The organism is Pontibacter pamirensis, from assembly GCF_010015475.1.
In the GTDB taxonomy this organism is placed as follows: Bacteria; Bacteroidota; Bacteroidia; order Cytophagales; family Hymenobacteraceae; genus Pontibacter; species Pontibacter pamirensis.
The window spans coordinates 57,672-110,573 of record NZ_SSNI01000021.1 but is presented as its reverse complement, the minus strand read 5'-3'; the positions used below and the strand labels follow the sequence as shown (position 1 = coordinate 110,573).

Genomic DNA, 52,902 nt, shown 5'->3' with positions numbered 1-52,902 from the left:
AGTGCCTCTAGGACTACTTTGGCCTTGAAGACCGCGCTGAATTTCCTTCTTGTTCCTTTCATTGTTCCACTAAGTTAAATGTTATACGTCAATTAAAGTAGTGGCCCTAAATCAAGGGAGTATTATATCCATCTGTCACCATTGCATATCCATACAGATAATGATATAGGCTCTGTACAGTTGGTACATATTAAATCAAGGCAGAAATAAATATCTTAAACTATCTGCGCCTCAGTAAACTCAGATTTTCTAAGGCAATTTGTTGCGTTTTAGTTCTCTAAATCGCCCGTTTCCTATACTTTAACTGGCCTGGTTTACCGGGGGGAGGTCATAACTGACATACAGCTAAATGTTAACCCTTTTCGTATGGAAACATCAGGTTTTATAATTAAACTAGCAGTAGATATAACTCCGGTAGTTTAAAAAAAATATCTTCACCTATATAAAACAAAAAACGGAAGCCATGACATTTACCTCCTCCCGCCGCGACGTCCTAAAAAGCCTTGCGTTAGGTACTACCGCCGCTCTTTTTTCACCACATGCGCTACTGGCGGCCACACGCCAGCAAAAAGACCGCCTCGGTGTGGCGCTGGTAGGCCTGGGCTACTACAGCACCGATCTGTTGGCACCGGCCCTGCAGCAGACGAAGAATTGCTACCTCGCCGGCATCGTGACGGGTACCCCCTCTAAGGCCGAGGAGTGGAAGAAGAAGTACAACATCCCCGACAAAAACATATATAACTACCAGACTTTCGACCAGATTGCTAACAACCCCGATATAGATGTGGTGTACGTGGTGCTACCCCCATCTATGCACCACGAGTATACCGTGCGGGCAGCAAATGCCGGTAAGCATGTGTGGTGCGAGAAACCAATGGCCATGACGGAACAGGAATGCCGCGAGATGATTGAGGCATGCAACAAAAACAAGAAGAAACTGGCCATAGGCTACCGCCTGCAGCACGAGCCCAATACGCAGGAGTACATGCGTATCGTGAACCAGAAGCTGCTGGGTAAGGTGAAGCAGGCAAGCTGCGGCGCCGGCTACCGCGAGAACCGCACAAACCACTGGAAGCAAACAAAGGAATTGGGCGGGGGCGCGCTCTACGACATGGGTGTGTATGCCATACAAGGTGCGCGACTGGGAACAGGCCTGGAGCCTACCGCCATTGCATCGGCAAATATCTCCACTACGCGCCCTGAGATATACACTAACGTTGACGAGACAACAGTGGCAAAGCTAGAGTTTCCAGGTGGTGTGGTCGCCGACATCAAGACCAGCTTCGGTGAGAACATCAACTACCTGAACATCGCCTGCGAGAAAGGTGACATCAAGATGGAGCCGTTCCAGAGTTATGCCGGTATAAAAGGCAGCAGCCCGCTCGGCATAATCTACCACCCGTACGAGGTGCCGTGGCAGCAGGCAAAGCAAATGGACGATGATGCCATGGCTATAATGCAGAACAACCCGATGCTGGTGCCAGGCGAGGAAGGCCTCCGCGACATCCGGATAGTGGAAGCGATCTATAAAGCCGCAGAGTCTGGCCAGCGCGTGAAAATACAGGGTTAGGATTAATTCCTACATACATCAGGTAAGCTAACGTTCTTTTTGTACATTTTCTATGCTGCCACGTGGCGCATTATGAAGGTAGTGAGAAAAGGCGTAAAGCGCACGGGCAGGCAGAACTTTCTGTGCCGTGGGTGCGGCAAGCTGTTTCAGCACGCCTACCAGAAAACTGGCTGCCGACCGAATGTAAAACTGCTTGTGCTGCATATGCTGGTGCGCAACTGCAGCATCCGCGACATCAAGGAGGTGACGGACGTGCAACGGCAGACCGTGTGCAGGTGGCTTGACCAGCAGGCTGACCATTGCCAAGTCCGGCTTCGGATAAATACCTATGAATCAGTATAGATAGATGAGGTATAGACTTTTGTCGGCCAGCGCAGGAAGCGCAAAAGGTGGCTGTTTTACGCCTATGCCCCGGAGACAGACGAGGTGCTGGCCTGGAACTGGGTAAATCGCAGCTACCACACCGTGAGAAGGCTTTACCGGCAGAACCAGTCATTGGACATCGGCTGGCTATGTACCGATGAGTGTCCGGCTTTTGGAAAAGTGCTGCCCCAGGAAAAGCACCTGGTGGGAAAGGCCTACATTGCCTGACTCACGGCTGTAGACAGCGCAAGCATTATCAACGATGAGTTTGAGCTAATCGCTTTCGGTGCCAAAATAAGCCGACCAGTCGGAAGCTGTCCGGTGGAGCAGATTGTGGTGACCGAGCCGGTCGTCGGCTCTGAAGCCACTATTGTTCGTCCAACACATAACGGGGGACCCAGCACATGTCGGCGGCACAGTTCGTGCATGATCAGCAGGATACCATCGCGCTGGTAGCATCACAGGATGGTCGCTTTACAGCTTTTGCCTGGTCACCGTGCGAGGAAATGGTCCAGGCACATAGGATTGACACGCTGTTGATGTAAGAACTTAATTCATTTAGACATAAAACTGTCGCTGTCAGGATATTCTATCACTCGTTTTCTCTGGAACACCAATACTATCTATCACACTCCGGAAACGTGCATTCTTTCGAAGTAAAGCCGGAACAGAGGGTTCCTTTTTGAGGATAACTATAATTGGATCATGCTCATTGTAAGCCTTTTACAGGTAAAGTAATGCCTTTTCTAAATTGCCTAGCCAGTCGGCAGATAAGCTTAAATGAGTACCGGCTATATATTCTGTCATTGCTTTCGTTTCCAGTTCATGCATCAGTACTTCTGCTTCTTCTTTGTTCCCGATACTGCAATGAACCCAAATCAGACAACTTACCACGTGTTGATGCCGGTTTGAAATCTTAAGTAAATAGTTAAAAGTTTCAAGAGCCTCTTCATAACGCTTTAAACCCCAGTAAGCAAGACCAGCTATACGATGGGCCAGGAATGAGTTGTTGTCAAGTTCGATGCCTGCTTGAGCAACAGTGAGCGCTTCTTCAAATTTTTGTTCAATATAGAGCGTCCACGATAAATCAGCATACACAATGGCACTCAAAGGGGCTAACTTCACAGCTAACCTACCCTGCTTTTCCGCTTCATGAAACCTGCCCCGGTGGAAGGCTAGATATGACATGCCATATAAGGCCCGCGTTTGGGCAAATTTAGGATTCCTTTCTATGGATTTCGCGAAATTTATTTCTGCTTCCGCCCAGTTCCATTCAAGCACTACATAATAACTGGCCAGGGTACAGTAAGACTCACAGCGGGAATCATCCAGCTTTATAGCTTTATCTGTCGCTTGTTTCACTTTCGGCATTACCTCAGTTCCAGGAAAATAACCATAAAAAGATCCTAATACATGCGCATCTGCATAACCTGTATATGCCAGGGAATACTCCGGGTCAATGGCAATAGCTTGCTTGAAATACTCCAAACCTATCAAAATGGAGCTTCCACGCCTGTTTATTTGAAACATGCCTTTCAGATACAACTCATAGGCCGCTGCATTTTGAGTTGGAGATTTGGTGACAAGTTCACGGTCGTTCTCAAAAAAAGTTACTTTTAACTGATCCGTTATAGCCAGTGCTATCTCATCTTGTATGGCGAAAATGTCATCCATGTTCCTGTCATACTTATCTGACCACAGATGGAACCCGTCTGAGGCATTGATTAACTGGGCAGTGATGCGCAGCCGGTTTCCCTGCTTCCGCACGCTGCCCTCCAACACGGTGGTCACGCCCAGTCTTTTCCCTACTTCCCTCAAATCTACTTTTGCTCCTTTGTACTGAGAAGAAGAGGTACGGCCGGCCACTTGCAGGTCCTTTAAGTGTGACAGCGAGTTAGTGATTTCCTCGGCTATGCCATCACTGAAATAATCCTGTTCCGGGTCATTGCTCATGTTTACAAAAGGCAACACGGCAATGCTCTTCGGCGGGGCTGCTTTTTTTGTTCTATGCATCAGCCACTTTGGCTCATCTTGCCTGCCGTTCGGGTTCACTTCGTACACCCGGACACGCTCTTTTACATTTTTGAGTACCTCATCGCCCACCAGTCTGGTGACTACGCCTTTGTTGTTGGCCACATTCTTATACACCTGCTCTGAAATCAATATACCGCCCTCTGGCGCCAACGTCTGCAGCCGTGAGGCGATGTTGACGCTATCGCCGAAAACATCATTGTCATCAAATACCACGTCCCCCAGATGGATGCCGATGCGAAGCTTCAGATCAGTTAAACCAGCGCAAGCCTGTTGAATAGCGATGGCACTCAGCACCGCATCGGCAGCGTTAGAGAAGCTGACCAACACCCCGTCTCCTAGTTCTTTTATCAGCCTTCCTCTATGCTTCTGAATAAGTGGTTGCTGCAGTTTGCGGTTTCTGTCTAGAATCTTAAACGCCTTCTGCTCGTCATTGCCCATCAGTGCTGTGTAGCCGACAATGTCAGTAAACATAATAGCAGCCAACTGACGGGATTTAGGCATCTGAAAAGGTTAAAAGGTTGAACATGATGTGTAGGTAAACAAAACCCCTACTAATTATTTAACGTGATTAACCACTGCTTGATAAGATAATATTGATTTAGTTTATCATGCTTTGCTCCTATGCAGGCCGCAACTGTTCCACTTTATGTAATTCGATACCTGTTGTTACCTGCATCCTCGTCCCTTCAAGGCTGGTCTAAGGTGCGTCATTGCCCAAACTCCTCGTCTTATTGCGCACCCACGTCTGCAGGTCCCCCACCACGTCTAACTTATCAGTAATTTCAAGACACAGCAGTGACTCGATGATATCCGCATCACGACTTCATGTGCTTACTTTAAACTATCACTATTTATATAAAAAAATACCTTGTAGTTATTTTATAGAACAATTTAGTTCATTATAAAATTGTTAACGTACAATTATAGATGTACCTCTGGATCTTCTCTAAAAGGTCCGCCTGTTTATAGTTGCCTCTACCCTTAGTCAATTTTACTTAAAAGTAAAAATCTTATCAACCCATATAAAGTAGGTAATAATGAGCACGTATTCAATAGGCAGGCTTGATGGGTCAACCATTGCGCTTTCGGAAGAGGATGTTTCCAATTTTTCAAAAAGCCTTCACGGCGAACTCCTCACCCCCAATTCTACACAATATGACGAAGTTCGGGCAGTCTGGAACGGTATGATAGACCGTCGCCCTGGCTTAATCGTGCGCTGCAATGGAGCAGCAGACGTTATCCGGGCCGTCAACTTCGCCCGAAATCACGAGCTGCATGTTTCCGTGCGCGGCTGCGGCCACAACATTGCAGGAAGCGCTGTGTGCGACGGAGGTCTAATGATTGACCTTAAACCCATGCATGCTGTCCGTATTAATGCAGTAAAGTGTACTGCGCGCGTGGAGCCAGGTTGCACACTGGCGGACTTTGACCATGAAGCACAGGCTTTCGGGCTCGCCACACCAACTGGAATTAACTCCACTACCGGGATAGCAGGGCTTACCCTCGGTGGCGGCTTCGGCTGGCTCAGCCGCAAGTACGGCCTCACCATAGACAACCTTCTCTCTGCCGATGTCGTGACAGCCGACGGTCAGCTAATGCAGGCAAGCCAGGATGTAAACCCCAACCTTTTCTGGGCCATACGAGGTGGCGGCGGTAATTTTGGAATCGTCACCTCGTTTGAGTTTCAGCTTTATCCGGTGGGCCCCGAAATTCTGTCCGGGCTTATCATTCACCCCTTCGAGGATGCAAAGCAGGTACTGCAATTCTACCGAGAGTTCACGTCCGGTTTGCCAAACGAAACTGCTGTGTGGGTTATATTAAGGTTAGCACCGCCTCTCCCATTCATACCTGCCGAATGGCATGGCAAAGCGGTCGTAGTGCTTGCCGCCTTCCATGGAGGCGATTTGGACGAAGGTGAGCGCATTCTGGAACCCTTGCGGAGCTTTGGTAATCCTATTGCCGATGTGATAGGACCGCACCCTTATGCCGGATGGCAGCAGGCCTTTGACCCGCTACTCACAGCCGGAGCACGCAACTACTGGAAGTCTCATAACCTTGATGCGTTGAGCGACGGACTATTTGACGTGATTATTAACTATATCAACGAGATCCCATCGCCTCACACTGAAATCTTCCTGGGTCTGATGGGTGGGCAGATGAACCGTGTAGGAGAAGAAGAAACAGCATACCCTCACCGTAGTTCAGACTTCCTGATGAACGTACATGGCCGGTGGGAAACACCTGCCGAGGATGAAGCTGGCATCAGTTGGGCCCGTAATTTGTTCCGTGACACAGCAAATTTTGCAACGGGCGGTGTTTATGTCAACTTCCTGACGGAGGAAGAGACTGATCGTGTCCGGGCTGCCTACGGGCCTAACTACGAGCGTCTGGTAGAAGTAAAGACAAAGTATGACCCTGCCAATCTCTTCCGGACTAACCAGAACATTGTTCCCAGCACTTTAACTTCGTCCTGATGTAATACTTAAGTAGTAATCAAAGATCTTAACTTAAAAAGAATGAATAATTAAAACACGAATAGCCTCCCCACATTTATATATCTATCCAGAATAACTAATAACAACAATTATGAAAGTTTCAAAAGACAATATTGAAGTCAAAATGGAGATTCCCGGAGCTACTGTTCGCCAAAGAACTGATTTTGGTGATGCTAGCGGATATGGTAAAATCAGCGGGGAGTATTTTAGTCTATCTGCAGGAGTAGATACAACCCCTTTGTTTATCGGGCTGGAAGGCAACTTGTGTCAATGCCCTCACTGGGGATATGTTTTAAGTGGTCAAATTACTACAACAAACGTTGATGGTATCGAGGAGAGTGTTAATGCAAAAGACTTATTTTACTGGCCTCCAGGACATAATGTAAAGGTCAATCAAGATGCAGAAATCATTATGTTTAGCCCTCAGAAAGAGCATACGCATGTAATCAATCATATGATTGAGATGGTTAAACAATAAAATCTGCGTTACCAAGTGTGAAACTTCCCACCCTCGGCAATCGTGGTTGAATTAGCTTTATGTTATTTCAAAAACGTATTCAAGCGTTCATAGCTAACTCCAATAAGGGGGTATAAACTTGATAGAAAACTACGTAAAAAACTGCCGTTTTTTTACAGGACGAGGCACGGCTATGCTGCGGCTCAGAAACAGGTGTAATATAAGCCTCTGCCACCTCTTGTTGAAAAGGAAGAGCCGGACGAAGTTATAATGTCAACTTTGGGTAGAATAAACAACATTCACGCTTTTAACATAACCTTCCATATCTGTAGTCTATAAGCTCCTTTATGTTCAATAGAATGCAACCTTTAGCTATATGCGCTTGACGTTTAGAGATTTGTATATGACATGTAGTCGTTAGGCCAAACAAGATCAATGGCATACAGTGTCTGTAGCAAGTGCACGACCTGCCAATGTGCCTAAGGTTCTAATGTCTCAGCGTACTTGTTTTATACTTTAAACTTTCCTGCACCGCACAACTCACTTGGTTAGTATATCGACCAACGGATGCATTGGTGTTGAAATCTCCCCGACAATTGGAAAATCCGCATTGTAATTTTAATGGCAGAATGCGATGTTGTTTTCCCTGAATATATCCGTCAAGTCCTATATGCAACAAAATCAACAAGGAATTGATGCAGTTCAGCTGACAGTTGTTCCCAAAGGCTCACCAGTTTTTCCTGTTCCCGGGAATCTGCCCACAGTGAATTAGATCCAGGGGAAAAAAAGTAGTGTGATCGGATAATGTGCAGATTGACAATCACCCTGAGGTTGGATCCGATAGTTCAATTTATCGCATTGTGCATGAGTTTGAAGGGATCGGCCTGTTTTTTGCCGTTATCATCCCAGAACTGCACTTCATCTATGGGCAACCTGCTGTGGTCAAATCCAGTGGAGCTGATAGTGTCGAAATTTGACCGAACAATAAACTGCTCTCTTTCAAGGCCTCTTTTTTCAGACGACGAAAGCCATAGACCGAGATTGACACCTGTTCGTATTTGAAATCCATTGGGTGTTCTGATAGTTAGTCCTAGACTTATTTCAACAAGAAAGAGAAGGAGGCCTATCATCATGATTGCTCTTGTCCTCATTTTTTGAAACTTTGTGTTCAATTAAGGAGGAATTTCATTGTCAATAAGCAGCTATGGTAGATATTATGTTGTTCAAGGGTCGGATAATCTGACAACACCTCAACAAGTAGTAGAAGCGCCTTTTTAATTAGATATTAGCTATACTCATTTTTAAACATTAGATGCGAATTGCCAGGATATAGATGAGACTGGACTACAAAGGTTGCATAGATGTAAAAAATATTCTGCAAGTATCTAAAGTGTCGCTTTTACTGGCGTATTCCTACCTCCTCAGGTGGTTGCAACATTTTAGATTGCATTTCACTAACCACAGCGTTAGAATATAAGCAGCGTTTGCTCCCTTTTTGCCGCCCAACGCAGGCGAATTAACGGAGCCGAACTAACGAATATACTATATATCTGGAGCAATATGAAGATACCTGCAGACAATTCCCCACCCCGTGAAAGTACCACCCTCCCCACCAATTTAAGGCTATGGGGGGGTGCGTTAAAACAGCTGTTATGACAAACAGACAATCAATTGCTATTGTAGAAGATAGTATTTTTTGCTCCTCTCCCATCTGCAGATACTTATCCACAGCCTCAAAATCTTTGTTGATTAAGTTCAATAATTCACTCCTTCGGCCTACCAAAAGCCGCTTCAACTAAAACTGGAGCGGCTTTTTTGTTGGATAAACTACTCTCTTTGGTTTGATTCTGAAGTTTGTTATTTCTCTTCAACTACTCCATCACTACATTTAAAGTCTTACCCTGTTTAGATTTTCCAGAATAGCTACAAGCAAGGCTTTGCTATTTCCCCACAGGAGAATACAAAGTCTACTACACACCTAAACCTCTTTTAAGCATAACTTATAAGTCACCTCTTAAAATAGATAAAGTTAAAACTTTGTTTAAGACGGAAAGAATCTAAAGTTTTTCCGAAATTTAAAATCGAATTAAGGAAAACATGAAGTAACTAAGCGTTTTCTACTCTTTTATTTTCTATAGACTTTTATATTTATAGATATAATCAGAACCATTTTAATTTTGTTCTTAATGAATATCAAACATTTATTCTATCCCTCATTTTGTCTTCTGATTTTATGGATAATCAATTTTGAGGCAATTGCTTTTCAAGTTTCTCCCTCTGCCGATCCGCATGTGTGGGAAATGCAGGAAATTACGTTGAAGGCTGAAAATATCTATGACAATTATTATACAGACGTAAACGTGTGGGTGGATTTGAAAGGTCCGGCCTTTTCTAAACGAGTGTACGGATTCTGGGATGGTGATGATGTTTTTAAGGTACGCCTTGTAGCAACCAAACCTGGCCAATGGGAATGGGTCAGTGGCTCAAATCAAAAAGATGATTCCGGATTAAACCAAAAGAGAGGCCAGTTCACAGCGGTAGCATGGACTGAAAAAGAGAAACTGGAAAACCCCAACCGCCATGGCTTTGTGCGTGCCACACCCAATGGGCATGCGCTGCAGTACGCCGATGGGAGCCCGTATTTTATGATCGGCGACACCTGGCTGGCCGGTACTACCTGGCGGCTGCCGTTTCGACATGCTCCCACCTCCGATGTCTATATACCAGGTCCAGGCATCGGCTTCGAAGACGCCATTCATTATCGCAAGAATCAGGGCTATAACTCTGTCAGCATGATTGCCGCCTTCCCCAATTGGGACACGGACATCAACCCCAGCACCTATGCCGACGAAAACGGCGTGTTTGTGCGCAACGCCTGGGAAAAGTTTGGCTATGATGTGGGTAAAGGCAAAGGAACCGACGCTTCCGGCGGCCTAAGTTACTGGGGCACTTTCACCGCTAAGAACATGCGCGACGAATATGGAAATCTGCCCTTTTCCATGTCTGAGAAGCATCAAGGCGTTTCAGATTTTAACTATATCAATCCAGCCTATTTTCAGAGCCTTGACAAAAAAATGCAGTACATGTCGGAGCAGGGTTTCGTGCCCCTACTGGAGACCGTCCGCCGTGATGTAGGGCCATCCTGGAATGCCTATTACGACTTTAATGAGACCTTTGCACGCTATGTACAATACTTAATTTCCCGCTACGGCGCCCAAAATTTCATATTCAGTGGTATTCACCTGGACTGGATTCCTAAGGAATTCAGCCTGACTGCAGAGCAGTTCAACGAAGCCCTGACTTATCATCTAAACAAGTACGGACCGCCGCCCTTTGGTCAGCTGCACACCTCCCTGATTGACCACTCGACCTACACCACCTTTGGTCATGATGAGGAGGTTCCCTGGCTCGATATGCACAGCGTAGGCAACAAGCCCAGGGACCATGGCTTTTATGGGGCAATGGACACCCTTTTCAGTCTCCAGCCTCCTTATCCTGCCATCAACTTTGAACCTTATTATACCGGCTGGAACCATGAAATCAACAAGCCGGGAGGCGAAACCCCGCCGGCCAACTCAGACCGGGATAACTATTTTGCTCGTGCGCAAATGTACGGGTCTGTTCTTTCCGGAGGCTTAGCAGGCCATGTGCATGGTACAGCTGCTTATGACATGACCACTACCGGAGAGCCTGCCGGAGCCCGCCCACACCTATGGGATGCCCTGCAGTACGAATCCGGAAAACAGATGCAGCATCTGAAGGACTTTGTCCTTTCCGAGGGTGCGCGCTATCAACAGCTGCAGCCTTACCACCAATACCTTCATCCTCAAAAAGCAAAAAACAGCGCGGTGCGTGGTTTGGATGGCTGGTCCTTTATGATGATGAATCCGGAAAGGAACTTCGCCTTGCTCTACTTTGAAAATAAGTCAGAACTGCCCAGGGTAAGCGGGTTGAAGAAAAGCACTTCTTACGCCTTCCAGTGGTTTAATCCCAGGAATGGAGAATGGAAAGAACCTGAAACAATCAGGTCGGACCCAAAGGGGAATTTGTCTATACCAAAGTTTCCGGATAATTCAAATCCAGCCTCAACGGACTGGGCAGCCAAAATCCTGGAGAATCGTTAATTTATTCCTACATAAAGAAAGTGTAAATAGAGCCGTATTTAGTGATCAGGAAAACGATCAATTGCATACGGCTCTATACCGCTACTACAAGGTAACTCATTTCATTCTTATCCAGCTGTCTGTATACATCTGGTGATGTTTCTAATTATTTTTTGGCTGGAGTCCATTCCTTTCCTAAAAACAACTCCTCTTGTTACTTTATACCCTGAACGGTTGCTTGTTTAGCCAAATCGATGTCCCTGGCTACTTCCGGTCTGATGAGTGCCCAGTGGAACAGGTTGTTGTCATTCCGGTCATGGCTGCTTCCATTATAATGTGTCAGGGGCATGTCCTTGTATATCGGGCGAGTGATTTGAATGACTTTATCCCAATACCCCAGCGCTTTTTGCAGATGTGCTACTGCTTTTTGCTGGTTTCCTTTCCCGCCTTTGATCCGGTAGGTTTGAAGTGCTACGGCACCTTTCAATTTTTCGGCAAGGTGCAGGCCTAAGTTTGCCCATGTTTTCACATCAGCTACTTCATACATCAGAGAAGCATTATTTCTGGTATCGATGTCTTCCACCAGGCGCAAAGCTTTCCGGCTATCGCGTTCCAGCATCTTAATCAGCACAGGCGGCGTAATTCTATCTTTTCCAAACGAACCTCCAGTTAGCTTCTTTTGCACAAAGTCTTTTACCGACACATAATCGGGGTCCAAAGGTGGCTGGTTGATCAGAGCGTCTACAGAAATGTATTGGGTGCTGTCCCCTATGAGAGCCATAAACCCTTCGCCATACAGGGTAAAATCCCATCTGGAGTCGTACAGTGAGGCAAGGCGCAATTGTGTTGACGATGCCAGTGAATATGCCTGTAGCAAGTTTTTGCCCTTTTTACCATAGCGCCTGGTGAATTCTGCCTGAAAAACCTCATCAGGAGTAGCGGGATTGTACAGCAGCCTTCCCCATAGTTTATAAAACAGCCACTGCCGCTCAAAGGCCCACTGCCAGTATACCGGTGCATCCACGGCAGTAAAATAGTCTTTTGCAGGAATATAGGTTTCTGATCCAATAAAATACCCCCCAACATAGGGTTGGCTGTTCAGGGCAATATGGGCACGTATGAAATCCGGAACACCCCAGCGAAGGGCAAAAAAGTCCTCATTACGAGCTGTATAAGTGATCTTATAGCCTTCTGGCATTGGGTTATAAAACGTATCGAACATCTCTCCCCCATGCACCTTTACCAGTTTTGGGGTAGAGTGTGCATGAGACCAATTGTACTTTAAGTCGGCCCAAATAGGCTCCTGAATAAAATCTAAGTTTGCTTCCCTTTCTATGGATTTCCTGGTCAGTCGCTCCAACTCTACACTGGTAGCCCCCAACGATTCGGTAGTACTGGAAAAAGGAATGCGATGTACCAGTTTTAGGGGACGGCCCACCTGGCGCATCCCTTCAATATAGGTATCATAGATCCAGTCCTCACGTTGCTGAGGCGTCATGCCAGCCATACCCTCCCCAAGCGTAAGGCCCATGCCGGTAAGGGTAGGATACTCCTGCAACAGCTGGGTGATACTCTCCCGCATGTAGCGTTTTACTATTTCGGAGGTATCTCCCTGCACGTAATAATGGGGGTATACATTTTTTTGAGCCACTCCATATGCTTCCGCAAATTCCGGACTCACAAAGATGTTGAAGGGAATGATGTAAGTATCGATAGCACGTTCGTCGGCCATCCGAAAAATTTCCCGGTGCAGCTGTTGCCATTCTTTCATTTCTGCCTCGCTGAAAGGGCTGGCTTCCGGAAAGTTCTTCGGATTTATCATGTACACAAACGGATGGAGATTCCAGAGGGAAAGGGAATTGAAGCGGTTTTCAGCCATCATGTCCAGAAATGCCTCCCAATAACGCACATCCCGCACAGTTTCGTAGTGCTGATCCAGGGCAGAACTTGGCCTGTAGGAATACCAGGGGGTGTTATGCTTGATTGCCCGAAAAGGATAGTGAGGCTTTTCGTTCTGCTTTTGTACCTCCTGAAGGCGCGTGCCATGCTGCAGGCTTTCTGCAAGCGAGAGGCTGCCATAAATCATTCCCCTGTTGTCGCCGCCACTGATGGAGATGCTGTTTTGGCCCGGTATGATGACATATGCTTCACTTTCCAGACTGGCAGTGTCTACCCCTATTCGGATTACATAATCATACCCTTTCTGATCTTCAAGTACAGTATACTTTTGTGCTAAAAGTGCTTCTTTTAACTGATCAGACGCATATGCTGCCTGAGGAGTCGATGAGTTGTACTGCACATACACTTTTTGCGCAAAAGCTGCATGCATGCTCGCCACACAGCACAGCAAGAGCCCAAATACTATTTTCTTTATAGAAACCATAAAAGAAAGATACGCTTTTATTTTATGATTTATCAGCCATAGCAAGCATACCCCCTGTAGCGCACCACAGGCAGCAAAAAAGATTACATCTGCAACGAAAAAGACTACCTGCTCATCCCAAGAGATAAGATGCCAATTATGAACTGGCAGCAGTACATGAACAAACAGGCTACCCCTCCCTTGCCTGCACACACCCCTCCAAATCTGCTAAATAAAATTGGATAGGGTTTATAGTGTACTCCTTTGGTCTACAGGAAAGGCCTCTAGTTAATACTGGAGGCCTTCTTCCAATCGCTTTGGACACTAATACTGCTGGCCTACTTATTTCTCAATCAAAACATTTGCTACTCCCATAGGAGGTATGCAATTTAATGTGCAAAGCTACTTCTGAATGAACCCTGCCTTTCTCAACGATCATTTCTTTCGCTTCATTCAGGAAGTCATAAAGGGCATTATAACTAAATTTTATTTTTTCATATTTTATACATAATTAAATGTATATTGGTACTGATTATAAGTCAGTTATAGGCTCCTGATGGAGTCGTAGGTGGGAGAATACTCCTCTTTTATAATTTAGCTTCCTGTTGCAACTCCTGCCCTTGCAGGACCAGCCCATGTGCCTGCTTTGCAAATTTAATCCCGCTACCAACTTAGACATGGTTCTACTCTAATAGCACTTGTACAATATTCTTAAAAGAATAGCAGAATGAAGTATGTCTTTCTCTTTAACCGAACCTTTCTGTTTCTGCTCCTGCTCCTTTTAACCAGCTTGCCTGGACAGAGCCAGCATACTGTTTTTACCAAAGTTAATCCTCCGGAAGGAGTTAGATTGCAAATTTTGGGAATTGCGCAAGACAACCAAGGGTACATGTGGATTGCCACTCAGGACGGTTTGCACCGTTACGACGGATACCGCTATACCTCGTACTACCATGATCCTAATGATAAAAACTCTCTTAGCAATAATGTAACTGAAACAGTTTTTGTCTCTAAAGATGGGGCAATCTGGATTGGTACTTTTGGTGGTGGTATGGACCTGTTTGATCCTCACGCCAACACCTTTACTCACTTTGTCCATGACCCGAAAGACTCCACTAGCCTGAGTGACAATTTAGTAACGGCTATACTGGAAGACCGGGAGGGAGTGATGTGGGTAGGGACGCATGGCGGACTCCACCGCTTCCATCCGGAGAATGGTACCTTCACCCGTTATCAGCATAACCCACAGGACAGTACCAGTTTGAGTCATGATCAGGTACGGGCCTTATACCAAGACAGGGAGGGGACACTGTGGGTTGGAACGGGCAGCCCCTGGAACTCAAAGCCAGGAGAAGGCGGACTAAACCGTTTCCACCCAAAAACCGGGACTTTTACCCGATATCTCCACCATCCAAATGACCCGGGCACCTTGATTGACAACAAAGTAAGGGCCATCTACGAAGACAGCCGGGGCACCTTCTGGGTGGGTACCCTAGGTGACGGGCTGCACACGATGGATAGGGAGAAGGGAACATTTACCAGGCACCAATATAATCCAGATCAGCCAGAAAAGCTGAGCCGTACTCCCATTATAGGAAAGAATCAAGACGGCGTCAGCTTTATTCACGAAGATGTGACCGGGGCCATTTGGATCGGGACCCAAGGCGGCGGTATAAGTCGCTATGATCCAGGAACAGAGAAGGTGGTGCATTATGTGAGGGGTACCAGAAGTTCCTGCGGTTTGCAAGACAATGACGTCTGGCAGGCTTATAATTCAAAAGAGGGCGTTCTTTGGGTAGGTACTTGGGCTGGGCTTTACCGGACTGACCCTATGCAGCTGAGTTTCGTCTATCAGCCCACTGGAGCTAAAGTATCGGGTTTGTTTGAAGATGCTGACAGAAAAATTTGGGTTTGCACATCCAAAGGCTTGAAGTTGTATGACATGAGCAGTGGAGACAACCGGCAGTTAACTCCTTATCCGTCTTTACCTCCAGGACTTGAAAAGGAAGCTGTATACACAATAATGAAAGACAGGCAAGGCACCATGTGGATTGGCGGGGAAAAAGGTCTGTGGCGGCGGGATTTGAAGCAGGGAACTTTTAAGTTGTATGACCATGACCCTAAGGTGGCAACCAGTATAGGCGAAGGTGCAGTAGTTGCTCTTCATGAAGATAGGGAGGGGCTTCTATGGATAGGCACTTTAAAAGGTAGCTTACACCTGATGAAGACGAAGACAGAAGCTTTTACGCATTTTCAATATGACCCGAATAAATATAACAGCCACAACAGTAATTTTGTCACAGCTATTTATGAAGACCATAAAGGAAATGTATGGGTTGGAACGTGGCATGGTAAGGGAGTGAGTGTGCTGGAGCGAAAATCAGGCAAGTTCAAGCAGTATCCAGTTCCAACTACTCAGATAACTAGCATTCAGGAAGATGACTCCGGGAGACTTTGGGTTGGCTCCAACCAAACTGGCTTGTATTATTATGATCAGAGAAACGATAATTTTGTAAGATATAAAGCCAACAGCACAGACAAGTATATTAGCAGTGTCCGGGGAATAGTACAGGACGACCAGGAGAACCTTTGGATTAGTGCCGGTGTCGGGCTTATTAAACTAGACCGGAAGAAGAATATAGTCTCAACCTATGGAACAGAAACCGGCCTTGATCCCGGTGCTTTTCACATACTGGCTGTGCATAAAGGAAGAAAAGGAAACATTTACATCGGGGATACCTTAGGCTTTTATACTTATGCCCCTGCAAACTACAATCAGAACCCACCGCATATCGACCTGACAGATTTTCGGCTTTTCAATGAATCGACAAGACCCGGGAAAGAGGGTCTGTTGCCTGTCCCCGTGGGTCAGGCGAAAGAAATCACGCTCACTCACCTGCAAAATGTTTTTAGCTTTCATTTCGCGGGTATTCATTTCACCAATCCCGGTCAGAACCGGCAGTATTATATGCTGGAGAACTATGATACTGGCTGGCGGAAGGTTGACACTGAGCAAACAGCGTTTTACTATAAAGTACCACCTGGAAAGTATGTATTCAGGATGAAAGCGGCCAGCAGTGAAGGGGTTTGGGCAGAAAAAAATATTCCTGTCATCATACACCCGCCCTGGTGGCATACCTGGTGGGCCTACGGATTGTTTGCAGCTGTATTTGCGGCAAGTCTTTGGAGTTATGTTGCCTACCGCTCCCGAAGCCTGAGAAAGGAAAATAAGTTGCTGGAACAGAAGGTAGCTGACCGGACAACTGAATTGCAGCAGTCGCTTCAGCACCTGAAGTCTACACAGGCGCAGTTAATACAGTCTGAAAAAATGGCCTCTTTGGGCGAACTAACCGCTGGTGTCGCTCATGAAATACAGAACCCCCTCAATTTTGTCAACAATTTTTCAGAGGTGAGTTCTGAGCTTGTGCAGGAGTTGAAGCAGGAAATTTATGAGGACCGTCAAGAGGTGGCAATAGCCATAGCCGCTGACCTGGAACAGAATCTCCTAAAAATCCACCACCACGGCCAAAGAGCTGATGCTATAGTCAAAGGAATGCTGCAACACTCCCGCGCCAGTTCAGGAGAAAAACAACGCACGAACCTAAGCTCATTGGCAGAAGAGTATTTGCGCCTGGCTTATTCCGGCTTTCGGTCCAAAAACAAGGGTTTCACCTGCACCATAGAAACCTCCTTTGATGAGAACCTGGAGAAAGTTGAAGTAATGCCACAGGAACTGGGAAGAGTGCTGCTCAACCTCTTTAATAACGCTTTCTATGCAGTGCAGCAAAAGCAGCGGCTGGAACAGCCAAATTATGGGCCGAAGGTAAGGGTAAGCACCCACAAGCAGGAGGGCCAGGTAGAGATAAGAGTGCAGGACAATGGAACAGGTGTGCAGGAAAGTGTGATGAACAAGATCTTCCAGCCCTTCTTCACCACAAAGCCCGCAGGACAAGGAACAGGGTTAGGTCTCTCCCTCTCCTATGATATCATCACGAAGAGTCATGGAGGAGAGCTAAAAGTAGCTTCAAATGAAGGAGAATGGTCTGAGTTTACCATTTCGCTTCCGTACATGCCTGTACCCGAAGAACTGCTGGCTGCCACTATTGCTCCTCTCCCAACTGCAGATACTTTCCAACAGCCATAAAACCGCTGTGAATATGGTTGGATAAGTCCATTTTACGGGCTACAGAAAATGCCTTCAGTTAACGCTGGAGGCGTTTTAATTTTGCTTCAGACACTAAAGCTTCTACTCTTTCACTTCCCACTCTTCCATTCGCCACTTTAATGCCGTCAGAAGGAGCTACAGCAGCTGTTATTTGTTCCCTATAAATTGCTGTCCCTCCTATGCTATGTATGTTTAGGTGAAACTGTAAATTAGCCTAGGAACACGCTATTGATAATATCATAAACGTCTCACCTACTCCACTTATAAAGCAGATCCTAATTTTATTTGTGAAACGGTAAAAAGTACTAAATCACAGCTGATAAATTTAAACATTTATAAGCATCGGGAAAATTCCGATTTTATGGTAAAGACGAATACGGGACTTCATGGGCCGGCCAGACTAAAATCAAGACTGTTTGAAAATTACAGCTCTCTGCCAGCACTAACCCGCTTTAGTCATCGTATCTTATAGTACTATGCCCTGCTGTAGGCTATCTGCAGGCCCAGGCTATTCGTTCATTTTTGTTGCTGCTGTGGTTCCAATATAAGCTTTTCCTCATGATCCAAACCCGTCAATTGGCTGCCATCATGTTCACCGACATTGCCGGATACACCGCCTTGATGGGCAGCGACGAGCGGAAAGCTTTCGAACTGCTGAACCAGAACCGCAGGCTCCACAAACCGCTCATCGAAACCTATGGCGGCAAGTGGATAAAGGAAATGGGCGACGGCGTACTGGCCAGCTTTCCCACCGTAACGGACGCCGTAGCCTGCGCCTGCGCCCTGGTGCAAGGCTGCGGAAAGGTAGAGGGCCTATGCCTGCGAATCGGCATCCACTTAGGCGAGGTTGTTTTTGAGAATGAGGACGTGTTTGGGGACGGAGTGAATATAGCTTCGAGGCTGCAGGCACTGGCTCCGGCTGGAGGAATCTGGGTGTCAGAGGCCGTGCACCAGAATGTGGCTAACAAGAAAGATATTGTCACCAGGCTGGTGGGCGAAGAAACACTCAAAAACGTAAAGGAGCCGGTGCGTGTGTATGAGGTGTATCCAAAGGGCAGCGACTCTAAAACAAGCATGCTAAATAAAAATCAAACAACTATAGTTCAGGCAAAAAGCATCGCCGTGTTGCCCTTCGTGAACATGAGCAACGACCCGGAGCAGGAGTACTTTAGTGATGGAATTGCTGAGGAAATCACCAGTTCCCTAACCCACTTAGAAGACCTGAAAGTGGCGGGTCGTACATCTTCCTCCCAATTTAAAGGAACCAAAGTGGACCTGCGGGAGGTGGGCGAAAAGCTGGGTGTGGCGACGGTGCTGGAGGGCAGCGTGCGCAAACAAGGGGACCGGCTGCGCATTACCGCCCAGTTAAACAGTGCAGCAGATGGCTTCCACCTTTGGAGCGAAAAGTACGACCGCAACATGGATGACATCTTCGCCATACAGGACGAGATCGCCCTGGCTATTACAGAGCAATTGAAGATAACCTTATTGGGAAACGATAGGGAGAAACTCACCAAACCCACCACCCGAAGTACTGAAGCTTATGAATTATATTTAAAAGGAAGATTTCATATCAATAGGCGAGGCGGTTCTATAATGACAGGTCAGCACCTCTTCAAGCAGGCTATAGCGCTTGATCCTAATTATGCGTTGGCCTATGCAGGCTATGCTGATGCCCTGACTTTATCTGCAGGCTATGGTTTTCAACGTGGAAGAGAAGTCATGAAAGAGGCAAAACTAGCGGCACAAAAAGCTATCACCCTAGACGATACGCTTGGTGAAGCTTACGGCGCGCTAGGTTTTTATTATATAGGGCTTGAGTGGAATTGGACGCTTGCAGAAAGGAATTACCTTAAATCAATTGAGCTGAACCCAAAGTATGCACAAACTCATTCCTTATACGGCATGCTATATCTGGGTTTTGTGCAGGGAAAGTTTGATGAAGCTGTAGAACGAATTCATATAGCTTTAAAGCTAGAACCACTTAGCGCTATTGATCATGCTGATATGGCCTGGACACTATATGTAGCAGGTAAATTTGAAGAAGCGCTGACATATGCCAAGACAGGAGTTGACCTGGATGCTAACTCCTTTCTGTCCCTGCGAATAGCAGGCCTTTGTTACATGCAATTAAGACATCATGACGAAGCAATCAAAACTTTGAAGCATTTAGTTAAAATGTCAAAAAGGCACCAGCATGCAATTAATAGTCTACTCTGGGCTTACTGCAGTAAGGGAGACATAGATGAAGCTGTAAATTTAATGCATGAACTAGAAAAACGAGCAAAAACAGAATATATAGCAGGCACTTATACTGGATTATCCGCTGCCTACCTGGGAGATTTGGATGCAGCATTCACCTACCTGGAAAGGGCGTACTTTGAACATGACGCTAACTTACTTAATATACGGCATTCTCAGGATGTCCCAGTTCTACTTCAGAAGGAAAAGCGTTTCCAAAATCTGATAGATCGCATCGGTTTCCCCAAGAGTGCTGTATAAATTACCAGCACCACTTTGGTTAAAGGTACTGTTAACATGCACCCTTACCTTTCAAATTTTTAACTCCTACCCTCTTTACAAGGGAACAGATATTGCGCCATCTGCAGCACTACGCTTGGTCTGTAACAGCAGGCAGGATATTTTGGTTAACCCTGAACAAATTGTGAGGATCATATTTTGTTTTGACCTCTACAAGCCGCTGATAGTTGTCGCCGTAGGTCGCCTTTACCCGGTCCTGGCCCTCCTCCATCATGAAGTTGATGTAGGAACCGCCGGCGCTGTAAGGATGTATTGCCTTCCAGAAGTCCCTGGACCAATTGGTGATGATATGCTTATTAGTTGGTTCAGGATCAACGCCGACGATGACCATGGCATAGGTCGCATCGCGGTAACTCCAAGCGGTGGCGTTATTGTCCACACGGGCTGCTGCCCCGTTGATCGGGTAAAGATGTACCCCCGAATACATATTAGGGACTTTTGATCCATGATGAATACAGATGTCAATGGCCTCGTCCGGCAGGTCTTTTACATAATCGCCTTTCCAGTACCATTGATAACCGGAAGGCACTAAGGGATCGAACATGCTCTGCAGAACTGGCACAGGCATAGGGCCAACAAAGTCCAGCGCAGGTTTCTTGAAGCCACGAATCGGCTCAAAAGCCTTCTCCGCCTCCTCCATAGGACCGGTGTAGCACCAGACGACGCCGCACATTGATTTCAGGTGGAGGTCTACAGGAAAGGATGGGTCGGGCGGTACAATAAGAAAGGCAAAAAAGCCATTTATATCGTCGGGTGCGTTGCTGATGAACTCGTGGTACCACCGCATCATTTCCTTTGCATCCTCTAAATCCCAAAGCATCGGCCCGGCATAGACGGTACTGATGGGATGGGTTTGAAACAGGAAGGAGGTGACCACACCGAAGTTGCCGCCACCGCCCCGCAAGGCCCAGAACAGGTCGGAGTGCTCCCTGGCGCTGGCCTTCACGTACTCCCCGCTCGCCAGCACCACGTCGGCTTCCAGCAGGTTATCGATGGTAAGGCCGCACTGGCGCGTCAGGTGCCCGATCCCTCCTCCTAAGGTAAGTCCGGCGATACCTGTTGTGGACTGGATGCCTGTAGGTACAGCCATTCCGAAGGCATGGGTGGCGTGGTCCACGTCACCTAAGGTGCAGCCACCCTGCACCTGCACCGTCCTTGCCGCCGGGTCCACGTGCGTAGCTTTCATATAGGAAAGGTCAATGACCAGTCCGCCATCACACATGCCCATTCCAGCCCCGCTATGCCCGCCACCTCTCACGGCTACCAGTAGGTTCTTTACACGGGCAAAGTTTACAGCTGCTATCACGTCAGCCTCATCCAGGCAGCGGGCAATGAGAGCAGGACGCTTGTCAATCATGCCGTTGTATACCTTGCGGCTCATTTCGTAGTCCGGGTCAGCTGGCGCAATGAGCCTGCCCCGCAGACTCGTCTTGAAATGGGATAGAGAAGTTTCTTCTGCTAACATAGTCATATTGTTGAAAGTTGCGGGGAAAAAGCTAAAGCATACGTCATACAAACCCTTTCATTTAGCATTAACATGAAGATTTGTCCCGGAGCGAAGGAGTCTAAAGAATAAATAAGTAAATTTTTTATACGAAATATTCTAAATTATGATTCAAGGTTTAGTTTTAAAAACACATTTTAATTTGATTTAAGAGCCAAATCAGAAGCTCAACATGGGTTTTGCTAAGCCCCTACTCTTTGCCTTTGCTCTAATACACTGACCTCTTTATCCACATTGACAGAAGTAACATGAAGTAGTTGTTTGGTAAAACGGATAGCAGCAATTAACTTAAGATTTCCCCTCCTGCCACTATATAATTTAAAAACTGCGTCACTACTCCCATCTTTCATTTGTGGCTAGGGTTCACCTCACTGCTTGGTACATAGACGACCTTTGAGCAGAAACATACATGCCTGCCACTAAAGCAGACCCAACTGCTGTCCCCGTAATACTCACATTTATCAGGATACCTGCTCTTATAAGTCAGCTAATGTATAATAAACTAATCCTCTCTCCTCACATCAAGCGCACGTTAAATACGTTTATAGTATTATAACACAAATACTTAAGAATAAACAGCGCATTATATTCATGTAAATTCATCTATATCACATGTCCAGAACCCGTCAACTGGCTGCCATTATGTTCACCGACATCGTCGGCTACACGGCACTCATGGGCGATGACGAGCAGAAAGCTTTAGATCTACTGGACAAAAACCGCACACTGCAGCAATCACTCATTCAAAAATTCGGTGGCAGATGGATAAAGGAACTGGGCGACGGAGTATTGGCTAGCTTTCCAAATGCTGCCGATGCTGTACATTGTGCCATTTCTATCCAACAGGGTTGTACTGCCATTCCTGGCCTTACCCTTCGTATCGGCATACATTCAGGTGATGTGATGTTTGAATACAATGATGTGTTCGGGGACAGCGTCAACATCGCCGCCCGGCTGCAGACACTTGCACCCATTGGTGGCACATGGATATCGGAACAGGTATATAAAAGTATAGCAAACTACAAAGACATAGACGCCAGACTGGTGGGCAAAGAAACGCTTAAGCATGTAAAAGAGCCTATTCGGGTGTATGAGGTGCAGGCAAAAAACAAGGTAGCTGAACCAGCCAAGTCTACTTTACCTTCAAAAGAACAGGCAAAAGCAGCGCCCCCCAAAAGCATAGCCGTGCTAGCCTTCGTGAACATGAGCAACGACCCGGAGCAGGAGTACTTCAGCGACGGCATGGCAGAGGAAATCATCAACTCTCTCCAACATCTGCAGGATCTGAAAGTGGCAGGCCGTACCTCCTCTTTTCAGTTTAAGGGAAAGAATATAGACCTGCGGGAAGTGGGAGAAAAGTTGGGAGTAAACTCAGTGTTGGAAGGCAGCGTGCGCAAATACGGCGACCGGCTGCGCATCACTGCCCAATTGATCGATGTAGCGGACGGCTTTCATTTGTGGAGCGAAAAGTACGACCGGAATATGGATGACGTTTTTGCCATCCAGGACGAAATAGCGCTGGCCATCACCGAGCAGCTAAAAGTGACCTTGCTGGGAAGCGACCGTGAGAAGATAATAAAAACCAGTACCCAAAATACCAGAGCATACGAACTCTATCTGAAAGGAAGGTTTTATACTAACCGGCGTGGAAGCTCAATTCTACCTGGCTTAGAATATTTTAAACAAGCCATAGCGCTCGACCCAAAGTACGCACTGGCTTACGCAGGCTATGCAGACGCTAATATTCTGATGGCCTTTTATAGTTTTAGTCCAGGAAAAGAAGCTCTGAAGGAGGTAAAGAGTGCAGCAGAAATGGCCATAAAGCTGGATGAAACACTTGGCGAGCCTTACTGTGCATTGGCTATGTATTATCTACACTATAAAAGGAATTGGAATGAGGTAAGGAAGAATCACATCAAGGCAATAAATCTAAATCCTAACTATGCACAGTCTCATTCCTGGTATGGGATGAATCTTCTTAACTGGATAGAAGGAAATTTTGAAGAGGCTGAAAAAGAAGGGCAGTTGGCCATAAGACTAGAACCCCTAAGCGCTATTGATCACGCTGATTATGCCTGGACACTTTATACGGGACAAAAATACAATGAGGCGCTGAATGTTGCTCAGAAAGGCATTGACTTAGACAATAGTTCTTTCCTGTCCCACCGCATAGCAGGCCTTTGCTACCTGGCCTTAGAGCGCTATGAAGAGGCTGTTAATACCTTCAGCTTTCTTATGACAACATCAAACCGGCATCAACATGCTGTTAATAGTCTTATATGGGCATATTGCGCAAATGGTCATATAAGGGACGCAAGGGCATTGATGCAGGAACTCGAACAAAGGTCAACTACAGAATATATAGCAGGTACATATGCTGGCGTATCTGCTGCCCATTTAGGAGATATAGAAACAGCTTTAACTTATTTGGAACATGCAAGTCAAGACCGTGACCCTATCGTGATACAGCTTAAGTATTCACCTTTTGTACCAGCTTTGCTTCGAGATAACGCAGAGTTTCAAAACTTGCTTGAGAGGATTGGCTTTCCAGAACAGTAGCGGAAGTAGAGATGTATGGCTCTGGATAAAAGAGAAAGGAGTTTATACCCATATATTAACAGACAATATTGAATACGTAGCGACCTATGTTACGCAACTTCTAAGCACATTTTATATATGTCACCAACCCGTCAACTGGCTGCCATCATGTTCACCGACATTGCCGGTTACACCGCCTTGATGGGGGAGAATGAATCCAAGGCTTTCGAACTGCTGAACCAGAACCGCCGTCTCCACAAACCACTCATCGAAGGGTATGGCGGCAAATGGGTAAAAGAAATGGGTGACGGCGTACTGGCCAGCTTTCCCACCGTAACGGATGCCGTAAACTGTGCCTGCGCCCTGGTGAAAGGCTGCGGGAAAGTGAACGGCCTGTGCCTGCGCATCGGCATCCACCTGGGGGACGTGGTATTTGAGAATGAAGACGTATTCGGAGACGGGGTGAACATTGCTTCCAGGCTGCAGGCGCTGGCTCCGGCCGGAGGCATATGGGTGTCGGAAGCCGTGTATCAGAATGTGGCAAATAAAACAGGTATAGCTACTACGTTGGTGGGCGAGAAAATACTTAAAAATGTGAAAGAACCAGTAAGGGTGTATGAGGTGCGCCCAACGAATTACAAAGCCGAATCATCAGAGTCATACTTGCTTCATAAGGACAAGCCTAAAGCAGCAGCACCCAAAAGCGTTGCCGTGCTGCCCTTCGTCAACATGAGCAACGACCCGGAGCAGGATTACTTCAGCGACGGGATAGCCGAGGAGATCATCAACTCGCTGGTGCACCTTAAGGATCTGAATGTAGCCGGCAGAACCTCCTCCTTCCAGTTCAAGGGCAAAAGCAAAGACCTGCGGGAGTTGGGTCTAAAACTTGGTGTCAGTACGGTGCTGGAGGGCAGCGTGCGCAAACAGGGGAACCGGTTGCGCATCACCGCCCAGCTGATCAACGTGGAGAATGGCTTCCACCTCTGGAGCGAGAAGTACGACCGCAACATGGATGATATCTTCGCCATTCAGGACGAAATTGCCCTGGCCATTACCAAACAGCTGAAAGTGACCTTGTTTGGGAAAGACAAAGAGATGATCACTAAAACCTACACTCAAAATGCGGAGGCGTACGAACTCTACCTGAAGGGAAGGTTTTACATCAGCAGACGGGGAAGCGCAATCATGACTGGCTTGCGATTCTTCAAACAGGCCATTGCCATTGATCCGGGTTATGCGTTGGCTTACGCAGGGCTTTCCTTTGCGAGTATACTTTATGCAGCTTATAACTTTGTGCCCGGGATGCAGATCATGAGGGAGGCAAAGCAAGCGGCAGAAGCAGCACTGGATATTGATGATTCAGTCAGTGAAGCGTACGGCGCGCTTGGTTATTACTACTCATGCCTGGAGGTGAACTGGGTTGAATCGAGGAAAAACTTTCTGAAGGCAATTGAGCTTAACCCAAAATATGTACAGGCACGGTCTGTGTACGGGCTGCACTACCTGGCATGGGGGGAAGGGAAATTCGCCGAAGCAGAAGAGCAGGGAAGAATGGCTATCAGGTTAGAACCTTTGAGTGCCATTGATCATGCTGACTTGGCCTGGACGCTCTATACTGCAGGCCAATTTGAAGAAGCGCTGGCTCTTGCTAAAACAGGTATAGAACTTGATGCGAACTCTTTTTTGTCACACCGTCTGTGCGGACTATGCTATACCGCGTTGGGGCAGCATAAGGAGGCGATAGATACCCTGACCCAATTACTCGCCATTTCCTGTAGGCATCAGCATGCACTGACTGCCCTGATCTGGGCCCATTGCAGCAACAGTAATTTTGAAGAAGCGAGAAAGCTTAAGGTTGAATTGGAGAGAAGGCCTTCCTCTGAATATATAGCGGGAACATATGCCGGGTTATCTGCCGCTTTTTTAGGTGACCTTAATAAAGCTTTTGATTACTTGGAAAAGGCTTATGATGATCACGACCCCATGTTGACCCAACTCAAGTACCTGCCTTACGTTCCGGATTTGCTTCGATATGATTCTCGTTTTCAGAATTTACTAACCCGCATTGATTATCCGAAATAAGGAAATTCCTGTGTTGTGTATTGTCTGAATAAAGATTTCACAGTTATTGTTGCCTGACCAAAATCAATAAATATCTTATCAATTTGATCCTGTATTTTTAACCTTATTCACATGCCTCCAACCCGTCAACTGGCTGCCATCATGTTCACCGACATTGCCGGTTACACCGCCTTAATGGGGGAAGATGAATCCAAGGCTTTTGAGTTGCTGAACCAGAACCGCCGGCTCCACAAACCCCTTATCAAAGGGTACGGCGGCAAATGGATAAAAGAAATGGGTGACGGTGTGCTGGCCAGCTTTCCAACTGTAACGGATGCTGTAAATTGCGCCTGCGCCCTAGTGAAAGGCTGCGGGAAAATAAATGGCCTGTGCCTGCGCATCGGCATCCACCTGGGGGACGTGGTATTTGAGAATGAAGACGTATTCGGAGACGGGGTGAACATTGCTTCGAGGCTGCAAGCGCTGGCTCCGGCTGGAGGCATATGGGTGTCGGAGGCCGTGTATCAGAACGTGGCTAATAAAACAGGTGTAGCTACTAAGTTGGTGGGCGAGAAAATACTTAAAAATGTCAAAGAACCGGTACGGGTGTATGAGGTGCGCCCAACAAATTCTGAAGCCGAATCATCAGAGTCATACTTGCTTAATATAGACGAGCCTAAGGCTGCGCCGCCTAAAAGCATCGCTGTGCTGCCCTTCGTGAACATGAGCAACGACCCGGAGCAGGAGTACTTCAGCGACGGCATGGCAGAGGAATTGATCAATTCTCTGAATCACTTAAAAGACCTGAAAGTAGCAGGCCGCACCTCCTCTTTTCAATTCAAAGGAAAAAACATTGACTTGCGCAAAGTTGGAGAAATGCTGGGTGTAAGCACTGTGCTGGAGGGCAGCGTGCGCAAACAAGGTAATCGCCTTCGGGTCACCGCCCAGTTGATTCATGTGGAAGATGGCTTTCATATCTGGTCAGAGAAATATGATAGCACAATGGATGATATATTTGCCATTCAGGATGAGATAGCACTAGCCATAACAGAGCAGTTAAAAGTAGTATTGTTTGAGAAGGACCGGGAAAAGATTACCAAAACCTTTACGCACAATGCAGAAGCCTATGAACTGTATCTGAAAGCAAGGTTCTATTTGTATAGGCGGGGAAGCGCCATTCTGAAAGGGTTAGAGTTTTCAAAAAAGGCCATAGCCGTTGATCCTGATTTTGCCCTGGCATATGCTTGTTACGCCGACGCCCAAACATTGGCTGCAGCTTATAACTTCTTTCCAGGGAAAGAAGTAATGAAAGAAGTAAAAAGAGCGGCGAAGACTGCCATTAAACTCGATGATTCTCTTGGCGAGGCTTACTTTTCATTGGCATATTATTATGTATGTTTTGAGTATAAATGGGAGGAGTCGAAGAAAACTTTTTGTAAGGCCATTGAACTTAACCCGAAATTTGTGCAGGCAAGGTCTATGTTCGGTATGATATGCTTAGGCTGGGTAGACGGGAATTTCGAAGGGGCGGAGGAGCAACTCCAAACAGCTATCAAGCTTGAACCTTTAAGCGCTATTGATCATGCCGATTTAGCTTGGACTCTGTTAATGGCGCGCAAATTTGAGGAAGCCCTTACTGCTGCCAAAACTGGTATCGAGCTAGACAACAACTCCTTTTTGTCGCATCGCATCACTGGGCTTTGTTATATAGTGATGCAGCGCTATGATGAGGCTATTGCTACATTTCAGTATTTGGTTAACCTCTCTGCCAGGCATCAACAGGCACTTAATGGCTTGATTTGGGCCTACTGTGGTAAAGGAAACCTAGAGGAAGCAAAGAAGTTGATGAACGAATTAGAAATGAGGGCAGGGAGCGCTCATTTTGATTATGGACTATCTGCTGCTTACATGGGTGACCTGGATACTGCATTTGACGCCCTGGAGAAAGCGTTTCATGATGTTGATCCCCACATACTAACGATCAGACATGCACCCTATTTACCAGCTCCGCTACGAGCGGACGCACGTTTCCAGGATTTGCTGAAGAAGGTCGGCTTTCCAAAATAACCTGAAGCAAGAAATGAAACATATTGCTTTTTATTTCAAACCTCTCCATATAGGCTCCTGTCTACGCAGAATTACGTTAGGCATTTCTTTATTGGCTGATTACCTCCCCTTTCATTGAATCTAGAATCGCGATTATTTCATCTTTTTCTGCCTGCCCCACTCCGTTTTCCTCTAAAGCCAGTAAGGTATCTTTGTTTGCCTCTAAAAAATCGTTTTCGCTTATGTGAAGACCCGTATGTGCTGTCCGCATGTCTCTGCCAGTGTATGTATGAGGTCCGCCAATTCCCATAGAAAAAAACTCAAAGACCAATTGCATGAGCTTTTCCATATTCACATGCCGGAAATGGTGACCTATGAGAGGGTTATTGAGGTTTCTGTTAAGGACATCATTCACAATTTTCCGGACGCCCGGCTCGCCTCCTAACCTATCATAAAGGGAAGTATTTTGTGTATCTGTTACTGCCATGGCTATAATATGTAGATATTCTAAAGAAAAATTCAGGTGCAAGAAGACAGTCTTTTGTAGAGATATATGCTGGCAACAGCCTCTACAAAAGATGCCTATAGCTTATGGCGAATATCCAAACGAATTGTTCCCTATATCCTCTCTATTGATCCGCTGCCGAAGGCACGATGTTTTGGTTTACTTTGAAGAGGTTGTGGGGATCGTATTTGGTCTTCACCTCTACCAGTCGCTCATAGTTTTCACCGTACGTGGCTTTCACCCGTTCCGGGCCTTCCTCCATCATGAAGTTGATGTAGGAGCCGCCGGCACTGTAAGGGTGCAACGCCCTCCAATAGTTCTTTGCCCAATTGGTGATGGTTTCTTTATTGTCCGATTCTGAATCGATGCCGGCGATCACCATGGCATAGGTGGCATCGCGGTAGCTCCAGGCGGTGGCATTTTTATTCAAACGGGCTGCTGCCCCATTGATCGGGTAAAGATGCATAGTGGAAAGCATGTTTGGCAGTTTAGAGCCATGTTTGATATGCAGATCAATAGCCTCTTCCGGTAAATCTTTTACATAGTCGCCTTTCCAGTACCACTGCAATCCTGGAGGGTATAACGCGTCAAACATGCTTTGCAAGGCAGGCACAGGCAAAGGGCCAACCAAGTCTAGTGCCGGCTTTTTAAAGCCACGGATAGGTTCAAAGGCTTTTTCTGCCTCTTCCATAGAGCCGGTGTAGCACCAGACCACGCCGCACATGCTTTTCATGTGGAGGTGTTCGGGGAACGGAGGGCCGGGCGGTACTACAAGGAAGGCAAAGAAGCCGTTGATTTCATCGGGCGCGTTGCTGATGAACTCGTGGTACCACTGCATCACTTCCTTTGCATCCTCCAACTCCCAAAGCATCGGTCCGGCATACACGGAACTGATTGAGTGGTTCCGGAATAGGAAGGAGGTAACCACCCCAAAGTTGCCGCCCCCGCCCCGCAAGGCCCAGAACAGGTCGGGATGCTCTTTGGCGCTAGCCTTCACAAACTCCCCGCTCGCCAGCACTACGTCGGCCTCCAGCAGGTTATCGATGGTAAGGCCACACTGGCGCGTCAGGTGCCCCAGCCCTCCCCCTAAGGTAAGCCCGCCGATACCCGTGGTCGAGTTGATTCCGGTTGGCACCGCCATACCGAAGGCATGCGTGGCGTGGTCCACGTCACCCAACGTGCAGCCTCCCTGCACCTGCACCGTCATTGCCACCGGGTCCACGTGCGTGGCTTTCATATAAGTAAGGTCGATGACCAGGCCGCCGTCGCACATGCCCAGGCCGGCTCCGTTGTGCCCACCGCCTCTCACGGCTACCAGCAGGTTATTTTCACGGGCATAATTTACGGCTGCTATCACATCGGCCTCATCCACGCAGCGGGCAATCAGGTTGGGGTGCTTATCGATCATGCCGTTATATACTTTCCGGCTGGTCTCGTAGTCTGGATCATTTGGCACGATGAGCCTGCCCCGCAGGCTGGTCTTAAACTGGGAAAGAGAAGTTTCTTCTGCTATCATGGTACTGTGATTGGAGGTGCTAAAAGAATAGGCTAGCTTATCAAGTCACGCAATCCCTTGTTTGCTCCTGAAGATGAAGGATTGTCCCGTAGAGGAGGGGTCAGAATATAAAAATCTAATTTTTTTATACGATAATAATCAGATAGGGGTTAAAATTAATCATTTTGAAACTAGAAAAGGAAGGAGCATTAAGCTAGTGAACGAGCTAAGGTTTAGTTTTTCAAGCCCTTGCCATAAATAGGATCTAACTGGCCTGTTTCCCTCTTTTAGATCTGTGGTAAACAGTTCTGCTGTAAAACCGCAGGAAACCATCTGTATACTGTTCCTGTCCTACAGCTAAAGATAATTTCAATAGCCTCCAAACCTTTAGGGCTATAGTCCGATTATTTAATTCTTCAGTTTTCATAGAAATGTTCCTTAGTAGCAACTGAGGGACATTTCTATGTACTTCGGACATGAAATTAAATATCTTTTAGCTAATTCAGCATCCTATACTCGTTAGGAATTACCACAAAGCTTTGAGTTCATGATGCAGGCTATTCATTCACTAAGAAAGCTTTTAAAGGTTCGCTACAACGTTTGCAACTGGACTTGTGGACTATACCTGATTCATCAACCTTACGGAAATGTACATGGCTCCTGGAAGGCCATGCAGGAATTATACTGGGAGAAGAAGGCCCAAGCCGTTGGTGTCATCAATTTCCATCCAGACCGGGTATTGGACCTGATGGTTCATCATGAAGTGGTACCGGCGGTGGACCAGATCGAAACACATCCTTTCCAACGGCAGACTAAAGCGCAGAAGTTTCTGCAGGAAAATACTATCCAGCTTGAGTCGTGGGGATGTCTGGCTCCATGAATTAGGTGAGCCGGATAGTGTTTTCAGTTACTGCATTTCTGTTGCAACCTACAGGCCCCTGGGGTGTTTCTTACGCGGCCAATCTAACACCTGATAAAACAGGTATTGTAAGCTGGCAGGAGAAGAGATTTATCACAGCTATACGAGAAGGAAAATACCATGGCATAGCACCCAATTTCCCCCTATGCCATGGTATAGATGTATTGCAACATGACGAATGATGAGTCAGGTAGGCAATTTGCCTACCTGACATCCATCAAACCTACTAATAATACTGCTCCGCAGAGGCGTAGCCGACCATAGAACCCGTGTCGTGTTGTGTGCTGGCTTTTATTGCTCAAAGTTGTCGTAATAGGTAAAGTCTTTACTTATTTTTCCATTTTCGAATGAGAAAATAGTGCAGATTGGAAGTTCAAATTCTGAACCATCTGGTGCAGTTCCACTCGACACAAACTCTACAATAACGTGCTTATCTCCTGAAGGATATACCTGAATAACCCTGTCGTTCAAGTCGGGGAAAACTTCGCTTAATTCACTGTACTTTTGGATTGTCTGTTCACGTGTCTGCATCACGATTCCTTGCCCGAGTGACGGGTCTTTAAACGCTGCTGTTTCTGTATACATTTCAGCCATCTTTTCCCAATCGTGGTTGTTGAAGTGTGCAAAGTACTGATTCACTAAATCCACGTTTTTTGTGTCCATTGTTGGTTGATTTTGGTTGTTACAAGAAGTTATCACTAAGAAGCTAAATAAGAATAGAAGGTTTCTTTTCACTGGTCGTTCAGCTTAAACTATTTTATGGTAAGAAATTTTGTTTCTAATTATTCCATCTTGCACACAACTACAGTATAAATTGAATTATTCTGTTCATCCGGCTACGTTTAGGAAGCTAAACGGAACCAAACTCACGAATATACTATAAATATTAAACACATAATTATCAAACTAACCGTCTTTTTTACCGCTCCATACCACCACATTTTATGGGACAAAATAGAGCATAACCCTATATAATCCGTAGCTCCACCTGCATATAATCCGTAGCTCCATCTGCCGGATTTAGTTAAATTGCAGCACCGGAACTGAGTACACACTTTTATGTATAAAACAAGCAGCGACACTCTCCTTCAGAATAATAAAGAGGACGTCCCCTTTAGCCTGGTCTACCTGCTGAACGGCTCAGCTACAGCAGCCACCCTTTTGGGCAAAGCAGGCGATATAGGTAATAGTGCTGCCCTGTCTTCAGTTGAGCTAGCAAAACCCGGATCAGAGTGGCCGCTTGCTGATGTTTTGGCTTCTGGCCAGATGGCCCCGCTGGACTGTTCCGGCAGGAGCACAGAAGCAGGCTAGGAGAAAGACAGATTGAACGAGGTGAAGCAGGTGGCCGTGCTTCCTGTGATGCAGCCCGGGCAGCATCAGGCACTGGGATTTTTCATAGCGGGTATAAGTCCAAAGCTGGAGTATAACGCTGATTAAGGGGGTTCCATACTTTACTTGTCAATCACATTGCCACATCCATCATGGGCGTGCAGGCACGGGAAGAGCTCATCAGGCAGCAGGAATACCTGAAAGAGGTTTTTCAGCAGGCGCCAGTAGGAATCGCTATTGTGAGAGGGCCTCACTATATACTGGATCTGGCAAACCCAGAGGTGTGCCAGATCTGGGGAAGAAATCCAGAAGATGTTCTGGGAAAACCTGTTGTAGAGGCGCTTCCCGAGATAGCAGACCAGGGGATTATACAGCTTCTTGACAATGTAGTCGATACCGGTGAGCCTTTTATTGCGCACGAGCTGCCTTTGCTGCTGGAGCGAAATGGAAACCGGGAGAAAGTATACCTTAACTTCTTATACCACCCGTTGCGCAACTCGCAGGGAGGTATAAGCGGGGTGATTGCTGTGGCCATAGATATCAGCCAGCAGGTGAAGTTCAGGCAGTCTGTAGAAGCACTGAACGAAGAACTGATGGTCACCAATACCGACCTGGACAACTTCGTGTACGCTGCCTCCCATGACCTGAGAGCTCCCATCTCAAACATAGAGGGTCTGATGCTTGCGTTGGTCGATGAAATGCCGGTGGAAGTGCTGGAATCTGAAACGGTAAAGCATGTGCTTGACCTGATCCAGGGCTCAGTTAACAGATTTAAAAGAACAGTTACAGACTTGTCCAATGTCGCTAAAGTACAAAGGCATACGGATAAAGACATGAGCAATATTGACTTAGCTGGTATAGTGGCAGAAGTGCTGCTTGATCTTGAGCCTTTGATTATAGCAGCCGATGCACAGGTCGTAACGGATCTTGCCCCGGATGCTGTTATCGTGCACTTCTCGGCCAAAAACATGAAGAGCATCGTTTACAACCTGCTGAGCAACGCACTCAAGTACAGTGCGCCTGAGCGGAGGCCCCACATCATAGTTACCGCCAAGCGCGCACCAGGCTACGTGCTCCTTTCAGTAAAAGACAATGGCTTGGGCATGGACATGGCGGAAGAATACAAAATGTTCTCTATGTTCAAGCGCCTGCACGACCATATGGAAGGATCAGGCGTAGGCCTTTACATCGTAAAGAGGATTGTGGAGAATGCCGGAGGTTCTATAGAGGTTGGAAGTGAGGTAGGTGTTGGTTCTACCTTCATTGTCAGTTTCAAGTGCTGAGGCATGGTTTCCTGAATGTTTGCACTTAGTTTGCTAGGCTGATGAGGGGTATGAGACTATTTATTTACATGTTCAATTACCAGCTAACTGCTGCAGGCAGAATATGGCAAAGAATCAGAATCTTCTGACTTAAGGTGAGACAGGCAACATGTAGTATACTATGGAGCAGATGAACCGCTCAAGCTGAAAATATAATTCAGCAGCGCTTCCTTTTCTGTGTCTGACAAACCGTTTAGAAGCCCTTCATACATCAGCGATTGTTTTTCATTCACTGTTTTCTCTATTTCGTGGCGGGGGATTTCAATAATACTGTTTCCTATAAGCATAAGGGAAATCAGGTTTTCGTTGGAGCCCACCACTCTGCCGCTCATGACCTGACCGTTCTTTTTGGTTACCCGCACAGCCATCATGCTGGGCTTGATCCTTTCCGACGGCTTTAGAATTTCTTCCAGAATTTCCTCCCTTGTCAGTCGCTTTCCCACGTCTTTGAGATTGGGGCCTAAAAGCTCCGTGACGCCATCCACCTGGTGACACCCTAGGCAGGCTCTTTCTGCAAACAGCTGCTTTCCTGCTTCAACAGAGTTCTTCGAAAAGGTCTTAGATGGCTTTTCCCTGTTTTTTGCAGGCACATGCAGTAAGGAAGGGTCATAAACCAGCTTATATATGCTGCCCTCGTTCTCATATACTGCATTATACCAATAATCTGCCTTACCATGGTTGGCCACGTATAGTGCCCCGTCTTTACCAAAAGCCAGGTCAGAAAGCTTTGGTATGTCGGCCACAGGAAACTCTTTATAGGCATAGCTCCCATCCGCCAGCCGCCGCACCTGTATACGTCCAATGCCACCACGTGCCCAGCGCTCGCCTGGCCCATAGTATGCCACAAACAGCTCTCCTCCGCTGCCCCCATAGTCATTGTCGGGCCGGTTGAACTCTATTCCCGAAGGAGCCACTTCTGTTTCCAGATTATGTTCAGGAGCAACAATGGAAGTTACTCTGTATTTGGCGGGGTTGTGGCCGTAGAACCCATTTCGCACCAGCCTATTAAGCTCTTCCGTGGGATTTCCGCCGCCTTCATTGTCGGTAAAGAACAAGTCACCGTACTGGTTAAAGGCCAACCCGTAGACGGACCTGATTCCAGTGGCTGCCGTTTCCACCTTTTTGCCATCGGGAGATATTTTCAAAATAGCTCCTCTGTACCCTTTCGGATCAGGTGATGGTGCCGCATTCCAGGAATCGGTGGTCAGGGCAGCATAGAGCCAGTTATCTGGTCCGAAGCTTAGGCCGTTGGTCCATTCATAGGGATGCTCGCTATGGGGGATGCCGTCAAAGAACACCCAACTCGTGTCTGCCTTACCGTCTTTGTCTACATCCAGAAAAGCACGAATCTGCTGTGCGGTTCCTATATAGATAGTGTCTCCACGGCTTGTAAAGCCTGAAGGAGAACGTAAGCCAGCATCCTTCACATTGCAGTAAAGTAAGGCCATGTCCTCCAGCCCATCATTATCTGTGTCATGCAGAGAATATACCTCTCCTGTCTGATTTGTCGCATAAAGCACTCCTGCAGGACCGAGCCCCAGTTGTATGGGATTCGCAAGCTTCACCCCTTTTGTTATTGGCAGCTTCAAGGCCACATAGGGACCATAAACAGACACGGTAGTATCGATAAAGGCAGTGAAATTTATGTTATCTGCATGTATTGGCTTCTGATGAGAGCAGCTGGATAAGCAGGCAATGACAAGGAATATTGTCAGGGAAAGGATACTGGGGAAAAAACACTTGTGTCTTCTCAGAAAAAGACTTTCATCAATTGCTTTCACTTTCATGAGGGAAGGTGGTCAAGCAGGTTCGCTACTTCATGTACCTAACATTCTTTGCAGCGGTGGCTTCAGCAGCCATAAACTTGGCCGCCCTTTACCGCACCCGTAGTATAGCAGTTGGAGTCTGCCATGGTTCCTTGAAGTTCAAACTTCAGGATACTTCAAGAAAATTTATAAAATTGTTGCGCCTTTTCCAACACACTAAACGGCAATTATCAGATATGCGGCTTTTTGTGCTTAAAGCTACCGGTAAGTTTTTGTTGAGATATACTAACATAAGCACTGCTAAACGGCACCGCCACACAAGCAGAAAAAGCTGCTGTCTCTGGTGGCAATAAACCCCAATCTCTGTGAAAGTCTGAGCAGTATTTGGGGAGTTACTGCATTTGTATCCGCCTGTTCTCTTTTCGCCTATTTAGTAGCTTTTACCTACCCAGAATAAGTATTTACCTGTAGACGACAAGGTTAAATTTTCTGTTAATTGCAGTAGCTTGAGAAACTACAGGTATGACCACCAATGAAATACTTCAAGGTTAAACTTAAGATAATAGGGGGATCTCTTGAAAGCTTTATTCTTATCAGGGCCAAAAGCATTGGGGAGGCGGTTGTGATAGCAGATAATAGAAGCGAAGGGAGCCATTTCGAACTTTGCGATGATCCTGCCACTGAGATTTCACGTTTTGAATATCGCCTCATGGTTAAAGGCCATATAGAATCATAATCCCAGCCAGTTACCAATACCGCACTGTTGAAGCTACTGTGCTAGTGCTGCGCAAATTCATCATTTACGAACTAGCTCCGGTAGCCTAAGCACTAATCCGGCACATCATGCATACGCAAGCTAATTGATTGCCATGCAGAAGCCGTTTGGCTCCCCTCCCATAGTATCTCCCTGCGTTTGGAAGCAGTTGCCGCAAAGAAAAGTTGTCACATTTAGCCTGCATCGTTGATTGTAAATCAAAGTGTTCGATGCGCTATAGATTGTGTCTAAATTTATACTGTCCGCTTAGCAATTTACTCTTTCATCCTTCTGAGGGGACAAATCGCTTGAGAGCTATCATAGCAAAATAAGAAAGGCTCTCCGTCTCCAGCAGTTACGCTTGTTTAAAAGCTTTTTTCTTACATGCCCTTATCAGTGGAAACAGTTTTTTTGGAGGCAACAACTAGTACAACAGCCACCACAAACAAAGCTGATTCAGTTATCAGCCACTGATTACCGAAGTCACCGAGGGCTCCTTCTGAAAAAATGGTGATGGTGCGGGACAGGGCATAAAAACCCCAGAGCAGGCACAGAAAAGCCAGGCCTTTTCGGGTGTCACGCAACATAAGATAAATCAGACTGATAAATAGAGTAAATCCTACTCCACCATAAACGCCCCTGATCGAGCTGACGGCATCGTTGTTGCCAAGCTGCACGTTTACCAGGTCCATCACAGACTGTGGATCCGCAAATGCCATGACACTCACTGACAAGAGGCTGAGCGCCGATAAAAGAATAAAGCCTTTAGAGGCTATGGGTATAATCTGTTGCACTTTCATAACGTTTTGAGTTTAAGTTAACGTTACAAAGGTGGGGTGCCCTAAGAGGATTATTCTTGGTAAATACCAAGATTTCAGATTCTCACTTTGTTGAGTAGCTTGCTGAAGTTTGTGGGATCGATGCCGAGGTAATTGGCCAGGTATTTATGCGGTACAAGTTGCAGAATATGCGGGCTGCGTTGCAGGAGCTTCCTGAATCGTTCTTCTGAGGTATAACACTGCAACTCGACAAGGCGTTGCAGCAAACCTGACAGGCTGTGGGTTATCCCTTCCCTTAGCATAGATTCGATGGCAGGCCTTGTGCACATTAGCTGCTGCATTTCGTTAAATGTAGCTCTTAGAAAAACTGAAGGCGTTAAGGTTTCATAGTAATAGCGCGCAGGCTGCTGCAGCATAAAAGAGTCAAGCACTCCCCCAAACGAAGGAGCATAAGTAAACACAAGCGTCGCTTCACGGCCTTCATCATCGAAATAAAATACCCGCTGAACCCCATCAACTACAAAATACAGGTAATGTTCCTTTTCACCCGCCACTGTAATGGATTCCTTTCTTTTTGCACCATACAGCACCCAGGCAGAAGAAAAGGCTTCCCAGTCTTCTTCAGGCAAAGGGCGAATGGAATTAACCAGTTGTTTTAGTTTATGATGCTCTTCCGCCATACTAGCGCTTATATATTTATTGAGTGGAATCGGCTTGAAATATAACGCGAGTTTATTAAAAGTCCATTCCTCATATGAAAGTTAATGTTTTGTTTCTGGAAAAGCATTTCAACTAAAGTAAACCGATTCGCAGCTTGCGTATTTAAACTTGAGCGGCAAGAAAAAAAGTTATTTTACCTGCCGAAAAGCTTTGTGGCTGTACTCTAACCTCCTTTGCCTTTAAGCAAAGCCTCGGCTTCTCTTGAAGTGTACCTAGATTCCGCGTATACATAAATAACAAATTTTCTGTGCAAGCCAACACTATGCCTCCTGTAGCTGTATCTATAATAGATAGAAGTCTATTCAACTCATGAAATGACCAATTGACACAGATTATAATGAAGTTAATAAAATTTAACGCACATATACTTATCGTTCTAAGTACTTGTGCGTAGAACAATAAGTATTTATACAAGAGCATAAAAAGACTGATCAACAGGCATTTATGGCATATCTTCATGAGGCAGCTTTTGCCTCTATGCCTCTGGTGTTACAGAAGGAATTATAAGACATTAAACCGAAACAATATGAAACAGACTAAAGCGATAGTAGAAGAGATCACAAAAATAAATGACCCTATAGCGGAAAAAAATGTCCACAAAGAGCGCTATCTTGGAGCCTTAAAACATAATAACGGCAAGCTTGATGAAGATGAACTAGGTCAGAGTTTAGGCTTCAGTAAGGAGTATACAGACGAAATTATTGAAGAGTTGCTCTCTGATGGTAAAATTACAGTGACCTGCCGCTATAGGCCAACGGAAGAGAAATCCGGCAGATGACACGCCTCCTCCAGTTGTAAAGTAAGTAGCTTGAACAAGTATAACTAATAAATTTTAGGAAGCATGTGTGTGGTTATATCATGTAGCATACACATGCTTTTTATTTTCCGCTTCTTTACTCAGTTAATGCACTGACCGGATAATTCTACATCTTCTTTAAACGTTTGCAAGAGCTGTAGCCGTGCTTAGCCGGTATACCTAATAACTGTCGACAGTTTCATGTATGCTCAATTATTTGCTTATTCTCTTGTTTTTTAGCTTTCCTGTACAATCAGAGGTGTCAGGGAAGTACAGGAGTACGAACTCACAATCCTCAATCTTAATTTGATTGACAGTACCCGAAACCCTATGCAAGAGCAGGTGAACCTTTTCGGCAAGGATGAAAAATAGTGGAAATATTCAAAAGCCCTGGAGTGGAAGAAGAACTCGTAACGAAGGAAAATATGCTAACTTCATTCTCCGCCTGTAACCTCATCGACTGATGTTACCTACACATTAACAGATGCCTCTATTACCTACCTAAAGAGATAAACTGTGGCCTTACTTGTGCGGTAGGCGCTCCAACAGGTGAGTTCCTACAGAATTTCCCGACTTGAAATTTAATACTGTTGGGATTGCCAGATGAAGCTAATTATACATGAATTATAGTATCAAGAGGTGAATTACAAAAGATTGAGGCCTTTGGCTGCGATGTATAGTTATCGCAGCCAAAGGCCTCAATTATAAACCAGGAATCAATCAGAAAATATTAATTCGCTTTAAAAATCGCTTTTGCTTCGATTGCTTTTACCTGGGCACCCTGTGTACCCGTGGCCGTAACCGGGTCGATCTCATAAATATGGGCGTCAGTAGGAGTGGTAACGTTTACATATACTTTTCCATTATCAACCAGCACCGGCGTGCTGTACTGGCCACCGTGTAAAGGAACATTTTCTACTTCTGTAACCGCTTTACCTTCTAAGTCGATAATAACAAGCTTTGTGATGGGATTCTCTATGTTGTAAACACCCCATAATCCTGCGTCATCCACAATCATTCTTCCTATGGCTTTGCCATTGCCAATATAGTGGAAGAAGGCAAGTTTGTTTCCGCCTGTGGCTTCCTCGAAATCAAAGAAATAAGTAGGGTCGAATTCTGTCTGACCTGCTTTGATGCGGATAATACCGCTGTTCTTCTGCTGCGTAGTAAAGCCACTGGCGTAAGACGCGGCTGAGTAGCCATACAAGTCCCCGCTTTCTGTCTTGATCAATCCGTTCGCATTGCCATAGATACCAAGAGGACCAAGGCGCGTGTCCTTCATATATTTTTCGAAAGTCATGTTAGGATAAGAGTATACCGCAACATAGGCCGTATCAGTAGAAGGTGTGCTAAAGTCGCCGCGGGCATGCAGGGTATAAAAAGAAACAAAGGCTTTGTTGTCTCTGACCACAAGCGATGTTGGCCAGGCAACAAGCGAATCTTCCCTGTTCTCATAAATGCGTGAAGGAATCTTTGCCTGTATCGCTAAATTCTCCACATCAATTCTATGAAAAACTCTGTCAGCGAAACCTGCGCGGGGTACCTCAACTGCAAGCGCAGTATTTTCATTTACTCCCTGAAATAGATCAAGCGTGGTTTGGAAAACAAACCTTCCCTTTTCCAAAAGTTCCCCCTGTTCATTCAGCTGATACCCAATGGCCTGGTTATCATCAAAATAACCGATACTAAGAAAGGTATTCCCTACGGCGGTCATGTAGCGCCAGCCCGTCTGCTCAACTCCTTTTCCTGTCGGATCGATCTCGCCGCTCATCAGATCATCCTCTGCCAGTAAATAATCCGAGAAGTCGCTCTCTGAGCCTTGAGACTGAACTCCTATGATATAATTGGTCCCGGATTGCGGAGTTGCGGTTTCAACTTCTGAGTCACAGGCCGTCATACAGAAAAGTAGCCCTAAAGATGTTGCTGATAGTTTAAGTGAATTTTTCATTCCTTGTATGTTGAAATATTTTATAGGTTAAAGTATTATGAGTTGTTTGTTAAGAAATATCTGATTTTAAGGAAGAAAGACCTGCCAGGCTTTTGCAGACGGAAGAGGTCATAGGCTTTTGCATCCAGAATATTGTGGGCACTGAAAGAAACATTGTACCGCTCATTCTTAGCAGAGTAGGTCAGCTCTATATCCTGTATAAACTGAGAAGGAATAACATGCTTGTTGCTGGGGTCACCCAGGCTTGGCCACTTAAGAAAGTAATCTTCTATAAACCGGCCCCTCCAGAACAAGGACACCCTATCCTGCGGGAAGACTATGTTGCGAAAGTGAACACCGGCATGTGCATTGGAAAAAAAGTAAGGGATGTTCGGTATCCTGTCCAGGTATACATGGCTTACCCTCCCCTTTTCATATTGTGTTGTGTTGATGATATCCTGGTAAGTAGCATTGAGTCCTAAAGAGAGAAATTGGTTATAATCCAGGTTTACTCCACCTTCTATACCAGAGCTCCGGGCATCCGCCACGTTAACATACTGGCTTAAAATACCTGTTCCTTCTATCCTGATCATGTTCTTGGAATCCCTGATAAACAGGTTGCTTTCTGCCTGCACCGCCAGCTTATCGAGCTTCTTATTGAAGAGCACGCCCAGATTTCCGTTGTAGCTTTGTTCCGGAAGCAGGAAAGGATTGTTGAGAAGCAGCAACCCGTCCCCAAACATTTCATAACCGCTCGGTATGCGATAAGCCTTCTCAAAGGAGCTTTTTACCTGAAATGCATCAGAAAAGTGGTAGGTGCTGGCTAAACCGAAGCCGGGTTTGCGGAAATCAGACGCAACCTCAGTTTCCACGTTGTTATAGTCAACATTCGCCACCCTGGCATCGAGGAGGTAAAACTTACCAAATGTTGTAGTTACCCACTTTTGATCAAATAACTTGAGGGTATGGGACAATCCAAAAGTTTTCTTATCCAGTATGTTCGGATCTTCAAAAGGAACCTTTGTACGCCTGAGCGGGTCTTCTCCGGTTCTGTTCAGGTAATTCTGGGTGAAGTTAAATGAAAGCTGGTGATTCTCTCGCAGCTGGTAATCTGCACTCACATTAGCTAAATATGTTATGTCGTCAAAACTAAAAAGCGACTTTTGCCAGCTGGCCTCCCCTATTTCTTTATTATTTTTGATGGTGTAGTTACCCAGCCAGTCATATTGACGGGAACTGGTATCAGATACCGAATTTTGATGCAGTCCATAAGAGGCAAAAGCTTTCACAGATAAACCCTTGATAAGGAAATCATACTTCCGGTACTGCAGGGAGGGCATCACCGAACTGCTTTCGGTATAAACGGCCCCAAACACGCGGTCAAGACTAATGGCATGCTGCACATCGTCCCGGTTACCCGACACCGTTACACCAAAGAGAAGCTCGTCTGCCAGTTTTTTGTTCCTCCACCCGGCTTGCAACTGCACCATGTTGGAGCTGTAGGCATCATGGAATCTTCTCACATCCTGCGGCTCACTATATTTTCCGGTATTAGGGTCGTGCAGGCGGACATTCGTCCAGTAGTCGTTATCTGAGTAATTATAGAAAGCGCTAGACTTCACCATAAAACCAGTCTTCTGATTAATTACCTGGCTGTTAAACGATGCACGGTGGGTGTTAAAAGAGCCAAAAGAATAAGAGGCGTCAACGTAATTCTTATGCGACTGGCGGGTTATGATATTAATGGCTCCTCCCAGCGCATCCGAACCTAAATGAATGGGCACTACTCCTTTGTATACCTCTATCCGGTCGATAATATTCGCCGGAAAATTATTCAATGATAACGATTGGCTAAAGAACTCCATAGGAACACCATCTATGAAGAATTTTATCTGATTTCCGGATAGGCCGTTAAGGTTCAAACTAAAGCCGGAACCTAATCCGCCTTCTTCCCTTATTCGAATTCCCGCCGTCTGGTCGAGAATGGTATTGACGTCGCTGCTGGTGTTATGGAAGCTTTTAGCATCGATAGAGGCTACTGCAAATGGAAGCTCTTTGACTTCAGCTACTTCCGATTTAGCAGTAATGACAACATCCTTTATAAGTATAGCCTTTTCCTGGAGTTGAACAGTTATATAAGTAAGGCTATCGGAATGAATTGTAAGCTGACGTTCAACAGTTGTATATCCCTGGCAGAAGAAATTTACTTTATATGTGCCGGACGGAATATTGTCAAGCGCAAACCCACCATTTTCATCGGCAGCAACTCCCTTTGCTATTTCCTTTATATAAATAGTGCTGAAGGGTACGGCTGCTCCAAGCGAATCTTTAACCACGCCCTGCAGCTTCCCCGTAGCTTTCTGTCCGTAAGCCGCAGAAAAAAGAAAAAGAAAAAACAGGAGTAGTACCTGAACGCGAAGAAAGACTTTCACCTGGTCGCTATTTAGAATTAATTTAAATAATGATGCAATGTTAGCATCTATTTAGAATAGTTCCAAATAAAAGAATCTATTTCAGTTTAAGCTTCTCCCGCTAATTAGGCCACGCTTAAATATCTTTTTCTTTCAATAATAAAATTCAGACATGCTCTAATCAGTAGGTAGCTCCGCCTCAAAAAGCAGCGCATCACTATAATTTTTTGCTTCGCCTATGGGTAGCCTTGCTTTAACTCCACATTATCGTTTTATTTGCACTGTTTAGAATTAGTCTTAATAAGAACGAAATAAGACGGCTTCTCATCTAACCCTCCTAATGTTCATTCATACTATGATGAGGCAAAGGGGAAAAAGTCATAAACACGAATAGCATGTCCCTCAAAAAAATCATCGGTAAACTGCACCTCTGGCTCGGACTTGGATCTGGCCTGATAGTGTTCATCATTGCTATCACAGGTTGTATTTATGCTTTTCAGGAGGAGATACAGAGTCTTACGCAGCCCTACCGTTATGTAGAGGCTCAGAACAAAGCTTTTCTTCCACCTTCCCAAATCCGGGAAATTGCCGATGCACAATTACCAGGAAAACATATTCACGGAATCTTATACCAGGGCAAGGAGCAGTCAGCTAAGGCCATCTACTTCAGTTTTGAAGATAACTACTACGACTTTGTGTATGTCAACCCTTATATGGGTGAAGTGCTGAAAGTGAAGGATGAGTACCAGGACTTCTTCAGGATAGTACTGGATGGTCATTTTTATCTGTGGCTCCCGCCTGAGATTGGGCAGCCGGTGATTGCCACAGCCACCCTTATTTTTGTTGTGTTGCTGATCAGTGGCATGTTTCTATGGTGGCCCCGAAATAAAAATGGCGCCAGGCAACGCTTTAGCATTAAGTGGAACGCCCGCTGGAGAAGAAAAAACTACGACCTGCACAATGTGCTGGGGTTTTATATAAGCGGTATAGCCCTTATCCTGGCATTAACAGGTTTAACCTGGGGGTTTGAGTGGTTTAAAGAGGCTGTTTACAAAACAGCAGGCGGCGAGAAGTCATTGGTATATACCGAGCCTCTCTCCGACACCACAGCGCTTGCGGCTGCCGATTCTCAAGCTGCTATGTCGGCTGGGGCAAATCCTGTCGATCTGCTCTGGAGAAAAATGCAGGCCCGCTATCCTAAAGCCGAATCAATTGAAATGCACTTTGCTGAAAGTGAGCTTTCCCCCATCCATGTGGCAGTCAACCCCGATGCTTCCACTTACTGGCAGATAGATTACCTTTATTTTGACCAGTACACCTTAGAGGAAATTCAGGGAGATAATATCTGGGACAGGTTTAATAATGCCTCCTCTGCAGATAAACTGATGCGCTTGAACTATGACATCCATACAGGCGCAATCATGGGCTTACCCGGAAAAATACTGGCTTTCTTTGCCAGTTTACTTTGCGCCAGCCTACCCGTTTCAGGATTTGTTATCTGGTATGGGCGAAGGAAAAAAGCACCTAAAGAATCGAAGCAAGTGCTTGCTTCCGCTGGTACAACAAGAGTTTTACTCAAGCGGCAAAAAATATAAATGTGCGGCTAGATAGGCAATGGTAATTTAAAGATCCAGCCATTGCTTAAATGCAGCCGTTCTGTTGGTGCTTACCGTTTGTTCTACTTCAAGGGGTGGTTTGAGTTTTAACATCAGCCTCCCTTTAAAGTAAGGCTGTACATCCTGCACTGCTTCTATATTTACTATAAACTGCCTGTTCACCCTGAAGAATTTAGCTTTAGCAAGCTGCTCTTCCAACTGATCCAAGGTATTATTAATAATGAACCGTTTTCCCGAAAAGGTCATTAAAAAAGTGACTCCTTCTTCTGCCTGAAAGAAGGCAACCTCCTCAGCAGGCACTGTTCGGATCGTTTGCCCCTGCTTTACTGAAAACCTTGTTCTAACAGCAGGCTGCGGTGCCTGTGAGGTTTGAATTAAGCCTTGCAGGTTGCCAAAACCTTGCTTTAAGTGGTGCATCTGCAATGTCTCATACTTCTTAAGGGCTTTCGCTACATCTTCCTCCATTATCGGCTTCAGTAAATAATCTATACTGTTTACTTTGAAGGCTTCGATGGCGTACTGGTTGTAAGCCGTAGTGAAAATAACCGGACACTTTACATCTACTCTTCTGAATATCTCAAAGCTGTTCCCATCTGAAAGATGTATGTCGCAGAAAATCAAATCAGGCTCAGGATGTAGTTCAAGCCATTTTACAGCTTCTTTAATGGAACCAGGCATGCTAAGGACCTTCGTCTCGGGCCGAAGCTTCCTGATAATATCGGCTAGAACCTCAGCGGCTAATTCCTCATCTTCGATAATGATGACATTCATGCTTCTTCCCCTTTCAGTAATGGCAACCTGACGATGTATTCCTTTTCAGTTGGGCTTATCTCTACCTGTTCGTCTGTGAAATGTTTATACCTGTTCATTATATTCTGAAGTCCGACTTTCGATGAGCTTTCCTCTTCAAGCCTGGGCTGGAGGTTGTTTGCCACCACAAGCATTTCATTTTCTAAATAAATTTTGATTGTGAGAGGTTCCTGGGTCGTGAATCCATTGTGCTTGATGGCGTTCTCTATCAGCATCTGCACTGATGTGGGAGGAAGTTCATAATGCATTTTTCCCAGGGATTCATCTACCTCAAACCGGAGATTATTACCGAAGCGCGTTTTCATCAGGAAGATATAAGCATGAACAAGTTCCAGTTCAGTGTGCAGCGGTACTACCAGTTTTCGGTTACTATCCAGAACAATCCTGTATACCTTGGAAAGCTGCCCAAGGAACTGCACTGCTTTATCAGGGTCTTTGTAGATAAGTGAACCTAACACGTTCAGGCTGTTAAAGAGGAAGTGCGGGTCAATCTGGTTTTTTAGCGAATCAAGCTGGGCCTTAAAGTTTTCCTTCTGTAACTGCTCTGCCCTCAGAGACTCCTCCTGCAACTGAGTCTTTCCTCTTTCTCGCTCCACAAAATAGTAAAAGAAGAGCGAGATGATTGATGTCACCACCAAGTTGAGCCTGACTCCTTGTGGAGTGAACTCGACGGTGGGAATAAATACATATTGCGGTATAAAGACAAACAGCACACTATAAATGATGCTAATGATGATGACAGCTCCTCCCTCCAACAGCGCCTTAGCGTGAGGTGAAAGTCGCACAACCTGGTTTGAATTGAAGTAAGCAGCTACCTTTTCATGCGTCCAGAAGGTAAACACCAGAAAAAAGAAGAACATCACCAGTTCTTTCAGCGCCTTCATCTCAAAAAACCAGATGGTGCCCATCTGTATAAAGATTACTGTGTAAAACAGTAAAACAGCTGTTGCGGCGGCAATAGAAATTCTTCTCAACATGGAATTTACGTAGTGTCTGTTTTTCTAAAATGCATCCTTTTTAAGATAAAGTATAGTCGATAATAAACACTGATGTTACAGACAAGAAGCCATTCATGTTAAACTTTATCTTGTGCTTCAGTGACAACGCAGCATTTTAACCCCCATAAAATCAAAAGGCTAACCTCCTTTTCCTGACTTATTCCACATAGAGTATTCTCATTCAATGTTCTGATACCCTCATTCATTGCCCATAATTCCTTGTTCATCAGATTCAGGTTCCGGGGCTGTCACATTCTTCCCAGTTTTGCCTTACCCTTTAGGTAAAAATAATTTAGTTAACTCTTTAAATACGGGAGAATATGAAAAGTACAGGTTTCCTTTTAACGCTGCTTCTTCTAACAGTACATTCATTATGTGTGTATTCTCAAGCCGGTGGCCTTTTAAGCGGCAGGCTTCAGGATGAGACAGGGGCACCCATTCCGTATGGCAACGTCGCAGTAATCAGAGTGGCGGACTCCATGGTGATTACCGGCTCCATCACGGATGATGCTGGTACTTTTGCTATAACAACACCTGCCCGGGGTGTCTACATACTCCGACTGAGCGCCATTGGCTTTAAAGAAAATATATCCTCTCCTTTTGAAGTGATAAGTCTTGACTTCTCCAGAGATTTTGGCGTACTCACCTTAAAGGAGGATGTTAAAATGCTTCGCGAGGTAACGGTAAACGCCCTTCGACCATCCATTACAGTAGAGCCTGACCGCATGATAGTCGGTGTTGAAGGAACAGCGTTGGCTGCGGGCAACACAGCTTTTGATGTGCTGGCGAAGTCTCCGGGGGTATGGGTTGACCAGGACGGGAACTTACAGCTTAACGGAAAAGCCGGTGTGCAGGTGATGATTGATAACCGGCTTACCTATTTATCAGCCAAAGACCTGCAGACAATGCTGCAGGGTATGGCGGCTGAAAATATCAGGAACATCGAAATCATCAGCAACCCTTCTGCAAGGTATGACGCCGAGGGCACAGCCGGTATTATCAATGTTAACCTGAAGAAGAACACCGCTACCGGCCTGAACGGCAGTCTCTATAGTGGCTACCAGTTCAACGGGCTACATACTTATTCAGCCGGTGGAAGTATAAACTTCAAGAAGGGCCGCTGGAATTCGCATGCAAATTTAGATGCTTCCCGGCGGGAACACCAGCGTTTGGGTGAGTTCAACAGGATGTTTAACAAGTCGAACAGCAGTACGCGATTTGATCAGGGTGTGCGGGAAGATGTAAGCCGCGTTGCACCTTCTATGCGTTTGGGTACTGACGTGGATATAAACAGCATGCACAGTGTAGGTGCTATGGTGAACCTGTCGTATCAGAAAGCTATCCATGACTTTCGCACAGACACTTACATACGCACGGCGGTACCTTCAGAAGACCTATTTATCGAAGCAGACAACTACCTTCAAAACATTCTTAATAACAAAATCTTCAACCTGCATTACCTAGGAAAGTTCGACACGCTGGGAAGCACGCTTTCTGCTGAACTGGACCTGATAGATATTACCAGTGCGGAGGATGCCAGTTACCTGAACAGCTACGACAGCCTGTCCGAAGGACGGACTGACTTTAGGAACCTGCTTACCAGCAACAACCCAACTGCATACGATATATACTCTGCCAAATTAGACTATAGCAAAAGCTTTCAGAATGGACGTAAGCTGGAGCTAGGAGGCAAAGCGAGCCATTTGGCCTCCGATAACTCGCTTCGCTTTTTCTCGCACGGGGAGGAAGGAAATACACTTGACCCGAACCGCAGTAACCACTTCCTGTATAAAGAGAATATATATGCGGCCTACGTAAACTTCAGCACCACCCTGGGAAGCCGGTTCAGTTTACAGGCTGGTTTGCGAGGCGAGCAAACTATTGCAGAAGGTCGTTCCCTTACGTTGGATGAGGGAATGAACCGCCGGTACCTTAACCTGTTTCCCAGCCTGTTTGTGCAGCAAAAGGTCTCTGATAATTACCAGATAAACTACAATTACAGCCGACGTAATCAGCGCCCGGATTACGAGCTGCTTAATCCATTTGTATTTTACCTCGACCCTTTCACCTGGGCGCAGGGCAACCCTTACCTGAAACCAATGTATACCCACTCCTTTGGTATAATACAAACATTTAAGCAGACCATAAACCTATCATTCAACTATTCTCTGACCAAAGACTTTATAGCTGAGGTGCCAGTTCAGAACGCTGAAGACAAAACAACCATTTTCCTTCGGGATAATTTGGATAATTCCAGGAACTTTAGTGCCACGATGATGGCTCCACTTAGCATCATGAAGAACTGGGACACCAGCAACAAAGCTACTGTAGGCTGGCAGTACTTTTCCACGGACGTGAACGGGCAGCGGACAGCAAATGAGGTGGTGACGTACATGCTGCAATCAACCCACAACATCCTGCTGCCTCAAAACTACCGGGTAGAGGTTAATGCAGCGTACGTGGGGCCACAAGCTTACGGCTTGTTCCGCATCGAAAAGCAATGGTGGGTAGATCTGGGAGTGAAAAAGTCTTTCCTGAACGACAAAGCAGACCTGAGTCTAAGCCTGAACGATATTTTTCGTAGCCGATGGATGCTAGGTAGCACTAAAACAGGTAGAAACTCCAATGAGATTAAGCAGTACCTGAGTCACCAGAGCGTTGGACTGAACCTTCGCTATCGCTTTAGCAAAGGAGAAAAATTTGAATTACGCAAAAGAAGCACTAATCTGGAGGAAGTAGAGCGTGCAGGAGGAAATTAGAACTCAAGATTACAGGGAGAATTAATAGTGGGTAATCTACTTTTAGGAGCAATGGTCTAGGAAGTTTACAATAATGCAAATGCATATGATAACATAACCCACTGTCTTGCTGAAGTGGAAATTCTGCTATCGTTGCTTCCTCACTAATGCTAAAGACACGTATTTTAATGGTTAAAATTAATTAAATTATTTGCTAAAAAAATAAAATTAATTTTATAAAAAATCCTGTTTTTTCCTGCGTTTAGTTGAAACAAAAAATCCTTTAACTAATTAGCTATGAGAAAAATAACTTCCCACCTTCTAGCGTTATCGCTAATTTTCGTTTTAAGTTCCTGTGAGCACATCAAAGACTATCTGGACGAAGTAGATCCCTCCAAGCCAGAAGTAAGTGACTTTGCAACAGGGCTGGCTACTCCCGTTGGGCTGGAGTTAGATAAATACCACAGACTTTGGGTCGCGGAAGCCGGAACAGGCATGAACGATGGCCGGGTATCTCTCGTCACACTCAGCGGGCAGGTATACCCCGTAATTGAAGGTTTTGTATCAGTAGTAGATCCGGAAGGGAATCCAGCTGGCTTAAATCATCTTTTGTATGACAATGGTACGCTCTGGATTTTGCATGGCGCAGAGGGAAGGCTTTACAGGGCGCAGCTGGCAAATTTTGTACCTGGCGACACGCCTCTTCAGGCAAGCGAACTGGAGTATCAGGAAATTGGGAACTTTGTACTCGGCGAGGGTTTTGCTGAGTCTAACTTGTACAAGTTAACGAAAGGGCCTGAAGGTGATTTTTACATGGCCGATGCAGGAGCTAACGCCATTATCCGCAGCGATGCTCAAACAGCTGAGCTTAGTGTTTTTGCTCAATTCCCTTCTATAGAAAATCCTACTCCTGTAGGTCCACCATATATTGATGCAGTACCCACAAGCATTGTGTTTGATGAGGACCGCTTTCTTGTCACCACGCTTACTGGTTTTCCTTTTCTGGAAGGAGCAGCAAAAGTTTACGAAGTTGACACAGATGGGCAACTATCCGTTTACCAAGATGGGCTCACAACACTAGTGGATATAGAACTGGGTATAGATGGACTTCCGCTTGTGTTGCAATTCAGTGAGTTTGGAGCAACAGGCTGGATACCTGCCACAGGAAAAATAATTAAGGTGTCAGATGAGGATACAAATGTTTTACGCTCCGGGCTTAGCTTTGCCTCTGATATGGAGTTAAGCGGGCTAAGAACAGCCTATGTTACAAATCTGGCTGAAGGAAAAGTGCTGCGGGTAAAATACTAAGAAGCTTTGGCAAGGGGATGTTCATCCCCTTGCTAAATTATTCCTGTGAGTAAAGCATACTTGAATAATGGCTTATAAGTCCATAGCTGCGGCCCAAAGGGTGAGAATTGACTTTGTCACAAAGAAAAATATCCTCCCGTAGATGTACCGGGAATAGCAATGTCGGGCTCGAAACCGCCCTGCACCCGAAAAGGAACATTTCTAAAATTGCCAGACGGCCCTTTATCTATAGCTTAAGGCTCCTTGCTTATAACTGGGCACTGGCCGCTTTACTTTGTTTAGTATTGTCAGAAACTGTAATTACGGGCTGTACCGGGTATAAAAGTTTCCTCACATCTTTCAGATAATTTAAGCTGCCATTGGTCACGTTGCTCAGCACAATAATGGCGCTGTGGTCCTTTGGGTTTCGCAACATATAGGTATTATAGCCGTGCCACAAGCCGCCATGATACACAGCAGTGTCACCACTCTCTATCTGGCGGATGCGCCAGCCAAACCCATAGTCTTCATCTTTCTTCTTTTCCGGGCGGGAGCCGGTAAATGCTTCTTCCAGGGTTTCTCTTTTTACCAGCTTTTGCGTGTACAGGGCCTGATCCCACTTATACAAATCTTCTACTGTAGAATACAGCCCCTTGTCGCCCAGCACGGTGTCTAAATAATCAGGTGTTCTTTTACGTCTGCCGCTGGTGTAGCCGGTTGCCAAACTTCCCGTCAATACAGCCATGTCTTTACTGAAAGTGAAAGTGCTCTTCATCTCCAGGGGCTCGAATATATGCTCTTGCAAAAAAGTCGCGAAAGGCATACCGGAAGCCTCATCTACAATGGCAGCCAGCAAACTGTATCCTGTGTTACTGTAATCGAAGTGAGTGTTTGGTTTGTAAAAGATTCTGGGCTGATGCACCGCCATCAGGTTCAGGACGTCCTCGTTGGTAATTGGCACTCTACGGTCGGGCCAGAGTTCATCGCTGAAATAGGTATAGTTAGGCAAGCCAGATCGGTGGGTAAGCAGCTGCCTGATGGTAATGCCTTTGTAAGGGAAATCCGGGATATACTGCTGTACACTATCCTCGTAGGTTAGCTTGCCCTGTTCTTTCAGCATCATGATGGCCATGGCCGTGAACTGTTTGGATACGGAAGCCAACTGAAAGGCTGTTTGCGTGGTGAGGGTATCTTTACGGTGAAAATCTGCATAGCCAAAGGCACCTTTGTAGATTACCTGGTCATATTTTGTAACCAGCACCGTTCCGTTAAACCCTTTCCTTTTATGTAAATATTTGAAAATGGAATCCACCTTGGTACCCAACTGCCGGGCACTATCTGCGGTAAACGAATCCGGGATGAGCACCTGCTGCCTGCTATCTTCCTCTTCAAAGAAATCATTAAACCGGATATCATTACCCGTTTCCTGGCAGGATACCGATAACAAACAGAAAAAGGATGCGAAGATGCATCGAAGCAAAATAAACTGCATTTTAAAAAAAACCATACCTGATAAAACCAACACCAAAAATGAATTTAAATATAGGTCATCTTCCTGAGTACTTATAAATAAATTCTGGAAAAATTCACTCTCAAAAAAAGTATTCGCTGACTCCTGTAAAAGGGTGTTTTGTATTCTCCAGTAATCCGCATCATGTCTTTTATAAGGTTTTGCCTATGAGAAGTTCTATCTGAAAGTAATCATGAGAAGGAAAATTGGACCATCCATGGTAAGGATAGCTGTCAGAGTTTGTTCATTCCAGTTGGTGGGCTTTATTTGATGGACTCTCGCCAAATCAGAGCAGTGGAACAAGTTCCGTGTATAACGGCATAGCAGTAAAGTTTGTACTTGCATTGCATTGGGAGGATGCATACCTTTAATTTAGTAGCCTAAAGCTGAAATACAATGGAGTACCGGTTTGTACATCACTGGCAATATGAGCCGGGAGAAGAAGAAAACAGGATTTTAGAGGAAGCCGTTACGCTGACGAACAAGAGCAGAGGTACATGCTTTCTGTTAGAGGCCGCCATGTTTATAAACAGGCATACTGGCGTTGAGTATGTCATGATTGGTGCACTGACTGATGACAGAAGCCACATTCGTACCTGCGCCTTCCTGAAGGGGGAAGATGTACAGGACAATGTTACTTATACCCTACAGGGAACACCATGCGAAGCCGTGCAAACTCAGGGCTTCTGCTACTTTCCTTTTAACGTTACCAAAAACTTCCCTAGCGACAAAGAGCTACAGAATCTGAAAATTGAAAGATACTTGGGTAGGTTTCTTCTTTCCGGGTCCAATGAGCCAATAGGCATAGTAGCCGTAATGGGTACCAAGCCGATTGAAAAAGCCGCTTTTGCTGAGCATTTAATCTTTGTGCTGAGCCCTGCCATTGAAGAAGAATTGGGAAAAGCTATATAAAAGCTTCACCCAATATCTTTGTTTTTGCCATACAAGAAGAACCTGACGTGAATGGGTTCTATTTAAAAG

34 protein-coding genes and 1 pseudogene (1 of these 35 cut by a window edge) are annotated in these 52,902 nt (G+C 45.8%); 20 read left to right on the top strand and 15 right to left on the bottom strand.

What is annotated here, in order from left to right:
• Positions 1 to 463: 463 nt before the first annotated feature.
• From E1919_RS17285 to E1919_RS27360, 3 genes and pseudogenes are all read left to right on the top strand, one after another.
• Entirely contained in the window at positions 464 to 1,570 is a 1,107-nt protein-coding gene (locus E1919_RS17285) for a Gfo/Idh/MocA family protein (RefSeq protein ID WP_162054662.1), read from the top strand.
• A 72-nt stretch (positions 1,571 to 1,642) separates the two neighbouring features.
• Positions 1,643 to 2,152, top strand: a pseudogene (locus E1919_RS28260) (IS1 family transposase); the annotation flags it as partial.
• Positions 2,153 to 2,337: 185 nt separating this feature from the next.
• Positions 2,338 to 2,478, top strand: a complete 141-nt coding sequence (locus tag E1919_RS27360; RefSeq protein ID WP_202915931.1) for a hypothetical protein — start codon at positions 2,338 to 2,340, stop codon at positions 2,476 to 2,478.
• Between the two features lie 178 nt (positions 2,479 to 2,656).
• On the opposite strand, the gene E1919_RS17270 is transcribed toward E1919_RS27360, so the two are convergent.
• Positions 2,657 to 4,468 carry an adenylate/guanylate cyclase domain-containing protein gene (locus E1919_RS17270; protein ID WP_162054660.1) on the bottom strand — a complete coding sequence of 604 codons (1,812 nt, stop codon included), beginning with the start codon at positions 4,466 to 4,468 and terminating at the stop codon, positions 2,657 to 2,659.
• A gap of 536 nt (positions 4,469 to 5,004) precedes the next feature.
• Here E1919_RS17270 and E1919_RS17265 point away from each other — a divergent pair.
• From E1919_RS17265 to E1919_RS17255, 3 genes are all read left to right on the top strand, one after another.
• The gene (locus tag E1919_RS17265) at positions 5,005 to 6,441 is read left to right on the top strand and encodes an FAD-binding oxidoreductase (RefSeq protein ID WP_162054659.1); all 1,437 of its coding nucleotides are present in this window, start codon (positions 5,005 to 5,007) and stop codon (positions 6,439 to 6,441) included.
• A 112-nt stretch (positions 6,442 to 6,553) separates the two neighbouring features.
• Positions 6,554 to 6,940: a cupin domain-containing protein gene (locus E1919_RS17260; RefSeq protein WP_162054658.1), complete on the top strand. Its 387-nt coding sequence runs from the start codon at positions 6,554 to 6,556 to the stop codon at positions 6,938 to 6,940.
• A gap of 2,279 nt (positions 6,941 to 9,219) precedes the next feature.
• Entirely contained in the window at positions 9,220 to 11,043 is a 1,824-nt protein-coding gene (locus E1919_RS17255) for a DUF5060 domain-containing protein (protein ID WP_202915930.1), read from the top strand.
• Between the two features lie 193 nt (positions 11,044 to 11,236).
• Here E1919_RS17255 and E1919_RS17250 read toward each other — a convergent pair whose 3' ends face one another.
• On the bottom strand, positions 11,237 to 13,405 hold the full coding sequence (locus tag E1919_RS17250; protein ID WP_162054657.1) for a glycoside hydrolase family 20 zincin-like fold domain-containing protein: 2,169 nt from the start codon (positions 13,403 to 13,405) through the stop codon (positions 11,237 to 11,239).
• Between the two features lie 706 nt (positions 13,406 to 14,111).
• On the opposite strand from E1919_RS17250, the gene E1919_RS17245 reads away from it, so the two are divergent.
• Together E1919_RS17245 and E1919_RS17240 are read left to right on the top strand one after the other, a co-directional pair.
• Positions 14,112 to 17,528 carry a two-component regulator propeller domain-containing protein gene (locus E1919_RS17245; RefSeq protein WP_162054656.1) on the top strand — a complete coding sequence of 1,139 codons (3,417 nt, stop codon included), beginning with the start codon at positions 14,112 to 14,114 and terminating at the stop codon, positions 17,526 to 17,528.
• Positions 17,529 to 18,107: 579 nt separating this feature from the next.
• A complete protein-coding gene (locus E1919_RS17240) occupies positions 18,108 to 20,051 on the top strand; it encodes an adenylate/guanylate cyclase domain-containing protein (protein WP_162054655.1) in 1,944 nt (647 codons plus the stop codon).
• A 109-nt stretch (positions 20,052 to 20,160) separates the two neighbouring features.
• Here the strand turns inward: E1919_RS17240 and E1919_RS17235 are convergent, their stop codons facing one another.
• Positions 20,161 to 21,555, bottom strand: coding sequence for an FAD-binding oxidoreductase (locus E1919_RS17235; RefSeq protein ID WP_162054654.1), 1,395 nt, complete (start codon positions 21,553 to 21,555; stop codon positions 20,161 to 20,163).
• A gap of 651 nt (positions 21,556 to 22,206) precedes the next feature.
• Between E1919_RS17235 and E1919_RS17230 the strand changes: the two genes are divergently transcribed.
• From E1919_RS17230 to E1919_RS17220, 3 genes are all read left to right on the top strand, one after another.
• Complete coding sequence (locus tag E1919_RS17230; RefSeq protein ID WP_162054653.1) at positions 22,207 to 24,153, top strand: adenylate/guanylate cyclase domain-containing protein; 1,947 nt, start codon at positions 22,207 to 22,209, stop codon at positions 24,151 to 24,153.
• 117 nt (positions 24,154 to 24,270) lie between these two features.
• Complete coding sequence (locus tag E1919_RS17225; RefSeq protein ID WP_162054652.1) at positions 24,271 to 26,214, top strand: adenylate/guanylate cyclase domain-containing protein; 1,944 nt, start codon at positions 24,271 to 24,273, stop codon at positions 26,212 to 26,214.
• Between the two features lie 111 nt (positions 26,215 to 26,325).
• Positions 26,326 to 28,260: an adenylate/guanylate cyclase domain-containing protein gene (locus E1919_RS17220; protein WP_162054651.1), complete on the top strand. Its 1,935-nt coding sequence runs from the start codon at positions 26,326 to 26,328 to the stop codon at positions 28,258 to 28,260.
• A gap of 88 nt (positions 28,261 to 28,348) precedes the next feature.
• On the opposite strand, the gene E1919_RS17215 is transcribed toward E1919_RS17220, so the two are convergent.
• A complete protein-coding gene (locus tag E1919_RS17215) occupies positions 28,349 to 28,726 on the bottom strand; it encodes a group I truncated hemoglobin (RefSeq protein ID WP_162054650.1) in 378 nt (125 codons plus the stop codon).
• A gap of 142 nt (positions 28,727 to 28,868) precedes the next feature.
• Entirely contained in the window at positions 28,869 to 30,260 is a 1,392-nt protein-coding gene (locus tag E1919_RS17210; protein WP_162054649.1) for an FAD-binding oxidoreductase, read from the bottom strand.
• A 526-nt stretch (positions 30,261 to 30,786) separates the two neighbouring features.
• Between E1919_RS17210 and E1919_RS17205 the strand changes: the two genes are divergently transcribed.
• Positions 30,787 to 31,119: an aldo/keto reductase gene (locus tag E1919_RS17205; protein WP_237144569.1), complete on the top strand. Its 333-nt coding sequence runs from the start codon at positions 30,787 to 30,789 to the stop codon at positions 31,117 to 31,119.
• A 330-nt stretch (positions 31,120 to 31,449) separates the two neighbouring features.
• Here the strand turns inward: E1919_RS17205 and E1919_RS17200 are convergent, their stop codons facing one another.
• On the bottom strand, positions 31,450 to 31,821 hold the full coding sequence (locus E1919_RS17200) for a nuclear transport factor 2 family protein (RefSeq protein ID WP_162054648.1): 372 nt from the start codon (positions 31,819 to 31,821) through the stop codon (positions 31,450 to 31,452).
• A gap of 396 nt (positions 31,822 to 32,217) precedes the next feature.
• Here E1919_RS17200 and E1919_RS17195 point away from each other — a divergent pair, with 396 nt between their 5' ends.
• Both E1919_RS17195 and E1919_RS17190 read left to right on the top strand, forming a co-directional pair.
• Positions 32,218 to 32,469, top strand: coding sequence for a hypothetical protein (locus tag E1919_RS17195; RefSeq protein ID WP_162054647.1), 252 nt, complete (start codon positions 32,218 to 32,220; stop codon positions 32,467 to 32,469).
• 170 nt (positions 32,470 to 32,639) lie between these two features.
• The gene (locus E1919_RS17190; RefSeq protein WP_162054646.1) at positions 32,640 to 33,770 is read left to right on the top strand and encodes a sensor histidine kinase; all 1,131 of its coding nucleotides are present in this window, start codon (positions 32,640 to 32,642) and stop codon (positions 33,768 to 33,770) included.
• 158 nt (positions 33,771 to 33,928) lie between these two features.
• Here E1919_RS17190 and E1919_RS17185 read toward each other — a convergent pair whose 3' ends face one another.
• Positions 33,929 to 35,404: a DUF7133 domain-containing protein gene (locus E1919_RS17185; protein ID WP_237144573.1), complete on the bottom strand. Its 1,476-nt coding sequence runs from the start codon at positions 35,402 to 35,404 to the stop codon at positions 33,929 to 33,931.
• Between the two features lie 703 nt (positions 35,405 to 36,107).
• Between E1919_RS17185 and E1919_RS27620 the strand changes: the two genes are divergently transcribed.
• Positions 36,108 to 36,311 carry a hypothetical protein gene (locus tag E1919_RS27620; protein WP_237144567.1) on the top strand — a complete coding sequence of 68 codons (204 nt, stop codon included), beginning with the start codon at positions 36,108 to 36,110 and terminating at the stop codon, positions 36,309 to 36,311.
• A gap of 398 nt (positions 36,312 to 36,709) precedes the next feature.
• On the opposite strand, the gene E1919_RS17180 is transcribed toward E1919_RS27620, so the two are convergent.
• Positions 36,710 to 37,129, bottom strand: a complete 420-nt coding sequence (locus E1919_RS17180; RefSeq protein WP_162054644.1) for a DUF4345 domain-containing protein — start codon at positions 37,127 to 37,129, stop codon at positions 36,710 to 36,712.
• Between the two features lie 74 nt (positions 37,130 to 37,203).
• Positions 37,204 to 37,788 carry a Crp/Fnr family transcriptional regulator gene (locus E1919_RS17175; RefSeq protein WP_162054643.1) on the bottom strand — a complete coding sequence of 195 codons (585 nt, stop codon included), beginning with the start codon at positions 37,786 to 37,788 and terminating at the stop codon, positions 37,204 to 37,206.
• A 566-nt stretch (positions 37,789 to 38,354) separates the two neighbouring features.
• Here E1919_RS17175 and E1919_RS17170 point away from each other — a divergent pair.
• Positions 38,355 to 38,606 (top strand): hypothetical protein, encoded by a 252-nt coding sequence (locus tag E1919_RS17170; RefSeq protein ID WP_237144565.1) that lies wholly within the window; start codon positions 38,355 to 38,357, stop codon positions 38,604 to 38,606.
• A gap of 748 nt (positions 38,607 to 39,354) precedes the next feature.
• On the opposite strand, the gene E1919_RS17165 is transcribed toward E1919_RS17170, so the two are convergent.
• Entirely contained in the window at positions 39,355 to 40,572 is a 1,218-nt protein-coding gene (locus E1919_RS17165; RefSeq protein WP_162054642.1) for a DUF4374 domain-containing protein, read from the bottom strand.
• 35 nt (positions 40,573 to 40,607) lie between these two features.
• Positions 40,608 to 42,983: a TonB-dependent receptor gene (locus E1919_RS17160; protein WP_162054641.1), complete on the bottom strand. Its 2,376-nt coding sequence runs from the start codon at positions 42,981 to 42,983 to the stop codon at positions 40,608 to 40,610.
• Between the two features lie 374 nt (positions 42,984 to 43,357).
• Here E1919_RS17160 and E1919_RS17155 point away from each other — a divergent pair, with 374 nt between their 5' ends.
• A complete protein-coding gene (locus tag E1919_RS17155) occupies positions 43,358 to 44,557 on the top strand; it encodes a PepSY-associated TM helix domain-containing protein (protein WP_162054640.1) in 1,200 nt (399 codons plus the stop codon).
• A gap of 27 nt (positions 44,558 to 44,584) precedes the next feature.
• Here the strand turns inward: E1919_RS17155 and E1919_RS17150 are convergent, their stop codons facing one another.
• On the bottom strand, positions 44,585 to 45,349 hold the full coding sequence (locus tag E1919_RS17150) for a LytR/AlgR family response regulator transcription factor (RefSeq protein ID WP_162054639.1): 765 nt from the start codon (positions 45,347 to 45,349) through the stop codon (positions 44,585 to 44,587).
• Positions 45,346 to 46,365: a sensor histidine kinase gene (locus E1919_RS17145; RefSeq protein ID WP_162054638.1), complete on the bottom strand. Its 1,020-nt coding sequence runs from the start codon at positions 46,363 to 46,365 to the stop codon at positions 45,346 to 45,348. Before E1919_RS17145 ends, E1919_RS17150 begins: the two co-directional genes overlap by 4 nt.
• 341 nt (positions 46,366 to 46,706) lie before the next feature.
• Between E1919_RS17145 and E1919_RS17140 the strand changes: the two genes are divergently transcribed.
• Together E1919_RS17140 and E1919_RS17135 are read left to right on the top strand one after the other, a co-directional pair.
• Positions 46,707 to 49,145: an outer membrane beta-barrel family protein gene (locus E1919_RS17140; RefSeq protein ID WP_162054637.1), complete on the top strand. Its 2,439-nt coding sequence runs from the start codon at positions 46,707 to 46,709 to the stop codon at positions 49,143 to 49,145.
• Positions 49,146 to 49,421: 276 nt separating this feature from the next.
• A complete protein-coding gene (locus E1919_RS17135; RefSeq protein WP_162054636.1) occupies positions 49,422 to 50,432 on the top strand; it encodes a ScyD/ScyE family protein in 1,011 nt (336 codons plus the stop codon).
• Between the two features lie 247 nt (positions 50,433 to 50,679).
• Here E1919_RS17135 and E1919_RS17130 read toward each other — a convergent pair whose 3' ends face one another.
• A complete protein-coding gene (locus E1919_RS17130; protein WP_237144563.1) occupies positions 50,680 to 51,858 on the bottom strand; it encodes a serine hydrolase domain-containing protein in 1,179 nt (392 codons plus the stop codon).
• A 459-nt stretch (positions 51,859 to 52,317) separates the two neighbouring features.
• Here E1919_RS17130 and E1919_RS17125 point away from each other — a divergent pair, with 459 nt between their 5' ends.
• The gene (locus E1919_RS17125) at positions 52,318 to 52,833 is read left to right on the top strand and encodes a hypothetical protein (RefSeq protein WP_162054635.1); all 516 of its coding nucleotides are present in this window, start codon (positions 52,318 to 52,320) and stop codon (positions 52,831 to 52,833) included.
• Between the two features lie 58 nt (positions 52,834 to 52,891).
• Here E1919_RS17125 and E1919_RS17120 read toward each other — a convergent pair whose 3' ends face one another.
• Positions 52,892 to 52,902, bottom strand: the 3' end of a protein-coding gene (locus E1919_RS17120; protein WP_162054634.1) for a hypothetical protein. 292 nt of this gene lie beyond the right edge of the window; the window shows 11 of its 303 coding nt (coding positions 293-303); its start codon lies beyond the right edge, outside the window; its stop codon occupies positions 52,892 to 52,894.

Coding starts and splice junctions, on each gene's coding strand:
- E1919_RS17170 (WP_237144565.1), top strand. CDS start 38,355: ATGAAACAGACTAAAGCGATAGTAGAAGAGATCACAAAAATAAATGAC.
- E1919_RS17135 (WP_162054636.1), top strand. CDS start 49,422: ATGAGAAAAATAACTTCCCACCTTCTAGCGTTATCGCTAATTTTCGTT.
- E1919_RS17200 (WP_162054648.1), bottom strand. CDS start 31,821: ATGGACACAAAAAACGTGGATTTAGTGAATCAGTACTTTGCACACTTC.
- E1919_RS17155 (WP_162054640.1), top strand. CDS start 43,358: ATGTCCCTCAAAAAAATCATCGGTAAACTGCACCTCTGGCTCGGACTT.
- E1919_RS17240 (WP_162054655.1), top strand. CDS start 18,108: ATGATCCAAACCCGTCAATTGGCTGCCATCATGTTCACCGACATTGCC.
- E1919_RS17180 (WP_162054644.1), bottom strand. CDS start 37,129: ATGAAAGTGCAACAGATTATACCCATAGCCTCTAAAGGCTTTATTCTT.
- E1919_RS17150 (WP_162054639.1), bottom strand. CDS start 45,349: ATGAATGTCATCATTATCGAAGATGAGGAATTAGCCGCTGAGGTTCTA.
- E1919_RS17230 (WP_162054653.1), top strand. CDS start 22,207: ATGTCCAGAACCCGTCAACTGGCTGCCATTATGTTCACCGACATCGTC.
- E1919_RS17215 (WP_162054650.1), bottom strand. CDS start 28,726: ATGGCAGTAACAGATACACAAAATACTTCCCTTTATGATAGGTTAGGA.
- E1919_RS17270 (WP_162054660.1), bottom strand. CDS start 4,468: ATGCCTAAATCCCGTCAGTTGGCTGCTATTATGTTTACTGACATTGTC.
- E1919_RS17225 (WP_162054652.1), top strand. CDS start 24,271: ATGTCACCAACCCGTCAACTGGCTGCCATCATGTTCACCGACATTGCC.
- E1919_RS17235 (WP_162054654.1), bottom strand. CDS start 21,555: ATGTTAGCAGAAGAAACTTCTCTATCCCATTTCAAGACGAGTCTGCGG.
- E1919_RS17125 (WP_162054635.1), top strand. CDS start 52,318: ATGGAGTACCGGTTTGTACATCACTGGCAATATGAGCCGGGAGAAGAA.
- E1919_RS17205 (WP_237144569.1), top strand. CDS start 30,787: ATGATGCAGGCTATTCATTCACTAAGAAAGCTTTTAAAGGTTCGCTAC.
- E1919_RS17255 (WP_202915930.1), top strand. CDS start 9,220: ATGCAGGAAATTACGTTGAAGGCTGAAAATATCTATGACAATTATTAT.
- E1919_RS17245 (WP_162054656.1), top strand. CDS start 14,112: ATGAAGTATGTCTTTCTCTTTAACCGAACCTTTCTGTTTCTGCTCCTG.
- E1919_RS27360 (WP_202915931.1), top strand. CDS start 2,338: ATGTCGGCGGCACAGTTCGTGCATGATCAGCAGGATACCATCGCGCTG.
- E1919_RS17250 (WP_162054657.1), bottom strand. CDS start 13,405: ATGGTTTCTATAAAGAAAATAGTATTTGGGCTCTTGCTGTGCTGTGTG.
- E1919_RS17140 (WP_162054637.1), top strand. CDS start 46,707: ATGAAAAGTACAGGTTTCCTTTTAACGCTGCTTCTTCTAACAGTACAT.
- E1919_RS17175 (WP_162054643.1), bottom strand. CDS start 37,788: ATGGCGGAAGAGCATCATAAACTAAAACAACTGGTTAATTCCATTCGC.
- E1919_RS17145 (WP_162054638.1), bottom strand. CDS start 46,365: ATGTTGAGAAGAATTTCTATTGCCGCCGCAACAGCTGTTTTACTGTTT.
- E1919_RS17165 (WP_162054642.1), bottom strand. CDS start 40,572: ATGAAAAATTCACTTAAACTATCAGCAACATCTTTAGGGCTACTTTTC.
- E1919_RS17210 (WP_162054649.1), bottom strand. CDS start 30,260: ATGATAGCAGAAGAAACTTCTCTTTCCCAGTTTAAGACCAGCCTGCGG.
- E1919_RS17265 (WP_162054659.1), top strand. CDS start 5,005: ATGAGCACGTATTCAATAGGCAGGCTTGATGGGTCAACCATTGCGCTT.
- E1919_RS27620 (WP_237144567.1), top strand. CDS start 36,108: ATGAAATACTTCAAGGTTAAACTTAAGATAATAGGGGGATCTCTTGAA.
- E1919_RS17285 (WP_162054662.1), top strand. CDS start 464: ATGACATTTACCTCCTCCCGCCGCGACGTCCTAAAAAGCCTTGCGTTA.
- E1919_RS17260 (WP_162054658.1), top strand. CDS start 6,554: ATGAAAGTTTCAAAAGACAATATTGAAGTCAAAATGGAGATTCCCGGA.
- E1919_RS17220 (WP_162054651.1), top strand. CDS start 26,326: ATGCCTCCAACCCGTCAACTGGCTGCCATCATGTTCACCGACATTGCC.
- E1919_RS17190 (WP_162054646.1), top strand. CDS start 32,640: ATGGGCGTGCAGGCACGGGAAGAGCTCATCAGGCAGCAGGAATACCTG.
- E1919_RS17195 (WP_162054647.1), top strand. CDS start 32,218: ATGTATAAAACAAGCAGCGACACTCTCCTTCAGAATAATAAAGAGGAC.